Origin of the sequence: Microbacterium sp. M3 (assembly GCF_033548675.1) — a bacterium.
Classification (GTDB): domain Bacteria; phylum Actinomycetota; class Actinomycetes; order Actinomycetales; family Microbacteriaceae; genus Microbacterium; species Microbacterium arthrosphaerae.
This window is the reverse complement of sequence record NZ_JAWTZT010000001.1, coordinates 1,128,117-1,171,250: the sequence shown is the minus strand read 5'-3', so window position 1 is coordinate 1,171,250 and position 43,134 is coordinate 1,128,117. Positions and strand designations below refer to the sequence as shown.

At 73.0% G+C, this 43,134-nt stretch carries 44 protein-coding genes, 1 riboswitch and 1 other annotated feature (1 of these 46 cut by a window edge); of the genes, 25 read left to right on the top strand and 19 right to left on the bottom strand.

The annotated features are described in order from the left end of the window. Positions 1 to 58: 58 nt before the first annotated feature. A protein-coding gene (locus tag R8Z57_RS05250) for an IS3 family transposase (protein ID WP_318352687.1) occupies positions 59 to 1,323 on the bottom strand; the annotation gives its coding sequence in 2 pieces (ribosomal slippage) (positions 59 to 1,029 and positions 1,029 to 1,323; 1,266 coding nt in all). Beyond that, positions 911 to 1,039: a sequence feature (AL1L pseudoknot), on the bottom strand. Its footprint overlaps the gene before it by 129 nt. Positions 1,324 to 2,025: 702 nt before the next feature. On the opposite strand from R8Z57_RS05250, the gene R8Z57_RS05245 reads away from it, so the two are divergent. The 7 genes from R8Z57_RS05245 to R8Z57_RS05215 all read left to right on the top strand — a co-directional run bounded on the left by R8Z57_RS05245 (position 2,026) and on the right by R8Z57_RS05215 (position 7,590). Further along, positions 2,026 to 3,642, top strand: a complete 1,617-nt coding sequence (locus R8Z57_RS05245; RefSeq protein ID WP_318352686.1) for a protoporphyrinogen/coproporphyrinogen oxidase — start codon at positions 2,026 to 2,028, stop codon at positions 3,640 to 3,642. Between the two features lie 99 nt (positions 3,643 to 3,741). After that, the gene (locus tag R8Z57_RS05240) at positions 3,742 to 4,131 is read left to right on the top strand and encodes a hypothetical protein (protein ID WP_318352685.1); all 390 of its coding nucleotides are present in this window, start codon (positions 3,742 to 3,744) and stop codon (positions 4,129 to 4,131) included. 3 nt (positions 4,132 to 4,134) lie between these two features. Continuing rightward, positions 4,135 to 4,536: a phage holin family protein gene (locus R8Z57_RS05235; protein WP_318352684.1), complete on the top strand. Its 402-nt coding sequence runs from the start codon at positions 4,135 to 4,137 to the stop codon at positions 4,534 to 4,536. After that, on the top strand, positions 4,526 to 4,825 hold the full coding sequence (locus tag R8Z57_RS05230; RefSeq protein WP_318352683.1) for a hypothetical protein: 300 nt from the start codon (positions 4,526 to 4,528) through the stop codon (positions 4,823 to 4,825). Before R8Z57_RS05235 ends, R8Z57_RS05230 begins: the two co-directional genes overlap by 11 nt. A gap of 183 nt (positions 4,826 to 5,008) precedes the next feature. Continuing rightward, positions 5,009 to 5,854: a uroporphyrinogen-III synthase gene (locus tag R8Z57_RS05225; protein WP_318352682.1), complete on the top strand. Its 846-nt coding sequence runs from the start codon at positions 5,009 to 5,011 to the stop codon at positions 5,852 to 5,854. Positions 5,855 to 5,859: 5 nt separating this feature from the next. After that, complete coding sequence (gene cofD, locus R8Z57_RS05220) at positions 5,860 to 6,843, top strand: 2-phospho-L-lactate transferase (RefSeq protein ID WP_318352681.1); 984 nt, start codon at positions 5,860 to 5,862, stop codon at positions 6,841 to 6,843. 3 nt (positions 6,844 to 6,846) lie between these two features. Then, positions 6,847 to 7,590, top strand: a complete 744-nt coding sequence (locus tag R8Z57_RS05215) for a sulfite exporter TauE/SafE family protein (RefSeq protein ID WP_318352680.1) — start codon at positions 6,847 to 6,849, stop codon at positions 7,588 to 7,590. Between the two features lie 37 nt (positions 7,591 to 7,627). Here the strand turns inward: R8Z57_RS05215 and R8Z57_RS05210 are convergent, their stop codons facing one another. The 6 genes from R8Z57_RS05210 to cofG all read right to left on the bottom strand — a co-directional run bounded on the left by R8Z57_RS05210 (position 7,628) and on the right by cofG (position 14,366). Beyond that, positions 7,628 to 7,894, bottom strand: coding sequence for a hypothetical protein (locus R8Z57_RS05210; protein ID WP_318352679.1), 267 nt, complete (start codon positions 7,892 to 7,894; stop codon positions 7,628 to 7,630). Between the two features lie 30 nt (positions 7,895 to 7,924). After that, entirely contained in the window at positions 7,925 to 8,356 is a 432-nt protein-coding gene (locus tag R8Z57_RS05205) for a cupin domain-containing protein (RefSeq protein ID WP_318352678.1), read from the bottom strand. A 97-nt stretch (positions 8,357 to 8,453) separates the two neighbouring features. Beyond that, positions 8,454 to 9,176 carry a 2-phospho-L-lactate guanylyltransferase gene (gene cofC / locus R8Z57_RS05200; protein ID WP_318352677.1) on the bottom strand — a complete coding sequence of 241 codons (723 nt, stop codon included), beginning with the start codon at positions 9,174 to 9,176 and terminating at the stop codon, positions 8,454 to 8,456. Beyond that, entirely contained in the window at positions 9,173 to 10,186 is a 1,014-nt protein-coding gene (gene fgd, locus R8Z57_RS05195) for a glucose-6-phosphate dehydrogenase (coenzyme-F420) (protein WP_318352676.1), read from the bottom strand. The genes cofC and fgd overlap by 4 nt, the downstream gene beginning before the upstream one ends. Positions 10,187 to 10,198: 12 nt before the next feature. Next, a complete protein-coding gene (locus R8Z57_RS05190) occupies positions 10,199 to 11,719 on the bottom strand; it encodes an NAD(P)/FAD-dependent oxidoreductase (RefSeq protein WP_318352675.1) in 1,521 nt (506 codons plus the stop codon). Positions 11,720 to 11,855: 136 nt separating this feature from the next. Continuing rightward, positions 11,856 to 14,366, bottom strand: a complete 2,511-nt coding sequence (gene cofG / locus R8Z57_RS05185; RefSeq protein WP_318352674.1) for a 7,8-didemethyl-8-hydroxy-5-deazariboflavin synthase CofG — start codon at positions 14,364 to 14,366, stop codon at positions 11,856 to 11,858. A 103-nt stretch (positions 14,367 to 14,469) separates the two neighbouring features. On the opposite strand from cofG, the gene R8Z57_RS05180 reads away from it, so the two are divergent. Further along, positions 14,470 to 14,934 carry a hypothetical protein gene (locus tag R8Z57_RS05180; protein ID WP_318352673.1) on the top strand — a complete coding sequence of 155 codons (465 nt, stop codon included), beginning with the start codon at positions 14,470 to 14,472 and terminating at the stop codon, positions 14,932 to 14,934. Positions 14,935 to 15,023: 89 nt separating this feature from the next. Here the strand turns inward: R8Z57_RS05180 and R8Z57_RS05175 are convergent, their stop codons facing one another. Together R8Z57_RS05175 and R8Z57_RS05170 are read right to left on the bottom strand one after the other, a co-directional pair. Then, positions 15,024 to 15,842 carry an ABC transporter permease gene (locus R8Z57_RS05175; protein ID WP_318352672.1) on the bottom strand — a complete coding sequence of 273 codons (819 nt, stop codon included), beginning with the start codon at positions 15,840 to 15,842 and terminating at the stop codon, positions 15,024 to 15,026. Beyond that, a complete protein-coding gene (locus R8Z57_RS05170) occupies positions 15,839 to 17,944 on the bottom strand; it encodes an ATP-binding cassette domain-containing protein (RefSeq protein ID WP_318352671.1) in 2,106 nt (701 codons plus the stop codon). The genes R8Z57_RS05175 and R8Z57_RS05170 overlap by 4 nt, the downstream gene beginning before the upstream one ends. Before the next feature lie 149 nt (positions 17,945 to 18,093). Here R8Z57_RS05170 and R8Z57_RS05165 point away from each other — a divergent pair, with 149 nt between their 5' ends. The 4 genes from R8Z57_RS05165 to R8Z57_RS05150 all read left to right on the top strand — a co-directional run bounded on the left by R8Z57_RS05165 (position 18,094) and on the right by R8Z57_RS05150 (position 21,788). Then, entirely contained in the window at positions 18,094 to 19,167 is a 1,074-nt protein-coding gene (locus R8Z57_RS05165; RefSeq protein WP_318352670.1) for an enoyl-CoA hydratase/isomerase family protein, read from the top strand. A 25-nt stretch (positions 19,168 to 19,192) separates the two neighbouring features. Further along, positions 19,193 to 20,038, top strand: a complete 846-nt coding sequence (locus R8Z57_RS05160) for an LssY C-terminal domain-containing protein (protein ID WP_318352669.1) — start codon at positions 19,193 to 19,195, stop codon at positions 20,036 to 20,038. A 230-nt stretch (positions 20,039 to 20,268) separates the two neighbouring features. Next, positions 20,269 to 20,706, top strand: a complete 438-nt coding sequence (locus R8Z57_RS05155; RefSeq protein ID WP_318352668.1) for a hypothetical protein — start codon at positions 20,269 to 20,271, stop codon at positions 20,704 to 20,706. Positions 20,707 to 20,846: 140 nt separating this feature from the next. Further along, complete coding sequence (locus R8Z57_RS05150; protein WP_318352667.1) at positions 20,847 to 21,788, top strand: DnaJ domain-containing protein; 942 nt, start codon at positions 20,847 to 20,849, stop codon at positions 21,786 to 21,788. A gap of 224 nt (positions 21,789 to 22,012) precedes the next feature. Here R8Z57_RS05150 and R8Z57_RS05145 read toward each other — a convergent pair whose 3' ends face one another. After that, positions 22,013 to 22,690, bottom strand: a complete 678-nt coding sequence (locus R8Z57_RS05145; RefSeq protein ID WP_318352666.1) for a FadR/GntR family transcriptional regulator — start codon at positions 22,688 to 22,690, stop codon at positions 22,013 to 22,015. A 74-nt stretch (positions 22,691 to 22,764) separates the two neighbouring features. On the opposite strand from R8Z57_RS05145, the gene R8Z57_RS05140 reads away from it, so the two are divergent. After that, the gene (locus R8Z57_RS05140; RefSeq protein ID WP_318352665.1) at positions 22,765 to 23,613 is read left to right on the top strand and encodes an amidohydrolase family protein; all 849 of its coding nucleotides are present in this window, start codon (positions 22,765 to 22,767) and stop codon (positions 23,611 to 23,613) included. A 472-nt stretch (positions 23,614 to 24,085) separates the two neighbouring features. Here the strand turns inward: R8Z57_RS05140 and R8Z57_RS05135 are convergent, their stop codons facing one another. Together R8Z57_RS05135 and R8Z57_RS05130 are read right to left on the bottom strand one after the other, a co-directional pair. Next, positions 24,086 to 24,844 carry an SDR family oxidoreductase gene (locus tag R8Z57_RS05135; protein ID WP_318352664.1) on the bottom strand — a complete coding sequence of 253 codons (759 nt, stop codon included), beginning with the start codon at positions 24,842 to 24,844 and terminating at the stop codon, positions 24,086 to 24,088. Next, positions 24,841 to 25,701 (bottom strand): fumarylacetoacetate hydrolase family protein, encoded by an 861-nt coding sequence (locus tag R8Z57_RS05130; RefSeq protein WP_318352663.1) that lies wholly within the window; start codon positions 25,699 to 25,701, stop codon positions 24,841 to 24,843. The genes R8Z57_RS05135 and R8Z57_RS05130 overlap by 4 nt, the downstream gene beginning before the upstream one ends. Positions 25,702 to 25,837: 136 nt before the next feature. On the opposite strand from R8Z57_RS05130, the gene R8Z57_RS05125 reads away from it, so the two are divergent. From R8Z57_RS05125 to R8Z57_RS05115, 3 genes are read left to right on the top strand one after another with little or no spacing between them, the layout of a single operon-like run. Further along, the gene (locus R8Z57_RS05125; RefSeq protein ID WP_318352662.1) at positions 25,838 to 27,133 is read left to right on the top strand and encodes an L-fuconate dehydratase; all 1,296 of its coding nucleotides are present in this window, start codon (positions 25,838 to 25,840) and stop codon (positions 27,131 to 27,133) included. A gap of 4 nt (positions 27,134 to 27,137) precedes the next feature. Then, a complete protein-coding gene (locus R8Z57_RS05120) occupies positions 27,138 to 28,118 on the top strand; it encodes an aldo/keto reductase (RefSeq protein ID WP_318352732.1) in 981 nt (326 codons plus the stop codon). Positions 28,119 to 28,131: 13 nt separating this feature from the next. After that, positions 28,132 to 28,548 (top strand): RbsD/FucU family protein, encoded by a 417-nt coding sequence (locus R8Z57_RS05115; RefSeq protein ID WP_318352661.1) that lies wholly within the window; start codon positions 28,132 to 28,134, stop codon positions 28,546 to 28,548. Positions 28,549 to 28,558: 10 nt separating this feature from the next. On the opposite strand, the gene R8Z57_RS05110 is transcribed toward R8Z57_RS05115, so the two are convergent. After that, complete coding sequence (locus R8Z57_RS05110) at positions 28,559 to 30,253, bottom strand: D-alanyl-D-alanine carboxypeptidase (protein ID WP_318352660.1); 1,695 nt, start codon at positions 30,251 to 30,253, stop codon at positions 28,559 to 28,561. A 38-nt stretch (positions 30,254 to 30,291) separates the two neighbouring features. Continuing rightward, positions 30,292 to 30,403: riboswitch (TPP riboswitch) on the top strand. On the opposite strand from R8Z57_RS05110, the gene R8Z57_RS05105 reads away from it, so the two are divergent. The 3 genes from R8Z57_RS05105 (at position 30,394) to R8Z57_RS05095 (ending at position 33,366) form a co-directional block, all read left to right on the top strand. Beyond that, a complete protein-coding gene (locus tag R8Z57_RS05105; protein ID WP_318352659.1) occupies positions 30,394 to 31,038 on the top strand; it encodes an ECF transporter S component in 645 nt (214 codons plus the stop codon). (Overlaps the previous riboswitch by 10 nt.) 1 nt (position 31,039) lies before the next feature. Further along, positions 31,040 to 32,563 carry an ABC transporter ATP-binding protein gene (locus tag R8Z57_RS05100; protein ID WP_318352658.1) on the top strand — a complete coding sequence of 508 codons (1,524 nt, stop codon included), beginning with the start codon at positions 31,040 to 31,042 and terminating at the stop codon, positions 32,561 to 32,563. Next, the gene (locus R8Z57_RS05095; RefSeq protein WP_318352657.1) at positions 32,560 to 33,366 is read left to right on the top strand and encodes an energy-coupling factor transporter transmembrane component T; all 807 of its coding nucleotides are present in this window, start codon (positions 32,560 to 32,562) and stop codon (positions 33,364 to 33,366) included. The genes R8Z57_RS05100 and R8Z57_RS05095 overlap by 4 nt, the downstream gene beginning before the upstream one ends. A gap of 308 nt (positions 33,367 to 33,674) precedes the next feature. Here R8Z57_RS05095 and R8Z57_RS05090 read toward each other — a convergent pair whose 3' ends face one another. The 3 genes from R8Z57_RS05090 to R8Z57_RS05080 form a co-directional block, all read right to left on the bottom strand. Beyond that, positions 33,675 to 34,181 carry an SRPBCC domain-containing protein gene (locus tag R8Z57_RS05090; RefSeq protein ID WP_318352656.1) on the bottom strand — a complete coding sequence of 169 codons (507 nt, stop codon included), beginning with the start codon at positions 34,179 to 34,181 and terminating at the stop codon, positions 33,675 to 33,677. Next, positions 34,178 to 34,903 (bottom strand): aminoglycoside 3'-phosphotransferase, encoded by a 726-nt coding sequence (locus R8Z57_RS05085; protein WP_318352655.1) that lies wholly within the window; start codon positions 34,901 to 34,903, stop codon positions 34,178 to 34,180. Before R8Z57_RS05085 ends, R8Z57_RS05090 begins: the two co-directional genes overlap by 4 nt. A gap of 148 nt (positions 34,904 to 35,051) precedes the next feature. Continuing rightward, the gene (locus R8Z57_RS05080; RefSeq protein WP_318352654.1) at positions 35,052 to 35,402 is read right to left on the bottom strand and encodes a DUF488 domain-containing protein; all 351 of its coding nucleotides are present in this window, start codon (positions 35,400 to 35,402) and stop codon (positions 35,052 to 35,054) included. 57 nt (positions 35,403 to 35,459) lie between these two features. Between R8Z57_RS05080 and R8Z57_RS05075 the strand changes: the two genes are divergently transcribed. The 5 genes from R8Z57_RS05075 to R8Z57_RS05055 all read left to right on the top strand — a co-directional run bounded on the left by R8Z57_RS05075 (position 35,460) and on the right by R8Z57_RS05055 (position 39,962). Continuing rightward, positions 35,460 to 35,975, top strand: coding sequence for a hypothetical protein (locus tag R8Z57_RS05075; RefSeq protein ID WP_318352653.1), 516 nt, complete (start codon positions 35,460 to 35,462; stop codon positions 35,973 to 35,975). Between the two features lie 109 nt (positions 35,976 to 36,084). Beyond that, positions 36,085 to 36,846 (top strand): SDR family NAD(P)-dependent oxidoreductase, encoded by a 762-nt coding sequence (locus R8Z57_RS05070; RefSeq protein WP_318352652.1) that lies wholly within the window; start codon positions 36,085 to 36,087, stop codon positions 36,844 to 36,846. 9 nt (positions 36,847 to 36,855) lie between these two features. Next, entirely contained in the window at positions 36,856 to 37,629 is a 774-nt protein-coding gene (locus R8Z57_RS05065) for an enoyl-CoA hydratase/isomerase family protein (protein ID WP_318352651.1), read from the top strand. A gap of 232 nt (positions 37,630 to 37,861) precedes the next feature. Next, positions 37,862 to 38,713, top strand: coding sequence for an NAD(P)-dependent oxidoreductase (locus R8Z57_RS05060; RefSeq protein ID WP_318352650.1), 852 nt, complete (start codon positions 37,862 to 37,864; stop codon positions 38,711 to 38,713). 862 nt (positions 38,714 to 39,575) lie between these two features. After that, positions 39,576 to 39,962 carry a VOC family protein gene (locus R8Z57_RS05055; RefSeq protein ID WP_318352649.1) on the top strand — a complete coding sequence of 129 codons (387 nt, stop codon included), beginning with the start codon at positions 39,576 to 39,578 and terminating at the stop codon, positions 39,960 to 39,962. A gap of 55 nt (positions 39,963 to 40,017) precedes the next feature. On the opposite strand, the gene R8Z57_RS05050 is transcribed toward R8Z57_RS05055, so the two are convergent. Genes R8Z57_RS05050 through R8Z57_RS05040 form a run of 3 tightly spaced genes read right to left on the bottom strand, consistent with a single transcriptional unit; the run spans position 40,018 to position 41,996 of the window. After that, the gene (locus R8Z57_RS05050) at positions 40,018 to 40,875 is read right to left on the bottom strand and encodes an HAD family hydrolase (protein ID WP_318352648.1); all 858 of its coding nucleotides are present in this window, start codon (positions 40,873 to 40,875) and stop codon (positions 40,018 to 40,020) included. Further along, positions 40,875 to 41,513 carry a LysE family translocator gene (locus R8Z57_RS05045; RefSeq protein ID WP_318352647.1) on the bottom strand — a complete coding sequence of 213 codons (639 nt, stop codon included), beginning with the start codon at positions 41,511 to 41,513 and terminating at the stop codon, positions 40,875 to 40,877. The genes R8Z57_RS05050 and R8Z57_RS05045 overlap by 1 nt, the downstream gene beginning before the upstream one ends. Before the next feature lie 9 nt (positions 41,514 to 41,522). Beyond that, positions 41,523 to 41,996, bottom strand: coding sequence for a GNAT family N-acetyltransferase (locus tag R8Z57_RS05040; protein WP_318352731.1), 474 nt, complete (start codon positions 41,994 to 41,996; stop codon positions 41,523 to 41,525). Between the two features lie 333 nt (positions 41,997 to 42,329). On the opposite strand from R8Z57_RS05040, the gene rlmN reads away from it, so the two are divergent. Beyond that, on the top strand, positions 42,330 to 43,134 hold the 5' portion of the coding sequence (gene rlmN, locus R8Z57_RS05035; RefSeq protein WP_318352646.1) for a 23S rRNA (adenine(2503)-C(2))-methyltransferase RlmN. It continues 437 nt past the right edge of the window; only the first 805 of its 1,242 coding nucleotides appear in the window; its start codon is at positions 42,330 to 42,332; its stop codon lies beyond the right edge, outside the window.

Genomic DNA, 43,134 nt, shown 5'->3' with positions numbered 1-43,134 from the left:
GGACGTCGGGCGAGTTCGCGGGAGATCGTCGAGCGGGCGACACTGAATCGCCCCGGGTTCAGTGGAGGGCGAGTTCTCCCAGCGCCGGCTGGCTCTGGGGGTTGATCTCACGGTAGTACTCGTTCTCCTTCTCGATCGGTGTGAGGTATCCGATCGATGAGTGCAGCCGGTTCTCGTTGAACCAGTGCACCCAGGAGAGCGTCGCGAGTTCGAGCTCGTCGGCGGTGCGGAACGGGCCGTCGATCTTCACGCATTCGGTCTTGTAAAGGCCTACGACCGTCTCCGCCAGCGCATTGTCGTAGCTGTCGCCGACGGTTCCGATCGATGCGATCGCGCCGACATCCGCGAGCCGCTCGGAGTAGCGCAACGCGGTGTATTGCGACCCAGCATCCGAATGCTGAATGACGCCGGTGACGTCTTGGCCGGCGCGGTCGCGGACCCACAGTGCCATCTCCAGCGCGTCCAGCGGCAGGTCGGTGGGCATCCGGTCCATCGTCCGCCAGCCCACGATCCGGCGCGAGTAGACGTCGGTGACGAACGCGGTGAACGCCATCCCCGACCACGTTGGCACATAGGTGAAGTCGACCACCCACAGCTCGTTCGGCCGGTCCGCGCGGAAGCAGCGCTGCACGTGATCCGGTGGCCGGAACGACGCCCCGTCAGCTCTCGTGGTGATGAACTGCTTGCCGCGGCGGACACCGCGCAACCCTTGTTGCCGCATGAGACGCTCGACCGTGCAGCGGGCCACCGTGATGCCCTGACGGTGCAGCAGATGCCAGATCTTCCGGGCGCCGCTGATCCCGCGACCGAGCTTGCGGTCCCAGAACACCCGCTCGATCTGCACGACCAGCTCCGCGTCGCTGAGTGCTCGCGCAGACGGCGGTCGCTTCTTGAACGCGTAGTAGCCGGACGGGGCGATCTTCACGCCATGCTCGGTGAGCACGCGGCAGATCGGCTCGACCCCGAACCGGTCACGATAATCGTCGACGAATTGAACTACCACGGCAGTCGCGGGTCGAGCTCCCGCGCAAAGAACGAGGATGCCGCCAACAAGATTTCGTTCGCACGCTTCAGTTCACGGTTCTCCGCCTCAAGCTGCTTGATCCGAGCCGCGTCGCTCGTCGTGGTGCCGGGGCGCTCGCCCGCGTCGATCGCGGCCTGCTTGCACCAGCCTCGCAGCGTGTCGGCGTTGACCCCGACACGCTGCCCGATCCGAACGACCGCCTGATTCAGAGACAGCTCCGGATCTTCCTTCCTGGCCTCGGCAACAAGCCGCATCGCACGCTCACGAAGCTCCGGCGGATACTTCCTCGGTGCTGGCATAAGTCTCATCCTCTCGGGGAATCAGACCCTCCACGAGAGCCGGGGCGATTCAACACCGAGCTGTCGGGCGAGTTCGGCCTGCGTCACACCGGCCGCGACACCTGCCTCGATGCGGACCCTGTCCATCGGCGACAACCGTCGCCCGTGCCCCACGGCAGGACTGGCAGGCAACACCGACACCCGATCACGCACACCGCCCACAGCACCAAGAACCAACTCCATGCCGACGAGCCTCGCCCAGATCCCGAGCTCCGCTGCGCCCACCCCTAATGCACGAGCCGCCGACGCCGCACTCTCACCAGCCAGCAGCATCCGCAAACCCTGAGCACGAACCTCCAACGACGCATGCGATCCCACAACCGACCAACCCTCCCAGACCACCAGCCCGCGAATGTTGCACTGACCGCTAGAAACCGCCACGTCGTCGGCGCCCAGGACATGCTGTCTCGCCGAGATGGTGCTATCTCGGCGGGAGTGAAGGGACGAACGTGCCGGGCACGCACGGCGCGCAGGCGCGTCGCCCTGGGCTCGGGTCGCGCTGGGCCCGGACCGCCCACCACCGTCGAGATAGTGCGTTCTCGGCGAGAGGCCATGTTGTCGGCGCCCAGGACGTGGTGGTGTCTCGCCGAGATGGTGCTATCTCGGCGGGAGGGGGAGGACGGCGGGCGGGAGCGGGCGGGGCGGCAGGGCGCGGATGGGAGGATGGATGCCGTGACCGGCGCACCCGAACCGCTCGACGAGCTCGTGACCCACGCGCACGAGACCAGCGTGGTGGTGATCGGCGGCGGCATCGCCGGGCTCGTGGCCGCGCTCGAGTGCGCGAAGGTCGGGATGCCGGTGACCCTGCTCGAGGCCTCGGACCGGCTCGGCGGCACGATCGCGTCCGCCGAGATCGACGGACTCCTGGTCGACGCCGGCGCGACGTGCTGGTCCACCCGCGGAGGCGCCGTGAAGAGCCTCGTCGACGAGCTCGGCCTCGGCGAGCGCGTCGTGACGCCGCGCACCGACCAGACCTGGATCTCGGGGACAGCACGCGGCTCGGCCGCGCCGGTGCCCGCCGACGCCGTGCTCGGCATCCCCGCGAACCCGTGGGATGACGCGGTGCGCCGCATCATCGGCTGGCGCGGCGTCTGGCGCGCGTACGTCGACCGTCTGCGCCCGCCGCTCACCATCGGCAAGCAGCGCAACCTCGCCGCGCTCGTGCGCAGCCGCATGGGGGCGGCCGTGCTCGAGCGTCTCGTCACGCCGCTCTCGGTCGGCGGCTTCGGCGTCGCCCCCGGCGAGATCGATGTCGTCTCCGCCGCACCCGGGCTCACCACGGCGCTCACGCGCACGGGCTCGCTCGGCGGTGCGGTCGCCGACCTGCTCGTCGACCGCGACGGGTCTTCGCCGATCGCCGGGCTGGACGGCGGCATGACGCCGCTGGTCGCCGCGATCGCCGAGCGGCTCGGGCTGCTCGGCGCCGACGTCGTCACCGGCGCACGCGTCGCGGGCCTGACGCGCGTCGACGGCCGGTGGCGGATCGACCTCGCACCCGCCTCGGACGAAGACGGCCCGGCCGCCGGCGACCCCGCGAGGCCAGCAGCGGCCGCGGATGCCGCCCGCCTCTCGGGCGCGACACCCCGTGGACCGCTGCGCGCCGACCTGGTGATCGTCGCGACCGGCGAACGCGCGGCGCGGGGTCTGCTCGGACTGGAGGATGCCGCGCCTGGCGCCGACGGCGTGCTCCGCGAGGTGGTGACCCTCGTCGTGGACGCTCCCGCGCTCGACCCCCAGCCGCGCGGAGCGCAGGTGTATCCGGTGCCGGGCACCCGGTCGGCGTCGGGCCTCGTGCATCAGACCGCGCGCTGGGAATGGCTCGCGCGTGCCGCCGGCCCGGGCCGGCACGTCCTCAGCGTGGCCTTCGACGGACCGACCGCCGTCGACGCCGCCTCCGATGCCCCCGCCGGCCACGCAGCCGCCGGCCACGCCTCCGGCGGCGGCCACGCAGCCGCCGGCCACCCGACGCGCGGCCTCGACGACCGCGCGGCGATCCAGCGGGCGGTGGCCGAGGCATCCGCTCTCCTCGGCAGTCCTCTCGACGAGAGCGCCGTGCGCGGCGCCCGTCGCGAGGCGTTCGTGCTCGCGCGTCCGGCCTCGACGCTCGGGCACGCCGAGGCGACCGCCGCCGTCCGCGCCCGCATCGGCCGCCGGGAGGGGCTCGCCGCGGTGGGCGCGTGGCTCGCGGGCAGCGGGATCTCGCGCGTCGCCGCCGACGCCCGCGCGGAGGCCGATCGCCTGCGCCGCAGCGCGCTGTGGGGCCGAGCCTCGGCCGGATGAGTACGTCGCGTCCACCCGTGTCAAGGGTGGATGCCGGAATCGGAATACGGGTCTACCCTGGGAGGGTCGTCAGGTGCACACCGAGCGTGAGGAGACCTCATGAGGGGCAAGGCTGGACTCGTCGTCGGACTCGCGATCGGGTACGTGCTCGGCACGCGCGCCGGCCGGGAGCGCTACGAGCAGATCAAGGGCCAGTGGCTCAAGGTCTGGAACATGGACCCGGTGCAGGAGCAGGTCGGCAAGGTCAAGGACTTCGCCAAGTCGCAGGCGATGGCGCTGCCGTCGACGCTGTGGGACTCCGCGGTGAAGGTGGCGCAGGCCGCCGGCTCGAAGGGCACCCCCGGGCAGAGGCTCGACGCCGCGATCAAGGTCGGTCAGGACTCCGCCGATGACGTGGGCACGGCGGCGCAGACCTCCGCGCGGGCCGTCAAGGACGCCGTCGACGACGCGATCGACGACGCGTCCGAGAACGGTCGCGGCGGGGCCTGACGCATGACCACGCCTCGTGGCTTCCGTGATCGCGCAGACGACAGTCTGCTCACCCTGATCGGCGACATCCCGGAGCTGATCCGCAACCTCGTCATCGCGGAGATCGACGCCGCCAAGGCGTGGCTGGCCCGCACCGCGAAGGACGGCGGCTGGGGCGCACTCTGGGTGTTCGCCGCCCTCTTCGTGCTGTTCTGGTCCGTCCCGGTGCTCGGCACCTTCGTCATCGCGGGGCTGTCGTCGTGGTGGCCGGTCTGGCTCTCGGCGCTCGTCGTGTTCTTCGCGATGCTCGTCGTCACCGCGGTGCTGGCGCTGCTCGGCATCCTCCGCTTCAAGAAGATCGGCGAACGGCAGAACCCCGTGCAAGCGATCGCCCAGGACATCCAGGAGGTTCGCGATGAGCTCTGACGCCGTGGCGCCGCTGCCCTCTTCCCCCGTCGCGCTTCCCCGCACCGCGGTGCCGATCGGCGTGGGCGATCCCGTCGAGCAGGCGCGGGCCGAGCTGAAGGCGGCCCTGGCCGCCATCGAGCAGAAGGCCAATGTGCCGCGCCGGGTCGGGCGTGCGGTCGACGACGGCATCACGAAGGCGCGGGACTTCCAGTGCCGCAATCCCGCCGCCGCCGCGGTCGCCGTCATCGTCGGGGCCGTCGCGGTGGGTGCCGCGGTCTGGGGTTTCGTCCGGCTCTACACGCGCTGAGCGCCGCGGGTCCGCCCCGGCGGACCACCGGCTCGCACCCGCCTGGATCGGGGGTATGCTCGTGAGGCAAGGCAGTGCAATGGTGCGTATGCTGCCGATCGCGCGAGCCCGATTCGATTCGCGCATCGGCTGCTCGAACGTCATGGGCGGCCGACTGAGCACCACCGAGAGTCGACCCCCCTTATGAACACTGCCGCAGCACAGCATCAGTCCGCCAAGCCCCTGACCGGCTGGCGCGTCCTGGTGCCCCGAGGCGGCCCCTGGGGCGACGGCGTCGCGGCGACCCTCCGTCGCCAGGGTGCGACGCCCGTGATCGCCCCGCTCATCAACTTCGCGCCGACGAACGACCAGGCCACGCTCGAGCAGTCGCTCGCCGACCTGGCGGCCGGCGCCTTCGACTGGCTGACCGTGACGAGCGCCACCACTGTCGATGTGCTGTACGCCTACCGTGCCGTGGTCCCCGCGAGCACGAAGATCGCCGCCGTCGGCGAGACGACTGCGGCAGCCCTGCTGGCCGTCGGCTACCGGGTCGACCTCGTCCCCGAGCGCGACAACTCCGCGGCGGGCATGGCCGAGCAGCTCATCGGGCTCGAACCGCAGCCGCGCGACATCCTCACCCTGCGCAGCGAGATCGCCAAGCCCGTGCTGACGCGCATGCTCACCGATGCGGGGCACCACGTCCGCAGCGTCGTCGCCTACCGCACCGTGGGCGTGCCCGTCACCGACCGGATCGCCGAAGACGTGCGATCGGGGCGCATCAACGCCATCCTCGTCACGAGCGGCTCGGTCGCCGAGCAGGTGCATCAGCAGTTCACCGATATCCCGCGCACGACGCTGATCGCCGCGATCGGCCCCCGCACCGCCAAGGACGCCCGCCGTGCCGGGCTCGATGTCGACGTGGTCGCCGACGCCCAGACGGTCGATGCGCTCATCGACGCCGTCGCCAAGTTCTCCCTCCCGCACGCGGCCGACGAGTTCGCGCCGAAGACCGGCGTGCTGCCGCAGCTGCGCTCCGAGCGCCAGGGCTGACCGGCGTGTCGGCTGCGCCTCGCGTCGTCGTGCTCGCGGGCGGGGTCGGCGGCTCGCGCTTCGTGCTCGGCGTGCGCGCCGCGCTGCGCGCCCGCGGGCTGGCCGACACCGCCGCATCGCTCACCGTCGTCGTCAACACCGGTGACGACCTGTGGCTCTCGGGCGTGCGCCTGCAGCCCGACGTCGACTCGATCACCTACGCGCTGGCCGGGGTCAACGACGCCGAGCGCGGCTGGGGCCGCCGGGACGACAGCGAGCGGGTCAACCGCGAGCTGCAGGAATGGGGCGCGGGCTGGCCGTGGTTCACGCTCGGCGACCTCGATCTCGGCACCCACCTCGCCCGCACCGGCTGGCTCCGCGAGGGGCTCACGCCGACGCAGGTGCTCGAGCGGATGTCGCACCGCTGGGACCTCGGCGCCCGCCTGCTGCCGATGACCGACGCCGAAGCCGACACCGTCGTGGTGCTCGGCGACGGCACGCGGCTGCACTTCCAGGAGTGGTGGACGCGTCACCGCGCGACGCTCGCGCCCGCGCGCTTCGAGAACCCGGGCATCGACGCCGCTGCGCCGGCGCCCGGTGTCACCGGGGCGATCGCGGCGGCCGACGTCGTCCTGCTCGCCCCGTCGAACCCGGTGGTGTCGATCGGCCCGATCCTCGCCGTGCCCGGCATGCGCGAGGCCGTCCGCGCGACCGCGGCTCCCGTCGTCGGCGTCTCGCCGATCATCGGCGGCAAGGTCGTGCGCGGCATGGCCGACGTGTGCCTCACGGCCATCGGCGTCGAGACCTCCGCCGCCGCGGTGGCAGGACTGTACGGCGCGCGCAGCGCCGGGGGACTGCTCGACGCCTGGCTCCTCGCCGAGGAGGACGCCGCGCTCGCCGACGACGTCGCGGGACGCGGCATCCGTCCGCTCGTCCGTCCGCTCTGGATGACGGATGCCGCGGGCCAGGCGGCGCTGGGCGACGCGGCGCTCGTCGCGGCCGGGATCTGAGCCGTGCCCGAGCTGACCTGGTGGGCGTGGGCGCTGCTCGCCTTCGCCGCCATCGTGGTGGGACTGTCGAAGACCGCGGTGCCGGGCGCGGGCACGATCGCCGTCGCGATCTTCGCCGCGGTGCTGCCGGCGAAGCAGTCGACCGGCGTGCTCCTGCTGCTGCTGATCGTCGCCGACATCTTCGCCGTCACGATGTACCGGCGTCACGCCGACTGGCGCACGCTGCTGCGCCTCGCGCCCGCCGTGGTGGTGGGCGTGCTGGTGGGCGTCGTCTTCCTGTGGTTCGCCGACGACCTGTGGGTGAAGCGGTCGATCGGCGTGATCCTGCTCGCCGTCATCGCCATCACACTGCTGCGGCGCCGGTTCGCGTCGGGCGTCGACGGCGGCGGATCGCACCGCGTCGCGGCGGCGACCTACGGCACGCTCGGCGGCTTCACCACCATGGTGGCCAACGCGGCCGGCCCCGTGATGTCGATGTACTTCCTCGCGGCGCGGTTCGAGGTGAAGGCGTTCCTCGGGACCGCTGCCTGGTTCTTCGCGATCGTGAACCTCTTCAAGGTGCCGTTCTCGATCGGCATCGGCATCATCACGGTCCCCGGACTGTGGATCGACCTCGTGCTCGTCCCTCTCGTCGTCGCGTCGGCGTTCCTCGGGCGGTGGCTCGCCGACCGGCTCTCGCAGTCGGTGTTCGAGAAGCTCGTGATCGTCTTCACGATCGTCGGCGCGGTGTACCTGCTGGTCGCCTGATCCGCGTCACGGCTCGGGCAGCCCACGACGAGTCCGGTCAGCGGTCGCGGCGCGGCCGCCGGGCGAGCCACCAGGCGAGCGCTCCGAGGCCGAGGGTGGCGGCGCCCCAGAGCCACAGGCTCGTGTCGATGCCGAGGATCGAGCGCGACGCGCTGCCGCAGTAGCTCTCGCCCGAGGCCGGTGCCACGGCGCAGTAGCCGCTCGTGAGCACCGGCGCGAACAGCACGGCCGAGATCACCACGGCGACGGCCACCCACGCCGCGATGCGCACCCCGGACGGCGACGTGCGGCGATGCTCGGTCATGCGGTCAGAGTAGCGCCGACCGCGCCCGCCTCACGCCCAGGGCGCGGGGCGGTCGCTGTCGCGCGTGCCGTCGTCGGGAAGGTGGGGCAGCTCGTGCCCGCCGGCGCGGATGCAGAGCCAGCGCAGCTGCTCGGGGCTGTCGGGCGTCGCCCGCCAGGTGCGCCACACGCCCTGGCCGACGCGCACCACGGTGCCCGGGCCGACGTCGACGATGTCGTCGTCGAGTCCCATCTGGCCGCGGCCGGCGAGGAAGACGTAGAGCTCCTCCACCCGCGAGTGGGTGTGCCAGTAGCCGGCCTGCTCACCCGGCTCGTACGAGTTCGCCGTCATGCCGATGTACTGCATCGTCATGTCGTGGTCGACCACACGCCGCCCGTCGCGCGAGCTCTCCGGACGGAACCCGCCGTAGTAGTCCCGCCACTCGTCGAGTCCGCCCATCTCCAGCACCTGGTAGTCGCTCATGGCGCCACGTTATCGAGTCAGAACGCGTCCGCGACCCGGGTGGCAGGTTTGCGCGCACGATCGGCAGGGTGGAGAACGGGGATGCTGCGGCCCCACGTCATGTGAACAGCGCCGCGGTGCGCGGTCCGAGACCCAGGGCGCGCGCGGCCTCGAGCTGGTCGGCGGTGTCGACGTCGCGGCGGAGGGTCGAGGCATCCGTCACCGCCAGCGCGTGGCACCCGAGGGCGACGTGCCGGGCGAACGACCCGTCGCCGAAGGCGGACGTCCACGCCGTGCCGGGCGCCGCCGTCACGAGCGTCGAGCCGGTGCCCTCGGCGTCCGCCACGACGGCGCGGTCGACGGATGCCGCGGCCCGCAGCGCGTCGGCGAGATCGGCGGGGCGCAGGGCCGGGAGGTCGCCGAGCAGGGCGGCTCGCGGCATCCGTCCCGCCGGGTCGATCGCGGTCATGCCCGTCGCGACCGCCGCGTCGAGTCCGCGCGGCTCGCCCTCGGGGACGAACCGCAGGGCGGGGATCATCGCCGCCTCGCGCGCGAGCGCCGGGTCGTCCGACACGACGACCACCTGCAGCACGAGCTCGCAGCGCGCCGCGGCCTCGATCGTGTCGAGGGCGATCGCGCGGGCGAGCTCGGCGCGTTCGGCACCGGGCACGTCGAGCCGCGACTTCCCCTGCGTCGACCGCTTCACGGGGATGACGACGACCCAGCGGGGTCTGCGCAACTCCACGGATGCGGCGGCGTCGGCCCCCACTGCAGGCGATTCGGGGTGCCCCGCGCTCGAATCCGTGGAGTTCTGCCGCCGGCGCCCGAACAGCGGGCTCACGCGCCGTAGGTCGCGCGCAGGCGCGGCAGGATCTCTTCGCCGTACATCCGCAGGAAGGCGCCCTGGTCGTGCCCCGGGTCGTGGAACACGAGGTGGCGGAAGCCGAGGTCGATGTACCAGCCGATGCGCTCGACGTGCTCGTCGGGGTCGTCCGACACGATGAACCGCGACGCGGCCCGCTCGATCGGCAGCTCCTCGCCGAGCCGCTGCATCTCGATGGGGTCGTCGACGCCCATCTTCTCCTCGGGGGTGAGGGCGAGGGGCGCCCAGAACCGGGTCTTCTCCCGCGCTTCGTCGAGGGTCGAGGCGAGCGAGACCTTGATCTCCATCAGCGTGTCGATCGCGTCCGGCGCGCGGCCGGCCTTCTCGAGACCCTCGTGCAGCGCGGGCAGGAGCGTGTCGGTGTAGAGCTCGCGCTTCTTGCCCGAGGTCGTGATGAAGCCGTCGGCGATCCGGCCGGCCAGGCGGGTCGCGGCGGGGCCGGCGGCGCCGATGTAGATCGGCACCGGCTCGGGAAGCTTGTCGTAGATCGTGATGTTCTTCGCGTGGTAGTAGGTGCCGTCGAACGTGACGCGGTCTTCTGACCACAGCCGCCGGATGAGGCCGATCGCCTCCTTGAGCCGCTGGAACCGCTCCGGCGGATCAGGCCACGTGATGCCGAGGTTCGCCTCGTTCAGCGCCTCGCCGGTGCCGACGCCGAGGATGACGCGCCCCGGGTACATCACGCCGAGCGTCGCGAAGTCCTGCGCGACGACGGTCGGGTTGTAGCGGAAGGTCGGCGTGAGCACCGAGGTCCCGATGAGCACGCGCGAGGTCTTCGCGCCGAGCGCCCCGAGCCAGGGAACGGATGCCGGGGCATGCCCGCCGTCGTGCAGCCACGGCTGCAGGTGGTCGGAGATGAAGACCGAGTCGAAGCCGGCCTCCTCGGCCTGGACGGCGAAGTCGAGCAGCTCGGTGGGGCCGAACTGCTCGGCCGAGGCCTTGTAGCCGAAGCGAAGGGGAATGCTCATGCGGTCTTCCTCTCAGTGGGCAAGGGGAGCGGGTGCGGGCAGGAACTCCGAGCCGTCCGCGCGGGCGAGCCGGTCGCGGAAGGCGTCGACGGTTCCCGGCCAGAGCAGCGTGAGCCGGCCCGAGCGGTCGTCGACGTACCAGTTGCGGCATCCGCCGGTGATCCAGCGGGTGGATGCCGCGGCCCGCGCGATCTCGTCGGTGTAGGCGCGCTCGGCGTCGGGGTCGACGCGCAGCACGCGTCCCGCGCGGGTGTCGAGCACGCGGGCGACGTACGCCGCCTGCTCCTCGATCATCAGGACGGACGAGGAGTGGCCGAGCGACGCGTTGGGCCCGTTGAGCACGAACAGGTTCGGGAATCCCGCCACGACGGTCGAGGCGAACGCCGTCATGCCGCCGGACCAGTGCTCGGCCAGCGTCCGACCGCGCTCGCCGGCGACGAGCTCGGCATAGGGCTGGCGGGTCGACGCGAACCCGGTGGCGAGCACCAGGGCGTCGACCTCGTGGCGCGAGCCGTCCGCCGCCACGAGGGTGGAGCCCTCGACCGCGGTGAGGGCCTCGGGGACGAGGGTGACGGCGTCGGAGGCGACGGCGGGGTAGAACTCGTCCGACAGCAGCACCCGCTTGCACCCGAACGCGTAGTCCGGGGTCAGCGCGGCGCGCAGGGCGGGGTCGCGCACCTGGCGCTCCAGGTGTGCGCGCGCCACTGCCTCGGCCTCGGCCGCGGCGGCGGAATCGCCCGCGCGCGAGGCGAACCGCGCCTCGCCCTCGGCGTACAGGTCGGCGCGCAGCGACTCCAGCGCCTGCGGTGTCGTGGCGAAGCGGGCGCGCTCGGCGTCGGAGTAGTCGTCGCCGCCGCGCGGCACGATCCACGCGGGCGTGCGCTGAAGGAGCGTCACGTGCGCCGCCGTGCGGGCGAGCGCCGGCACGATCTGGATCGCGCTCGCCCCCGTGCCCACCACGCCGACGCGCGCGCCGGCGAGGTCTGCCGAGTGGTCCCAGCGGGCCGAGTGGAACAGCGGCCCCGGAAAGGTCTCGAGCCCGGCGATGCGGGGGATCGACGGCTCGGTGAGGCGTCCGCACGCCAGCACGAGCGCGTCGGCGAGGATGACTTCCCCGGCCGGTGCGGCGTCGGTGTCGGAGCCCTCCGGGGTCTCCGGCCACGAGACCGCCGTGCCGAGGTGGATGCGCCAGACCTCGTGCTCGGCATCCCACTCCGCCCGCTGCATCGCGGTCCGCAGCCGGACGCGATCGCGGATGCCCTCGGCGTCGACGACGTGATCGAGGTACGCGTGGATCTCGGCGCCCCGCGCGTACGTGCCCGACCACGAGGGGTTCGGGTGGGCGGCGAATCCGTACAGGTGCGAGGGCACGTCGCACGCCACGCCCGGGTACGTGTTGTCGCGCCAGGTGCCGCCGACGGATGCCGCGCGCTCCAGCACGACGAAGTCGTCGCGGCCCGCGCGGCGCAGCGCCGACGCCATGCCGATCCCCGCGATCCCGGCGCCGACGATCGCGACCTCGACGCGCGTCACCCCGCCACCCCCGCCCCGGTCGCTGTCGGCCCGGTCGTTGAGCGAGCGCAGCGAGTCGAAACGCCCTCCGGGCCGGTCACTGTCCCGGTCGTTGAGTGAGCGGAGCGAGTCGAAACGCCCGCGACCCCGGGGCCCGTCACCGGGTCACCTGCCCGTACGTCGTCGTGCGCCGCCGGAACGGGCGGAACAGCCGCGCCGCCAGGGCTGCGGCATCCGTCACCGGCAGTTCGAGACCGTGCTCGATGCCCGCCGCGGGCTTCACGCGCCCGTCGAGGAGCGTGCCGCCGAGGTCGTCGCCGCCCGACTGCAGCAGGACGACGGATGCCTCGCGCCCGACGCGCGTCCACGGGATCTGCACGTGCGGGATGCTGCCCGACAGCAGCAGCCGCGACACCGCCACCATCGCGCGGTGCTCGTCCAGCGGCTCGCGCCCGGCGACGAGGGGGACGCCGCCCGCCGGACCCGGGAGGGGGATCGGCACGAACTCGGTGAATCCGCCGGTCTCGGACTGGATCGCGCGGAGCCGCCGCAGGTGCGCGATGCGCTCGGCGGCCGTCTCGACGTGCCCGTAGAAGAGGACGCTGGTCGACCGGAGTCCGGCGCGGTGGGCCGCGGTGATGCCCTCGACCCAGCGGTCGATCTCGAGGTCGGCCGGGGCGACGAGCGCGCGCACGCGCTCGTTCAGCACCTTCACGCCGGTGCCGGGCACGGTGTCGACGCCGGCGTCCCGCAGCGCTGTGAGGGCGCCGTCGAGTCCGAGTCCGGTGCGGTCGGCGAGGTCGCGCACGTCCTGGGGCCGGTACGCGTGGAGATGGATGCCGGGGGCCGCGGCCCTGACGCCGCGGGCGATGTCGAGGTAGCCCGAGGGGTCTTCGCTCGTCGGCAGCAGCCCCTGCACGCAGAGCTCGGTGGCGCCGAGCTCCCACGCGTCGGCGGCGATCGCGCCGACGTCGTCGAGCGTGAACGTCGCGGGGTCTGCGGTGTCCGGTGCCGTGCGGAGACCGGACGACGTGAGGTTGCGGTTCACGACGAGCGTGACCGCCTCGCCGACCGTGTACCGCCGCACGTCGTCGGCCGTCGCCGCGAGCACGTCGAGGTCGTCGCCGGTCGCCTCGAGCAGCGCGACCCACTGGGTGTCGTCCAGTGCGAGCGGATCGGCGGCAGCGGCCTCGGCGAGCCGCCGGACGCCCGTGAGCCGTGCGTGGGGCGCGGCGCGTTTCGTGTCGCTTCGCTCGCTCAACGACCGAGGGCCAGGGTCGGCGTGATCGCTCGACGATCGGGGGTCGACCTCCTCCCGGTCGTTGAGCGAGGGAGCGGAGCGACCGAGACGAAACGCGTCCTGCTCCGGAGAGACCTCTCCCGCGACGTGCGGCCTGGCGGCCAGGCCTGTCTCGGGATCGGCGAGCGCGGCCACCGGGCCCCGCAGGGCCGGGTCGATCCACGTGCCGGCGTCGAGAACGAACTCGGGCTGGGCGGTGAGGCGCTCGCGCAGCTCGAAGCCGAGGTCGGCGGTCATGCGCGCGAGGTCGTCGAGGTGCGGCCACGGCCGCTCGGGGTTCACGTGGTCGGCGGTGAGCGGCGACACGCCGCCCCAGTCGTTGGCCCCGGCGCGCACCAGCAGGCCGAACTCGGCGGGATCCGACAGGTTCGGCGGCACCTGGATCCGCATGCGCGGACCCATCACGAGCCGTGCCACCGCGACGGCGGCGACGTACTCGAGCAGCTCGGCGTCGGGGGCGCCCTGCATCGCGGTGCGGGGCTTCGCGCGGAAGTTCTGCACGATGACCTCCTGCACGTGCCCCTGCGGCCCCGCCGCGCCGTCGACCTGGTGGCGCTCGTGGGCGTCGCGGATGGCCACGAGCGACTCGGCGCGGTCGTGCAGCGTCTCGCCGATGCCGACCAGGATGCCGGTGGTGAAGGGCACGCGCTCGCGCCCGGCCGCATCGATGACCTCCAGCCGCACGGCGGGGTCCTTGTCGGGCGAGCCGAAGTGCACCTGCCCGGGCTCTTCGAACAGCCGGCGCGAGGTGGTCTCGAGCATCATGCCCATCGACGGCGCGACGGGCCGCAGGGTCCGCAGCTCGTCGGCGCTCATGACGCCCGGGTTCGCGTGCGCGAGCAGTCCGGTCTCGGCCGTCACGAGCCGCGCGATGTGCGCGACGTAGTCGATGGTCGAGGCGAAGCCGTGCTCGTCGAGCCACGCGCGCGCCTCGGGCCACCGCTCCTCGGGGCGATCCCCGAGGGTGAGCAGCACCTCTTTGCACCCCATCGCCTGACCCTGGCGCACGACGGCGAGCACCTGCTCCGGCGACATGTACGCCGGCTTGTGCTTCTTCAGCAGCTGGCCCGGGGTGTCGACGAAGACGCAGTAGTGGCAGCGGTCGCGGCAGAGGGTGGTGAGCGGGACGAACACCTTGCGGGAGTACGTGATCACACCCGGGCGACCGGATGCCGCGAGCCCGGCATCCCGCACGGCACCGGCGAGAGCGAGCAGGCGCTCGAACCGCTCGCCGGTCGCGGCGAGCAGCGCCGCGGCGTCGGCGACGTCGAGCCGCTCCCCGGTCGCGGCGCGCGCGAGCGCCGCGTCGACGGCGGCGGGCGAAGCGACTGCGGGAGGCGTGGTGACGGAGGGGGACACGACGGTCACCGATCCAGTCTTGCACCGCCCGCGGTCCGCCGGGCCGAGGATCGTTGCCCTCCCGTAAGCAAATGAGCGTGGTTCGCGCGCGAGCCGCTGGCAGACTAGTCGCATGGTGACCCTGCTGCTCGACTCGACGCAGCTCGAGGTCGTGCTGTCGGTGTCGGAGCGGGCGCTGTCATTCCGCAAGGGGAATGTGGTCATCGAGCGCTCCACGATCACCAAGGTGCAGCTCACCGATGACGCATGGACCTGGCTGCGCGGCGTGCCGAGTCCCGGCACCCACGTCCGCGGTGTCATCGCGATGGGCACCTGGCGTTCTGCCGGCGGCGACGATTTCGCCGTGATCCGCCGGCGCCGGCCGAGCGTGGTCATCGACCTCGAGGGCCACCCGGAGTATCAGCGCCTCATCCTGACCACCCGTCACGGTCTGGCGCTCGTGCAGGCGCTGCGCGTGGAGGTCGCCGAGGAGCCGGCCGACGTCGCCGAGATCGCGGCCGAGACCGGCACCACCCCGGTCGTACCTGAGAAGGCGCCGCGCAAGAAGAAGGCGCCCACGCCGGCGCCCGCCGTCTGACCCCGCGCCCGACGCGGCTCCCGCTGCCTGACCCGGAGCACCAGCTCGTCGCGCGCCGCGAGCCGGCCCATCGCGAGCGCGAGCCGGCCTCAGCTGACGTCGCGGCGCCAGCTCACCACGTGCCCGAGGACGACGAAGAACACGGCGTATCCGAGCAGCACGAGGCCGCCCACCCACCACTCCTGCGGCTCGCCGGCGCCCTGCGGCATGGCGGCCGACAGCACGCTGGCGCCGACGAGCGTGTCGCTCGCCGCGCCCGGCAGGTACTGCGTGACGTCCGACAGGCCGTCCACGAAGGCCGCGGCGGTGCGTCCGGTCGGCTCCACGAACTGCGTGAAGACGAGCACGCCGACGACGGCGCCGACCTGGTTGCGCACGAGCGCGCCGACCCCGACGCCGATGAGGGTCCACAGGGCATAGGCCAGCAGCATCCGTCCCACCATCGCCCAGGTCTCGGGCGACGTGAACGCGGTGTCGAGGCCGAAGCCGGCGAGGAACGCCGCCGACGTGCCGACGGCCGCCACGACGCCGACGATGCCGAGGATCACGCCGATGAGGACTCCGACCGCCAGCTTGGCGACCAGCACCCGCCCGCGGCGCGGCGTCGCGAGGAAGGTCGGGGTGAGCGTCTTGTGGCGGAACTCGGCCGTCACCATCAGCGTGCCGACGAGGAGCGGGAAGACGTAGGCGACGCTCGTGCCGGTGCTGTACAGCACCGCGGCAAGACCGTCCTCGGGGAGTGCCGGAGCGCTGCCGGGCAGCGCGCCGGTCGCGGCCGCCGCGAAGATGAAGCCCAGCACCGCCGCGGTGAACGCGACGTACGCGAAGAGCACGAGAGCGAGGATCCACCAGATGCTCGTCGAGAACAGCTTCGTGGTCTCGGCGCGGGTCGCCGCCGTGAGGCTCATCGCTCGCCCCCTTCGTGGTCGCCGGGTGCCGACGCGTGGCCGTGGTCGGGGGAGGTGACGGATGCCGCTGCCTCGGGCGGGTCGGATGCCTCAGCCGCCTGTGAAGCGGATGCCTCCGACCCGGGTGACGCCGGTGCCTCAGCCTCCTGTGAAGCGGATGCCTCCGCCCCGGGTGATGCCGGTGCCTCAGGCGCGGTCGGGCTCGTGTCGTGTTCCGGGTCGGCGTCGGGTCGGGGTTCGGGTTCGGGTCCGGATTCAGGGTCGGGTGCAGGGTCGGGCTCGGCATCGCCACTGCTGTCGAAGGCCGCGAAGAACGCGTCGGCTTCGAGATCGGCATCCGTCTTGGAGTAGTGCTCCCACGGACGGTCGTCGTCCTCCGGGGGCTCGAGGGTCGACAGCTCCTCGTCGACGGCGGCGATCGCCTCGACGTCGGGATCGGCGTCCTCGGGCGCCCACGGGTCGGGCTGCGGCTCGGCATCGGGCGCGGCGTCGCCGCCGGCTGAGGTGTCGGCGTCTGCGTCGGGCGCTGCTTCGGCCTCGGCGTCGGCTTGAGGCGCTGCGTCGGCCGACGCATCGGAGGGCTTCGGGGCGGCGGCGGGAACGATGTCGATCACCCCCGTGCCGGCCACGACGTAGGCCGCGGCTGGCGCGGCGGTGAGCGGACGCTCGGACGTGTCCCGGGCTTCGTCGCCGGGAGTCCGCTCGAGCACGAACTCGGGCTCCACGGTCTCGTCCGCGCCGACCTCGTCGCTGGCGGCGCCGCGTACCCCCGTCGCCCCCGCCTCGTCCGCGTGGTCGGCGCGCCCGGCTGCCCACGCCTCGGCCGCGGCGCCGAGGGATGCCGCCGCTCCGGGCGCGCCCGCGGCGCCCGCGTCGAGCGCGGCCGCGGTCAGCGCCGCCTCTGCGCCCTCGTCCGTCCGCTCCCGCTCCGGGTCGGGGTCCGGCTCCGGCTCCGACCCCGACTCCGGCTCGGGCTCGTGGTCGGGATCGGCCTCCGGCCCCGGCTCGACTTCGGCGGTCGGCACTTCCGTGCGTGCGCCGTCCCCGGCGACAGCCCCCGCACCGCCATTCACCCTCGCTCCCGCGTCGGCCGCGGCATCCGTCCCCGCGTCGGCTGCGGCATCCGTCCCCGCGGCGGCTGCGGCATCCGTCCCCGCGGCGGCCGCGGCATCCGCTCCCGCGACGACACCGGCGGCACTGGCGTGCACGCGCGTGCCGTTGACGAGCTCGAGGAAGACCTCCTCGAGAGCCGGCCCGCGACGGTGCAGCGAGGACAGCGCCACGCCCGCACCCGCGGCGATCGCGCCGAGCGCGACAGGGTCGGTGCCGCGCACCGTCAGGCCCGAGCGCAGCACCTCGAACCGCACGTCCGCCGCCTGCAGGGCGGCCATGAGCGCGGCGCGATCGGGGGCGTCGACCACCGACGCGTACTCCGAGGTGTCGGCGAGCTCGTCGATCGAGCCCTGGAACACCAGGCGGCCGCGCGAGATGATCAGCAGCGCGTCGACCGTCTGCTGCACCTCGGCCAGCAGGTGCGACGACACCAGCACCGTCCGACCTTCGGCGGCCAGCTCGCGGAGGAATCCGCGCATCCAGCGGATGCCCTCGGGGTCGAGTCCGTTCGCGGGCTCGTCGAGCACCAGCACGCCGGGGTCGCCCAGAAGGGCGTAGGCGACGCCCAGGCGCTGACGCATGCCGAGCGAGTAGCCGCCGACCTTGCGGCCCGCGGCATCCGTCAGCCCCACCAGCTCCAGCACCTCGTCGACGCGCGATCGCGGGATCCGCGCGGCCTGGGCGTAGATCGTGAGGTGAGCGGCGCCGGTGCGACCGGGATGGAAGCTGGATGCCTCGAGCACCGCGCCGACGGTCTGCAGCGGGTTCGCGAGGTCGGTATAGCGGCGGCCGCCGATCGTCGCATGCCCCTCGGTGGCGCGCACGAGGCCGAGGAGGATCCGGAGTGTGGTGGTCTTGCCCGCGCCGTTGGGTCCGAGGAATCCGGTCACCCGGCCCGGCTCGACCCGGGCGCTCAGCCCGGAGACCGCGGGGACCGCGCCGAAGCGCTTGGTGACACCTGAGAACTCCAGCAACTGGCCTTCGGGCATGCCGAACCCTCTCGTGGTCGTGGGCGAGCACCTCGCGGGGCTATGGACGGGGCCGCCTCATTGCGGACTCAAAGCAGAACTGGGTCCCATCCTGGCGGAAATCGGGTTCCGGCGTGGGAGAAGTTGGCACGGCCGGTAACGTTGCGCCCGTGACCGACCTCGCCGAACCCGCTGCCGAGCCGACCGTCCTCGTGAGCACGAGCGGGGGCCTCGGGCGGCTGACGCTCAACCGGCCGCGCGCCATCAACGCGCTGAACCTCAGCATGGTGCAGCGCATGCACGAGACGCTCGACGCGTGGGAGCACGACAGCGAGGTCGACATCGTCCTGCTCGACGGTGCCGGCGACCGGGGGCTCTGCGCCGGTGGCGACGTGCGCGGCCTCGCGGAGCAGGTCACGAGCGGCCGGGCCGACGATGCGGCCGTGTTCTTCCGGGAGGAGTACGCGCTCAACGCGCGCATCGCCGAGTACCCGAAGCCGTTCGTGGCCTTCGCCGACGGCATCACGATGGGCGGCGGGATCGGTGTCGCCGGCCACGCCGCCATCCGCATCGTGACCGAGCGCTCGAAGCTCGCGATGCCCGAGACCCGCATCGGGTTCACCCCCGACGTCGGCGGCACGTGGCTGCTCGCCCATGCGCCCGGCCGCCTCGGCGAGTACCTGGGGCTGACGGGGGCGGTGATGGATGCCGCGGACGCGATCTACGCCGGCTTCGCCGACCACTTCGTGCCCCACGAGAACCTCGACGCCCTGCACGACGCGTTCGAGACGCGTGCCGATCCGTCCAGCCCCACCGAGCTGGTGCTGCTGTTCGACGAGACTCCGGAGCGTTCCACGCTCGAGGACGCCCGCCCCTGGATCGACGACGCGTTCGCCGCCGACACCGTGCCCGAGATCGTGGAGCGCCTGCGCGCACGGCCCGAGGCCGAGGCATCCGTGACCGCCGACCTGCTCGGCGAGCTCTCGCCCACCGGCCTGGCCGTCACCCTCGCGGCGGTGCGCCGCGCGCGCGAGCTGCCGGGCCTGCGCGACGCCCTCGACCAGGAGTACGGGCTCGTGATGTGGTTCGCCACCACCCAGCCCGACCTCGCGGAGGGGATCCGCGCGCAGGTGATCGACAAGGACCGGTCCCCGCGCTGGCAGCCCGCGACCCTGGCCGATCTGCCGCCCGATGTGGCGGCATCCGCTCTCGCCCATCGTCCCGACGTCCCGCTCTGGGGCTGAGGCACCTCACCGGCGAAGGGCGATCGTGGCGACGGGGCGGCGCAGCTACTCGATCGGGATCGCGGTCGACTGGTTCTTCTTCGTCTTCGCCGGCGCCGCGGCCATCTGGCTCGCCTACCTCAGCCTCACCGAGACGTTCAAGGTCGGATGGTGGGGGATCCCGTTCTTCCTCGGGTTCTGGGTGCTGCTGGCCTACCTCGTGCTGCCGCGGCTGCACCGCATCCTCACCACGATCTACGTGCCGGAGTACTTCATCGGCCGCACGCGCACGAGCGACGGGCTGCTCGGCGATCCGGTGAACCTCGCGTTCCTCGGCGAGGGTGAGCAGATCCGTGCCGCGCTCGAGGCTGCCGGGTGGACGCGCGCGGATGCCGTCACCCTCGGCTCGTCGTGGCGGATCATCACGTCCACCCTCACGCGGCGCAGCTACGACGAGGCGCCGGTGAGCCCGCTGTTCCTGTTCGGACGCCAGCAGGACTTCGCGTACCAGCAGGAGGTCGACGGCAATCCGGCGCAGCGGCACCACGTGCGGTTCTGGCGTTGCCCCGACGGCTGGCTGCTGCCCGGCGGGCGGCGGGTCGACTGGCTCGCGGCCGGCACGTTCGACACGAGCGTGGGCCTGTCGCTGTTCACGCTGCAGGTCACCCACCGCATCGACGCCGACACCGACGTCGAGCGCGACCACATCGTCAAGACGCTGACGGATGCCGAACCCCGCGTCGTCGTGGACGTCATCGCCGATTTCGCCACCGGCTATCACGCGCGCAACGGCGGGGGCGACAGCATCCGTACCGACGGCGACCTGCCGATCGTGGACGTGCGCGCCGTCGCGGTGCGCGCGACGAACGGGGACGCGGAGGTGGTCGCGTGAACGGCCCGGGGCCGGGTTCGGGTTCGGGGGCGGGCGTGGAGCCGGGGTCCGCGGCGGCGGGGGCGGGTGCCGGGGCTCCGGAGGCGGGGTCCGGGGCTCGGGGGCCGGCGGGGCCGACGGGGCCGACGGGGCCGTCGGGGCCGGGGCCGTCGGGGCCGGCGGCGCCGCAGAAGCGCCCGGCGTTCGAGCCGCCGTCGCGGCTCCTGCGGCCCACCGGATACGACCCGCACATGCCCCGCCCGGCGACGACCGTGGTCGGTGCGGTGCTGGTCCTGCTGCGGGTGATCGCGGGGGTGCTGGTGCTCGCCGCCATCGCGCTGGGGTGGGACGCGCTGCTCGCCGACCCCGACTCGGTGCTCGAGGGGTTCGAGCCGACGCCCGAGGGCTCTCGGGCGGCGCTCGGCGTGGTGCTCATCGCGGGCGGAGTGGTGCTTCTGGTCGACCTGCTGCTCGCGGTGTTCGTGTTTCTCGGGCGCAACTGGGCGCGGGTGATCGTCATGCTCATCGCGGTCGGGTCGATCAGCACGTCGTTCGTCGCGTGGTGGGCGCAGGGCCAGGAGATCAACATCAACACCACCTACGTCTCGCTGAGCCTCGACATCCTGCTGCTCCTCGCCCTGTCAAGCCGCACCGCCGCCGCCTATGCGCGACGCGATCAGCGCCGCTGACCCGTTCCTCCTTCTGCTCGCCTGTCGCGAGTTGTCGGGTGCGACGGCAGTTCGTGACAGGCGAGCATCAGGGGTGGTGTCGTAACCTGAGGTCCGCCGCACACCGCGGCACGCAGCATCCGTCATCCGGGAGAGGGTCCGTGTTCGACAGTCCGCTCTCGGCGTCGGCCTACGAGGTGCTCGCCGTCGACCCCGGCATCGACGAAGACGGGTTGCGCAAGGCGTATCGCCTCCGTCTGCGGCAGACGCATCCCGACACCGGCGGCGACGCGGCCGTCTTCATCCAGGTGCAGCGCGCCTGGGAGCTGGTCGGCACGCCCGACGCCCGCGCCGCCTACGACCGGGGTCACGGTTTCGGCGACGCCGCCGCGCCCGACTTTTCGGCCGGCGCCGGCCCGGGATGGCGCCCGCCCGCCGCCCGCACCGACACGCGCCCCCGCGCGCGTTCGTTCGGACACCCGGGCGGCTGGCGCCGGGAGCGCTACCTCACGCTCATCCGCGAATGGGCCGGCCGCGGCGTCACCCTCGACGACCCGTACGATCCCGCGCTCGTGCGCTCGGCGCCCCTGGCGCTGCGGAGGCTGCTGGCCGACGCGCTCGCCGAAGAGGCGACGGCCCGCATCGTCGCCGACCTGGGGATGGGCTACACGGTCTGGCACGACGTCGCCGCGAGCGGGCGGGGCGCCGATCCCGATGCCAAGATCGACCACATCGTGCTGGGGCCGAGCGGCCTGTACGGCATCCTGTCGGAGGATTTCGGCGGCCCGGCGCGCATCCGCCGCGGCGAGTTCGTCGGCGACGGAGTGCCGGGTGCGCCGATCGCGGAGCTGCTCGCGGGCATGCGGGTGATCGCGCGTGCCGCGGGCGTGCGGTTCAGCGGCGCGATCGTGGTGCTGCCCGACGAGGACGTCGCCGAGCCGATCGACGAGCTCGGCCGAGTGCGGGGCCTGCGGGTCGCGGTCGTCTCGCGCAGCGCGCTGGCCACCGTGCTGCGTCGCGGCATCACCGGAGCCCGCGACATCGGCGGCAACGAGGTCTTCGACGTCCGCACCCGCTTGCAGCAGACCGTCCGCTTCGCCTAGCCTCGGCGCCCGCCTGCGGCCCTGGGTGCGCACCCGCACCCCACCCCACCCGCCGAGATACTGCGATCTCGGCGAGCCGGCACGTCGTCGGCGCCGACAACGGGGTTGTTCGCCGAGAACGCGCGATGTCGACGGATGCCGCGACCCCGGGCAGCGACGGGCAAGGGCGGGATGCCGCGACCCGCGGCCGAACCGGGCAGCCCGCGCCCGGGACTCCAGCCGGCTCAGGCGTCGCGGGCCTGGCGCAGCCAGCGCTCGATTCCGGCGATGTGCACCTGGGCCGTCGCGGTGGCCAGCTCGACGTCGCCGTCGGCGATCGCGTCGAGGATCGCGCGGTGCTCGTCGAGGGTGCGCTCCACGGCGCCGGCCTGCGTGAGGCCGCGCCACACCCGCGCCCGCACGGTCTGGCTGGTGAGGCTCTCCAGCAGGCTCGCGAGATAGTCGTTCCCGGCGAGCCGCGCGATCGCGCCGTGGAACCGCACGTCGTGCTCGACCAGGGCCTCGATGTCGGTGTCGGGAGCGACGGCGCCGATCTCGGCATCCAACTCCGCCACGGCGTCGTCGCCCGCCCGCTGCGCCGCGAGGCCCGTCGCGTGGGATTCGAGCAGGCGGCGCACCGCGAAGATCTCCAGCAGCGAGTCGTCGTCGTGCAGGTCGACGACGAATGAGATCGCCTCGAGAAGGAGCTTCGGCTCGAGGCTCGTGACATACGTGCCGTCGCCGCGGCGCACATCGAGCACGCGGATCACCTCGAGCGCCTTCACCGCTTCGCGCATCGAGCTGCGCGACAGGCCGAGACGCTCGGCGAGGTCCTTCTCGGGCGGCAGGCGCGAGCCGGGTGCCAGCTCGCCGCTGACGATCATGTCTTTGATCTTCGAGATCGCTTCGTCGGTGACGGCCACGCGCCCATCATAGACATCCGATGTCAGGGAGATCGGATGCCGCGTCCCACGCGCGCTCGCGGCACAATGGTGGCATGCGAGTCGTGGACGGACACCTCCATCTCTGGGACCCCGATGTCCTGACCTATGAATGGCTGGAGGGGCGGCTGCTCCGATCTTTCGGGCCCGACGACCTCGACCTCGCGCTGCAGGACGCTCCGGAGGCGGACTGCGGCTTCGTCTTCGTGCAGGCCGACTGCGCGCCCGACCAGTCGATCGCCGAGGCGGACTGGGTCGCCTCCCTCGCGTCGCGGGTTCCCGTGCGGGGCATCGTGGCGCATGCGCCGATGGAGGACCCCGCGGCGACCGAGGCGCATCTCGCGGCGTTCGCCGAGCGGCCGCTCGTGGTCGGCGTGCGGCGGCTGCTGCAGTCCGAGCCGGAGGGGTTCTGTCTGCGTCCGGGTTTCCTCCGGTCGGCACAGGCCCTGGCGGCGGCCGGACTCAGCTTCGACGCGTGCGTGCGCTGGGAGCAGCTGCCCGACGTGGTCGCGCTCGCCGACGCCCTGCCCGATCTCGGGATCGTGCTCGATCACCTCGGCAAGCCCGAGGTCGGCACGCCGGAGGTCGCCGACCCCGCTGACGGCACGCCGTGGGCCGAGTCGCTGCGCGACCTCGCCCGGCGACCGAACGTCGTGTGCAAGGTCTCGGGCCTGCCTGCTGAGTCGCCGGGGGAGTGGACCGACGCGCAGCTGCGGCCGTTCCTCGACGTGGCCCTGGACGCCTTCGGGCCAGAGCGGCTGCTCTTCGGGAGCGACTGGCCCGTCTCGGTGCCCTTCGGACGGTGGCTGGCCACGGTGTCGGACTGGCTCGCGGATCGCGTCGGCGAGCACCACCAGCGCGCCGTGCTCGCCGAGAACGCCGAGGCCGTCTACCGCCTGCGCTGAGCCGCCGGGCGTCGGCTGAGTTCGCGCGCTGGTCCCCGGCCTCACGCAGGCGAACCGGGCTTGCGCAGGACCGGTTGCGGCGTGGCTCTCCTGTGGAAGCGCTGTTGGCCTGTCGAGCGGATGCCGGCGGCCCGGCGCGCCAGCGAGTGCACGGGTTGCGGCATCCGTCCCCCTCACCGGGGTTCCGCAGGTGATCGGCGTTTATGCAGGTGCTGGGGCGGCGCGGCGGTCCTGTGGAAGCCCGGTTGTCCTGTGGAGGGGGTGGGGTGGATGCCGGTGGCCGGGCGGGTGCGCGGGTTGCGGCATCCGCCCCCCTGGCGGGCTTGCGCAGGTGATCAGGGCCTGTGCAGGTGCCAGGGCGGTGCGGCGGTCCTGTGGGAGCCCGGTTGGCCTGTCGAGGGGGTGGATGCCGGCGGCCGGGGCGTTTCGTCTCGTCGCTGCGCTCCTCGCCCACCGACCGGGGCCGGCCGGGTCAGGTGCCGACGGGGCGGAGGCGCAGTGCGGCCATGCCGCCGTCCACCTCGATGAAGGTGCCGGTGGTCGAGCCGGACTGCGGGCTCACGAGGTACAGCACGGCGCCCGCGACCTCCGCCGCCGACACGAGCCGGCCGTGCGGCTGGCGCGCCTCGAGCGCAGCGCGCTCGGCGGCGGGGTCGTCGGCGCTCGCCAGCAGCCGGCCGATCCATGGCGTGTCGGCCGTGCCGGGATTGACGGCGTTGACGCGGATACCCTCGCGCAGGTGGTCGGCGGCCATGGCGCGGGTGAGCGAGAGCACGGCGCCCTTGGAGGCGCTGTAGAGCGCGCGCTGCGGCAGCCCCGCGGTCGCCGCGATCGACGACGTGTTGCAGACGGCCGCGGCGGGCGAGTTCCGCAACCACGGCAGGGCGGCCGCGGTCACGCGGGCGATCCCGGTGACGTTGATCGACAGCACGCGCGCCCACTCGTCGTCGTCGTTCGCTGCGATGTCGCCCTGGGCGCCGATGCCGGCGTTGTTGACGACGATGTCGATGCGTCCGAAGCGCTCCGCGACCGCGGCGATCGCCGCGTCGACGGCGGACCGGTCCGACACGTCGGCGCCGAAGGCCGCGAAGCGCGGGTCGGCGCCCGAGACCTCGCGGTCGAGCACCGCGACCTGGGCGCCCTCGTCGGCGAGCGCCGTCGCGATCGCCGCCCCGATGCCCGACGCACCGCCCGTCACGACCGCGACGAGTCCGGCCAGCTGCCCGCTCATCGCCCGGCCTCCCACGCGACGAACTCCTGGCGCTGGCGGCCCAGTCCCTCGATCTCGATCTCCACCACGTCGCCCGGGGCGAGGTAGGGGAACCGGCCCGACAGGGCCACGCCCTGCGGGGTGCCGGTGAGCACGAGGTCGCCGGGCTCGAGCGTGAGGAACTGCGACAGGTGCCACACGATGTGGTCGACGGGGAAGATCATGTCGGCCGTCGAGGAGTCCTGGCGGGGCTCGCCGTTCACCCGGCTCTGCAGGCGCAGCGCCTGCGGGTCGACCTCGTCGGGCGTCACGAGCCAGGGCCCCGTCGGGTTGAAGCCGGGGGCGCACTTGCCCTTCGACCACTGCCCGCCCGACACCTCGAGCTGGAAGGTGCGCTCGGAGAGATCGTTCGCGGTCACGAACCCGGCGATGTGCGCCGCGGCGTCGGCCGGCGAGTCGAGGTACGACGCGCGGCGCCCGATGACGATGCCGAGCTCGACCTCCCAGTCCGTCTTCTCGCTGCCGCGCGGGATCGTCACCGTGTCGTCGGGCCCGACCACGGTGTTCGGCGTCTTCATGAACATGACCGGCACGCTCGGCGGCGTGGCCCCCGATTCGGCGGCGTGCGCGGCGTAGTTCATGCCGATGCAGACCACGGCGCTCGGCCGGGCGATCGGCGCGCCGATGCGCAGGGCATCGGCGCCCTCCAGCTCGGACAGCTGCCCGGCGGCGATGGCCGCCCGGGTGCGCCCGACGGGGTCGTCGGCGAGGAAGGCGCCGTCGACATCGGATGTGACGGGGCGCAGATCGAGGTGGCGGTCGCCGTCGAGGACGACGGGGATCTCGCTTCCGGACTCGCCGAGGCGCGCGAACTTCATTGCTCTCCTAGATCGTCGTGCGGGACGCCCCGCGGGGCCGACGCGCTCCGTCGGCTTGATTGACAGTATAGACATCGGATGTTTACACTGCGAGCGGTTCGAACCCCCGAGCCGGCAACCCGCAGGAGAACGCCCAGTGAGCCGCATCGTCGCCTTCGAGACGACAGACATCCGATTCCCCACCTCGCTGAGCCTCGACGGCTCCGACGCGATGAACCCCGATCCCGACTATTCGGCCGCGTACCTGCGGATCGTGACGGATGCCGCGGACGGCGTCGACGGTCACGGCTTCGTGTTCACGATCGGCCGGGGCAACGACGTGCAGGTCGCCGCGCTCGACGCGCTCGCCGGGCATCTCGTGGGCCGCGAGCTGGAACCTCTCCTCGACGATATGGGGCGCACGAACCGGGCGCTGATCGGCGACTCGCAGCTGCGCTGGCTCGGACCCGAGAAGGGCGTCATGCACATGGCGATCGGCGCGGTCGTCAACGCGCTGTGGGACATCAAGGCCAAGCGCGCCGGCCTGCCGCTGTGGCAGCTGCTCTCGCGCATGACCCCGGACGAGATCGTCGCCCTCGTCGACTTCCGCTACCTCACCAACGCGATCACACCCGACGAGGCGCTGCAGATCCTCCGCGACGCCGAGCCCGGCCGGGCCGCGCGCGAGCAGGAGCTGCTGACCACCGGCTACCCGGCGTACACGACGAGCCCCGGCTGGCTCGGCTACTCCGACGAGAAGCTCGCCCGGCTGTGCCGCGAGGCGATCGCCGACGGCTTCGGCCAGATCAAGCTGAAGGTCGGCGCCGACCTCGAGGACGACATCCGTCGCCTCCGCGTCGCCCGCGAGGTGTGCGGGCCCGACTTCCCGATCGCGATCGACGCCAACCAGCGCTGGGAGGTGTCGGAGGCGATCGAGTGGGTGAACGCGCTCGCGCCGTTCGGGCTGGCGTGGATCGAGGAGCCCACGAGCCCCGACGACGTGCTCGGCCACGCCGAGATCGCCCGGGGCGTCGCCCCGGTGCGGGTCGCCACCGGCGAGCACGCGCAGAACCGCGTGATCTTCAAGCAGCTGCTCCAGGCCGACGCGCTGTCGGTCATGCAGATCGACGCGGCGCGCGTGGGCGGCGTCAACGAGAACATCGCCAACCTGCTGCTGGCCGCCAAGTCCGGGGTGCCGGTGTGCCCTCACGCGGGCGGGGTGGGCCTGTGCGAAGCCGTGCAGCACCTGTCGATGTTCGACTTCGTGGCCGTCAGCGGCACGCGCGAAGGCCGCATGATCGAGTACGTGGACCACCTGCACGAGCACTTCGTCGTGCCGACCGACGTGCGCGGCGGCGTGTACGCCGCGCCGCTCGCACCGGGCGCCGGCATGGAGATGAAGGCCGAGAGCCGCGCGGCCTACGAGTGGGAGGGCACCCGTGTCGGCGTCTGAGCGGATGCCGCATCCCGCGCCGGCGGTCCGCCCCGAGCTGCCCGCCCTCACGCGGCTCGGCTACGGCGCCGCGAATCTCGGCAACCTCTTCCGCGAGATCTCGGACGAGCAGGCCTGGGCGATCCTCGACGCCGCCTGGGAGAGCGGCATCCGCTACTACGACACCGCCCCGCACTACGGGCTGGGGCTGTCGGAACGCCGCCTGGGCGCGTTCCTGCGCACGAAGCCGCGCGACGAGTACGTCGTCTCGACCAAGGCAGGGCGGCTGCTGCGTCCCAACCCGGACGACGACGGCGGGCTCGACCTCGCGGCCGACTTCCATGTGCGCACGTCGCTGCGGCGCGAGTGGGACTTCTCGGCGGAGGGCATCCGCGCGAGCCTCCACGAGTCGCTCGAGCGGCTCGGACTCGACCGCGTCGACGTCCTCTACCTGCACGACCCCGAGCGCCACGATCTCGCCCTCGCGCTGCGCGAGGGCTTCCCCGCGCTCGAGCAGCTCCGCGCCGAGGGGGCGGTCGACGCTATCGGGATCGGCGCGATGACCGCCGAGGCGCTCGCCGCCGCGGTGAAGGGCGCCGACCTCGACCTCATCATGATCGCCGGGCGCTACACCCTGCTCGAGCAGCCGGCCGCCGACGAGGTGCTGCCGGCGTGCCACGCGCGCGGCACCGGCGTGGTCGCGGCATCCGTCTTCAATTCCGGGCTGCTGGCGAAGGACGAGCCGTCGCGAGACGACCGGTACGAGTACGGACGGATGCCGGAACCGCTGTGGGAGCGGCTGCAGCGACTCGTCGCGGTGTGCCGTGCGCACGACGTGCCGCTCCCCGCGGCCGCGGTGCAGTTCGCCCTGCGCGACCCCGCCGTGCGCTCGGTGGTCGTGGGCGGCAGCCGGCCGGAGCAGCTGCGCCGCAACGCGGAGCTCATGGCGCTCGATCTTCCCGCCGGGCTGTGGGACGACCTGGCCGCCGACGGACTCATCCGCTGACGAAGGGAACACCGTGCTGGAGGGAATCCATCCGCTGCTGACCGGCGAGCTGCTGCTGCACCTCGACCGCATGGGCCACTCGGACGCCGTGGTGATCGCCGACGCGCACTTCCCGGCGTGGGCGATCGGCGCGCGCGTCGTCGACCTGCCGGGCACCACGACGCCCGAGGTCGTCGCCGCCGTGCGGACGGTGCTGCCGCTGGACGACGCGCCCGCGCTCGACCTCATGGCGTCCGCCGACGGCGAGGTGCTCGACGTGCAGCGCGAGCTCCAGGCGGCGGCCCGCACCGATGCGCCGCGCTTCATCGACCGCTTCGAGTACTACGAGGTGGCGAAGGCGGCGTATCTCGTGGTGCGCACCGGTGAGACGCGCAAATACGGCAACGCGCTCCTGCGCAAGGGCGTCGTCGGCCACCCGTCAGCGGAGTGACCGCGGGGCCTCAGTCGTTGAGGCCGAACAGGTCGAGCGGGTGGGTCAGACGCCACCACGGTGACGGGTCGGGGATGTCGTCGGCCAGCCGCAGTTCGACGACCGCATCGTCGAGCGGTCCGTCGACGCTGAGCGAGCCCACGATGTCGCCGGCCGTGCGGCTGTCGCCGAGGTCGTACGAGGTGGTGATCGCGCCGATGCCGCCGTTCCAGAGGATGACCGACGCATCGGCCGCCGTCACGATGTCGACCTCGTCACCCCAGCGCGTCGTGACGGTGCCCGCCACGGTGTCGCCGGTGACGGAGGGCTTCAGCTGCAGCTCCTGCTCGAGCTGGGCGTAGATCGCCCGGGAGGCGGCCAGCCGCGCGTCGTCGTCGGGCTGCCCCAGCACCGACGCGTACAAGCGGACCGGGGTGTCGCCGATCGTGACGTCCTTCGCCGACAGCAGGTTCCACTCGTCGAGGGTGCCGGTCTTCAGGCCGACCACACCCGGGTCGGCGAGCAGCTCGTTGGTGTTCTCGACGAGCCCGGCGCCGGGCAGGTTCACCGACGGCTTGGCGACGATCTCGGCGATCACGGGGTTCGCCAGCGCCTTCTGCGCGAGCGTGACGAGCGCCTCGGGGGTGGCGGTGTTGCGCGGGTCCATCCCGGTCGGCTCGACGATCTCGATACCGGTGACGCCGTGCGACGCGAGCCAGGATTGGGCGGCCGCGGCGAAGACCGCATCCGAGGGCCAGATCGTCTGCGCCAGCCGGTCGGCGTAGTTGTTGGCCGAGCCGATGAGCATGCCCTCGAGCATCTGGTACTGGCTGAGCACGCCGTTCACCGGCACGTCCAGCGCCGATTCGCCGTTGCTGCGGTACTGCCAGTAGCGCGAGCGGTCGGCAGAGGTGAAGCGGTACTCGGGGCCCGGCTGACCGACCTCGAGCGGCATCTTGTCGAGCACGACCAGCGCGGTCACGACCTTGGTGATGCTGGCGATCGAGTCGGCGTCCGCCGTCGAGGCGAGCGTGCCGGCGATGCCGCCGACGCCCTCGGCGGCACTGCCCTCGGCCGGCCACACCGGCGCCGCCGCGGGTGCCGCGATCGGCTGCACCTCGAGGGCGGTCACGGTCGGCGCCACGGCGTGCAGGGGCCACAGCAGCGTCGTGCCCGCGTAGGCGGCGAAGAGCCCGGCGAGCACGAGCGTGGGCACGACGACGCCGGCTCGCAGCGGCGAGCGGCGCGGCGCGTCGGAGAGCAGATCGGCGTCGACTGCGACGTACGGGCTGGCGGCGGCCGTCAGGTCACCCGGTGCGGCGCCGTGGCGGACGGCGCTCTCGTCGACCCACGCGAGCGCCGTGCGGGCGCCCGCTGCGGCCGCGGCCTCGCGGGCCAGGCCGGCGGACGACGTGAGCGCCGCGTCGGCCGAGGCGGTGCCGGCGGCGATCGAGAGCGTGGGGTCGGGGGCGGGATCGAACCGCGGCACGGTCGGCGCGGAGCCGCCCGGGGTGTCGCCGAGCGGCACGGTGCTCACGTCGACCGCGGACACGTCGCCGGGGGCGGTGCTCGTGCCGGGGTGTGCGGCGGCGGGCGCTGCCGCCCCGGTCATCCCGGCCGCGGGGATCGTGAGGACGCCGTTCTCGGCCGCATCCGGCGTCGGGATGGCGCCGGTCTGCGCCCTGCGCGCGCGCCGCGCAGGGGGATCGGCGTCTTCCGGTGTCACCCGCTCAAGATACCTCGCCGCCCCGGCGGTATACTCATCGCCACAACCACGGGAGTCCGGTGAGCCGGGCTGAGAGGAAGCGACCCACGCTTCGACCGTCGAACCTGATCCGGATCATGCCGGCGCAGGGAGGAGTTCACATGCACGCGTCCACGTCCGCGACCACCCCCGCTGCGGCCCCTACGCGAAGCCCGCGCAGCCTGCTCTGGCGCGTCGTCGACATCGTCGTGGCCGCCGTGCTCGGCGTCGCGATCGGCCTCGTCTTCTGGGCCTGGAACACCGTCGGGTACGCCTGGTTCACCGCGATGGACGGCCTGACGCCCGGACTCGGCGGCCTCGCCGTCGGCATCTGGCTGATCGGCGGCGTGATCGGCGGTCTGGTCATCCGCAAGCCCGGCGCCGCTCTTCTCGTCGAGGTGATCGCGGCGATCGTCTCCATGCTCATCGGCAACGTCTGGGGGGTCTCCACGCTGCTCTCGGGCCTCGTGCAGGGCCTCGGCGCCGAGCTGATCTTCGCACTGTTCCTGTACCGCCGCTTCACGCTGCCGGTCGCGATGCTCGCCGGCGTCGGAGCCGCGCTCGGGGCGTGGGTGTTCGAGCTGTTCTACGGCAGCTCGCCCAACATCCTGAAGACGCTCGAGTTCAACATGATCTACCTCGTCTCGCTCGTGGCCTCGGGTGCGCTCCTCGCCGGCGTCGTCGGCTGGCTCGCCGTCCGCGCGCTCGCAGCGACCGGCGCCCTCAACCGCTTCGCGGCCGGACGCGAAGCGCGACGCGAGGTGTGACATGACATCCGCGGCGCTGTCCCGCGCCGGCGCGGCGCCCCGCGGTGCCGCGGGCAAGGCCGCCCGCCCCGCCCGCATCACCGCGACGGGGTGGGGCTGGCGGTACGCGGGCCGGCGGGCACCGGCGGTGCGCGACGTGTCGTTCACGATCGAGCCCGGCGAGCGCGTGCTGCTGCTCGGCGCGTCCGGCGCGGGCAAGTCCACGCTCTTGGCCGGCATGGCGGGGCTCCTCGGCGGCGCCGACGAGGGTGACGAGACCGGGTCGCTGCTCGTCGACGGCGAACGTCCCGAGGCGCATCGCGGGCGCGTCGGGCTCGTGCTGCAGGACCCCGACGCCGGCGTCGTGCTGTCGAAGGTGGGTGACGACGTCGCGTTCGGGTGCGAGAACCTCGGCGTGCCCGCGGCCGACATCCCGGCGCGCGTGGCGGAGGCCCTCGAGGCGGTCGGACTCGACGTGCCGCTGTCGCGCGCGACCAAGGCGCTCTCGGGCGGCCAGAAGCAGCGGCTCGCGCTGGCCGGCGTCCTCGCGATGCGGCCGGGCGTGCTGCTCCTCGACGAGCCGACCGCGAACCTCGACCCGGCCGGCGTCGCCGAGGTGCGCGCGAGCGTGGAGCGCGCGCTCGACGACAGCGGCGCGACGCTCGTCGTGATCGAGCACCGCACCGCCGTCTGGGCCGACCTCATGGATCGCGTCCTCGTCGTCGGTGCGGACGGCGGGCTGCTCGCCGACGGGCCGCCGGCCCAGGTGTTCGCGCGCCACGGCGCGGCGCTCGCCGCCGCCGGCGTGTGGGTGCCCGGCCACCCCGTCGACCTGCCCGTGCTTCCTCCGGCCTCGGCGCAGGCGGACGCGGCGGTGGCGGCATCCGCTCTGTCCATCTCGCGCGACGGGCGCACCGTCGTGCGGGCAGGGCTCGACGTCCGCGTGCCGCGCGGCGCGGCCACCGCGGTGACGGGGCCGAACGGCGCCGGCAAGTCGACCCTCGCGCTCACCCTCGCGGGACTGCTTCCCGAGGCGGCCGGCGAGGTGCGGGCGGCGCCGGAGCTCGCGGCGAAGTCGGGCCGTCGCCCGTCGCGCTGGACATCCCGCGAACTGCTCACCCGCATCGGCACCGTCTTCCAGGAGCCCGAGCACCAGTTCCTCGCGTCGACGGTGCGCGACGAGCTCGCGATCGGCCCCCGTTCGCGCGGCGTCGACGCGACGGCCGTCGGCATGATCGTGGACGAGCTGCTCGAGCGCCTCCACCTCGCGCCGCTGGCCGCCGCGAACCCCTTCACGCTGTCGGGCGGGCAGAAGCGCCGGCTGTCGGTGGCGACGGTGCTGGCCGACGCGCCGCCGGTCATCGTGCTCGACGAGCCGACCTTCGGTCAGGACCGCCGCGGCTGGGTCGAGCTCGTGCAGCTGCTGCAGTCGGAGATCGCCGCGGGAACGACGGTCGTCGCCGTGACACACGACGAGGACGTGCTGCGCCACCTCGGCGGGCACCGCATCGACCTCGGCGCCGTGCCCGGGGGAGCGGCCTCGTGACCGCCCTCGACGCCGGGGCCACGACGGCCGCGACGCCGGACACGCGACCGGCGTGGCTCGACGGCGTGAACCCGGTCACGAAGATCGTGCTCGCGCTGCTGCTGTCGGTGCCGCTCCTCGCCTCGATCGACGTGACCAGCGCACTCGTGGCGATCGCGCTGCAGCTGTCCTGCATCCCGCTCACGGGCCTCGGCGGGATGACAGTGCTGAAGCGGATGCTGCCCCTCCTGGTCTTCGCGCCGGTCGCGGGTGTCAGCATGCTGCTGTACGCCGAGCCCGGCGGCACCGTCTACTGGTCGTTCTGGTACGCCACCATCAGCGACGACTCGATCGTGCTCGCCGTGGCGGTGTGCCTGCGCGTCATCGCCCTCGGTCTGCCGACGATCCTCCTCTTCGGACGCACCGACCCGACCGAGCTGGCCGACGCGCTCGCGCAGGTCGCGAAGCTGCCCTCGCGGTTCGTCCTCGGGGTGCTGGCGGGCACCCGCACGCTCGGGCTCTTCCTCGACGACTGGCGCAGTATGGGCCTCGCGCGCCGCGCGCGCGGCGTGGGCGACACCGGCGCCGTGCGGCGGTTCTTCTCCATGGCGTTCGTGCTGCTGGTGTTCGCGGTGCGCCGCGGCACCAAGCTCGCGATGGCGATGGAGGCGCGCGGCTTCGGCTCGGGGATCCGCCGCACCTGGGCCCGCCCTTCGCGCCTGCACGGGCGCGATGCGCTGGCGTTGCTGGGCGGCGCGGCGATCATGGCCGCCGCGCTGGGTGCGGCGGTCGCCGCCGGCACGTTCCGCTTCGTCTGGTCCTGACGCCCGCGCCGGGTGGGACGCGTTCTGTCTCGCTGCGCTCGCTCAACGACCGGGGCAGCGGCGTGCGTTTGGTCTCGCTGCGCTCGCTCAACGACCGGGGCAGCGGCGTGCGTTTCGTCTCGCTGCGCTCGCTCAACGACCCGGGCCGGGCGACGCGTTTCGTCTCGCTGCGCTCGCTCAACGACCGGGGCAGGGGTGCGTTTCGTTCCGCTGCGCTCGCGGGACCAGCCGGGGCGGGGCCTCCGGTCGTTGAGCGAGGGAGCGCCAGCGACCGAGACGAAACGCCTCGCACCGGCGCAGTCCCTGCGTCAGTCGGCGGCGACGAGGCGCTCGTAGCCGGGCTGCAGGGCGGGGAAGTAGTCGCTCCACACCACGGTGTCGACCGGCACCCCGGCCTGCGCGGCGACGAGCCGGTCGAGGTAGTACTCCCACCCCGGACCGATCGTGCCGACGTCCTCACCGGGGTTCAGCCGCTGCCCGAACGTGAGCACCGTGTCGCCGGGGGACTCCTCCGCCAGCTCGAACCAGAGGTGCCAGGCGCCGCCCGCCTGCGAGGTGTCGCCGGCGAAGCGCCGGGGCGGGTCGCACTCGAGGATCGTGTACTCCTCGGCCGCGGCATCCTCCCCCTCCGCCGTCATGAAGAAAGTGACGTGCCCCGTCGAGGGATCGCCCTCCCAGCGCCCGATCCAGCGCTCGAGGCGCTCCGATGCGGTCAGCTCGCGCCACACCTCTTCGGCCGGGGCGCGGAAGCGCCGCAGGATCACGAGGTTCGGGTGACCGTCGATCTTGCAGACCGTGCCGGTGATGTCGGTCATGTCGCGTTCCAGAGGTCTCGGTAGTACGACAGGCGCTCGCGGTCGGGCTCGACCCCGTACGCCTCGATGAGGGCGTCCTCCCATCCCTCGCCATAGTTCCACGCCGTCGACATCGACGCCACGGCGATGTCGGCCCAGCGGTCGGCGACCCCGAGCGTGCCGAGGTCGACGTGCCCGCTCCAGCGACCGTCGTCGCCGACCAGGGTGTTGGGGCAGCAGGCGTCGCCGTGGCACACGACGAGGCGGTCGATCGGGGGCGGGTCGCGCAGGGCATCGGGAACCCGGATGCCGCGTCCCGCCGCGTTGGCGATCCGCCCGGGCACGCCCCAGTCGAACGGGCACGCGTCGACCGGCAGCGTGTCGTGCAGGGCGCGCAGGCCCTCGCCGACAGCGCGGACGGCGGTGGCGGCATCCGTGATCCATCTCCGGTCGACGGCCGACGAGCCGGGGAGTGCCGCCGTCGCCATCCACTCATGGGTCTCGTCGCCGCCGACCTCGAGCACCACGGGGACGCGCGCGAAGGGCGCGGCCCAGGCGAGACGCGCGGCCTCGCCGGCGAACGTCGACTCGGCGTTGCGCGGGCCGTGCTTGATGTAGCGGCCGTCGTCTGCCGCGAAGGTCACGCCGCCGTAGTCGTTGCGCCACACCGGGGTGAGGGTCGCCCCGCGCGCGAGCGCGCGCACCGGTTCGGGGACCGCGACGTCTGAGACGGGGATCGACACGGGTCCATCCTGCCCGGGGGTCGGACCCACGAGCGCCGAGCTCGGCCGAGACCTTCTGCTCGCCTGTCGCGAATTGCCGGCCGCTGCGGCAGATCGTGACAGGTGAGCAGGGCGAGGCCGGCGCGGAGGGCAGCGTGCGTCGCGGGCCTCAGGCCTGGAGCGCCTCCCGGAGGAGGAGCGCATGGTTGTGGGTCTCGTCGTGCACGGCGTGCAGGAGCGTGACGACGGGGTGGGGCGCCAGCTCGGCTCGCAGCGAAGCCACGGCGCTCCGCGCCGGGCCGTCGAGCTCGGCGCGGTAGGCAGCCTCGAACGCGGGCCACGCCATGCCGCCGTGATGGAACGCCTTCCGCAGGTCGGTGGACGGCGCGACCTCCTTCGCCCACAGGCCGAGGGCGACGCGCTCCTTCGACAGGCCGCGCGGCCACAGGCGGTCCACCAGCACCCGGAACCCGTCGTCCGGCGCCGGGTCGTCGTACACGCGCTTCACCCGGATCTGCATGAGCCCATCCAAGCCGCGCGTCCGCTCGCACACCACCCCGCGTGATGGGATGGAGGCATGCCCACCGTGCGCGCCACCCGCAGGCGAGGTCCGATGACGGCGCTCGAGGGCGACGCCCCCGCCCTCGCGATCGGAGACACCGCCGTCCGGCACGTCCGCCTGACCCCCGACGGACTCACGCGGTGGCTGGGTGATCGCCACGGCGAGATCGTCCGCTGGGACGGCGTCCGGGCCGTCACCCTGGAACCGTCGACGACCCGGTGGCTCCACCCGGCGATGGTCGACTGGGCCGGGCCGATGCTCGAGGGCCTTCTCGGCGGCGGGCTCACCGATCACCCCGAGGCGGCACCGACCTTCCCGGTGCGCATCGCGGGCAACGACGGCGCCGTCGTGGAATGGAACGTCACGCAGCACTACCTGTCGGGCTACCGCCCGCGCGAGGTGCGTGCGACCGCGAGCCTGCTCGAGTACCTCGTGGCGCGGGCCGAGGCGCGCGTGCTGCTCAACCGCCCGGCGGAGCTCCTCGACCGGATCTCTGCGCTCGTGCGGACCCGGCCTCTCATGGCGGAGTGACCCGCCGGCGGCGCGCGGCTAGCCTGGTCGTGCTCCGCGGCGACGTGCTGGTACTCAGTCCCGCGTATGCTGATACGCGGTTTCGCATCCGGACTTCGAAGGAGAATCCATGGAGATCACCGACGCTGCCGCGCTCGTCACCGGCGGTGCGAGCGGACTGGGCCTGGCCACGGCCCGGCGCCTGGCCGCCGCGGGCGCGGCGGTCACGATCGTGGATCTGCCCACCTCCGCCGGCGCCGACGTCGCCGCAGAGCTCGGCGGATCGTTCGCGCCGGCCGACGTCACCGACCCGGAGCAGGTGGCGGCCGCTGCCGCGGTGGCCGCGGCATCCGGTCCGCTGCGTGTCGTGGTGAACTGCGCCGGGATCGCCCCGCCCGCCAAGGTGCTCGACCGCGAGGGCAACCCGTCGCCGCTGGAGGGCTTCGAGCGGATCATCCGCGTCAACCTCATCGGCACCTACAACGTCATCTCGCAGGCCTCAGCCCTCATCGCGAAGACCGAGCCCACCGCCGACGGCGACCGCGGCGTCATCGTCAACACCGCGAGCGTCGCCGCGTTCGACGGGCAGATCGGCCAGCCGGCGTACGCCGCCTCGAAGGGCGGCGTGCACGCGATGACCCTCCCCATCGCGCGCGAGCTCGCGCGCTACGGGATCCGCGTCGTCACGATCGCCCCGGGCATCATGGAGACGCCGATGCTCATGGGCCTGCCGCAGGCGGCCCAGGACTCGCTCGGCGAGCAGGTTCCCTACCCGCAGCGCCTCGGCAAGCCCGACGAGTACGCGCGCCTGGTGATGTCGATCGTCGACAACGGCTACCTCAACGGAGAGACCATCCGCCTCGACGGTGCGATCCGGATGGCACCGAAGTAAGGAGAACGCATGAGCGAATCGATCCTCGTCACCCGCGACGGCGCCCTCGCGCGCGTGACCTTCAACCGCCCCGCGTTCCTCAACGCGATGGGCTTCGAGATGGGGCGCCGCTGGCGCAACGTCGCGCACGAGCTCACCTCCGACGACACGGTCGGGGCGATCGTCCTGGATGCCGCAGGCCCGGCCTTCTGCGCGGGCGGCGACGTGTTCGAGATGGCGACGTCGGGGGCGTCGGGTGCCGACGTCACCGGGGCGGCGCACACGATCCACGACGGCATCCGCACGTTCGCGGAGTCCGACAAGCCCATCGTCGCGGCCGTCCAGGGAGCGGTCGCCGGCGGCGGGCTCGGCCTCATGCTCACCGCCGACTACATCGTGGCCGCCGACCAGGCGAAGTTCGTGAGCAAGTACGCCAACATCGGTCTGACCCCCGACCTCGGCGTCTCGACGCTGCTGCCCGCCGCGGTCGGCCAGCGCCGGGCGCTGCAGCTGCTGCTGCAGGACCTCACGATCGACGCCGCGACGGCCCTCGACTGGGGCCTCGTGACCGAGGTGGTGCCCGCCGCCGATGTGGCCTCCCGCGCCGAGGCGGTCGCCCGGTTCTGGCTCGACAACGCCACCGGTGCGTTCGGGCAGGCGAAGCGGCTGGTCCGCTCGGGCGCGGGCCGCTCGTTCGCCGACAACCTCGACGACGAAGCAGCCTCGATCGGCGCCCGCTTCGACACCGACGAGGCGAAGGCCCGCGTCGCCGCCTTCGCTCAGCGCGGCCGCCGGGTTGAGTAGGCGCGCCAGCGCCGTACCGAAACCATCCGCCAAGTCCCGTTCCTGACCCCCCATCGCGCCCCGCCCGCCCCCATACCCCGACCCTTCCCGACCCGCCCGCCCCACCCGCCCCGGCCCGCCCCGGCCGGGCAGAAGCAATGCATGTCCCACTTTCTGCTGTTCCGGGCCCCGTGAACAGCAGAAATCGGGACACGAACCCGGGAAATCGGGACATCAACAACGGAGGAAGACAGTGACCGAATCGACGGATGCCGCGCCTCTCGCCGGCAAGACGATCCTGATGTCGGGCGGCAGCCGTGGCATCGGACTGGCCATCGCACTGCGCGCTGCGCGCGACGGCGCCAACATCGCGCTGCTCGCGAAGACCGACACCCCGCACCCCAAGCTCGAGGGGACCGTGCACTCGGCGGCGGAGCAGATCCGCGAGGCCGGTGGCAACGCCCTGCCGATCGTCGGCGACGTGCGCAACGACGACGACGTGACCGAGGCTGTGCTCAAGACGCAGGGCGAGTTCGGCGGCATCGACATCGTGGTCAACAACGCCTCGGTCATCGACCTGTCGCGCTCGCTCGACCTCGACGCGAAGAAGTACGACCTGATGCAGGACGTCAACGTGCGCGGCACCTTCATGCTCTCGCGCGCCGCCGTGCCGATGCTGAAGGATGCCGCGAACCCGCACATCCTGTCGCTCTCGCCGCCGCTCAACCTGTCGCCGAAGTGGCTCGGAGCGCACACCGGCTACACGCTCGCGAAGTACGGCATGACGATGGCGACGCTCGGCCTCGCCGCGGAGTTCGCCGACGCCGGCATCGCCGCCAACACGCTGTGGCCGCGCACCACGATCGCCACTGCCGCGGTGCAGTTCGCCCTCGGCGGCGACCGCATGATGAAGGTGAGCCGCACGCCCGAGATCTACGCCGACGCGGCGTACGAGATCCTCACGAAGCCGTCGCGCGAGTACACCGGCCAGACGCTGATCGTGGAGGACGTGCTCGAGGCCGCCGGCGTGACCGACTTCTCCGGCTACGCCGCGGTGCCGGGCACCCCTGACGAGGCGCTCTTCCCCGACATCTTCCTGGACTGAGGCCCAGCGCGGCCCGGGCGTCGGGCCCCTGTTTCGGCGAGACCGGGGGTTTCGGCCGAACCCGAGGCCCTCGCCCCCGGTTTCGGCGAGGATCCCCTGTCTCGGCGGGATGCTGGGCGGCGGGCCCCGGGCTTCACCGAGACCTAGGGTTTCGGCCGAACCCGAGGCCGTCGCCCTCGGTTTCGGCGCGGATCCCCTGTCTCGGCGGGATGCTGGGCGGCGGCCCAGGAGGGCGGCAATCCCCGACGGCGGATCAGGGGTTTCGGCGAGACCTAGGGTTTCGGCTGAACCCGAGGCCGTCGCCCGCGGTGTCGGCGCGGATCCCCTGTCTCGGCGGGATGCTGGGCGGCGGCCCCGGCGGCGGCGGATCCTGAGTTCGGCGCGGATCCCCTGTCTCGGCGGGATGCTGGGCGGCGGCCCCGGCGGGCGGCGATCCCCGGCGGCGGATCGGGGGTTTCGGCGAGACCTAGGGTTTCGGCTGAACTCGAGGCCGTCGCCCTCGGTTTCGGCGCGGATCCCCTGTCTCGGTGGGATGCTGGGCGGCGCCCCCCCCGACGGCGGACCCCCGGCGGGCGGCGACCCCCGGCGGCGGATCGGGGGTTTCGGCGAGACCTGGGGTTTCGGCGGAACTCGAGGCCGTCGCCCTTGGTTTCGGCGCGGATCCCCTGTCTCGGCGGGATGCTGGGCGGCGCCCCCCCCGACGGCGGACCCCCGACGGCGGACCCCCGGCGGGCGGCGAACCCCGGCGGCGGATCGGGGGTTTCGGCGAGACCTAGGGCTTCGGCTGAACCCGGGGCCGTCGCCCTCGGGTTCGGCGCGGATCCCCTGTCTCGCCGCCCGGCACGGACGTAGGGTGGGGCGCATGGCGGTGCGGAGCCTGTTCCCGATCCTCCTGACCCGCGAGCTGCCGGAGCTCGTGCGGTTCTACGAGCGAGCGCTCGGCGGCGCCGTCGTCTACCGGTTCCCCGACGAGCACGGGGCCGACGCGTACGTCTCGCTCGAGATCGACGGCGTCGCGCTCGGCATCGGCCGCGATGACGACGCGACGCCTCCGGGTGCGGGGGAGCGCATCGCGCTGTGGTTCTACGTCGACGACGTCGACCGCGCGTACGCGGCGTGGGTGGCGGCCGGCGGGCATCCGATCCAGCCGCCCGCCGACATGCCCTGGGGCGAGCGCGTCGCGCAGGTGCGCGACCCCGCCGGCAACCTCGTGAACCTCGGCGCCGAGGTCTCCGGCGCCGAGCGCTGACGACACGCGCCCGGCTGCTGCGCCGGGACGCGGCATCCGTCGCCCCGCGGTCGGTTCAGATGAGGCCGAGCCGGCGGAACGCGTGCGCGATGCCGTCGTCGAGGACGTCGGTCGTGACGAAGTCGGCGAGCGCCTTCAGCTCGGGGCGCGCGTTGCCCATCGCCACCGAGACGCCGCAGACCTCGAACATCTCGATGTCGTTCCAGCTGTCGCCGACCGCGATGGCGTCGGCGGCGTCGATGCCCAGGTGCGCAAGCAGCAGCTCGATGGCCGAGCCCTTGGTCGTGTCGCGCTCGTTGATCTCGCCGTTCGAGCCGCCGGGCAGCGGCATGCTGCCCGGCACGATGAGGAACTCGTCGCCGAGGTCGGCGCGGAGCTCCTCGAGCCCGCCCTCGTGGTCGCTCACGAACACCGCCTTGTCGACGCGCGTGAGGTCGGCGTCGTCGGCGCGGGGGAACGTGCGCTGCGCGAGCCCGACCAGCGAGTCCTCGGGGCGCACCTCCTCGCCCGCCGCCTCGCGCGCCTCGAGCGCCGCGGCGTAGTCGCGCATGAGCTCGGCCATGTCGTCGCTCGCGTAGACGCCGTCACGGGTCTGGAGGAAGTAGCGGATGCCGCGACCCCGCAGGGCGGCCAGCATCCGGTCCGTCGCCTCCGGCGAGAGCGGGCGATCGACGACCACCTCGCCGTCCGACGTCACGAGTGCTCCGGAATTCGTCACGGCACCGTCGAAACCGATCTCGGCGACGGCCGGATGGATGTCGGAGGCCGAGCGGCCGGTGCTGAGATACACGAGGTGTCCTGCGGCCCGCACCGCGCGGATCGCGTCGCCGGTGGACGGTGCGACGTGCGCGCCGTGCTCGAGGATCGTGCCGTCGACATCGAGGAAGATGATGCGTCGCCGCGGAGGTGTCATCAGTGCTTGTTCCCGGTGAAGAGGAGGATGCCGCCGAGTCCGATCATGAGCCCGCCGCCGGTCGCCGAGAGCGTGGCGATGCGCCTCGGCGAGCGGCCGAACCAGGTGCGGGCGCTCGCGGCGATGAGCGCCCAGATCGCGTCGGAGATGAGGGCGATCACGAAGAACACGAGTCCCAGCACGACCATCTGCAGCGGCACCATGCCCGCGTTCAGGTCGACGAACTGGGGGAGCACCGCGACGAAGAACGCGATCGTCTTGGGGTTGGTGATGCCGACGACGAACCCCTCGCCGAGCTGGCGCCACGCCGACCGGGGAGCCGCGCCGCCGTTCGCCTCGGCTGCGGCGCGGTGGCGATGGCGGATCGCCTGCACGCCGAGGTACATGAGGTAGACGGCGCCGGCGACCTTGACGATCGTGAAGAGCACGATCGACTGCGCGACGATGCCGCCGACCCCCAGGGCGACGAGCCCGATGACCGGCAGCAGGCCGAGGGCGTTGCCGAGCACGCTCAGCAGCCCGCCGATGCGGCCCAGAGCCAGCGCCCGCCCGATCGTGAAGAGCACGCTCGGGCCCGGGATCACGATCAGCACGACGGCGGCGAGCGTGAAGGCGAGAAGGTTCTCGACGGGGACCACCCCGCGAGCCTACTCCGGGGCCCCGACGGCGAGCCGCTTGCGCAGGAACACCTGCGCGGTGCCGTCGTCGCCGGGCACGCGCTGCGTCTCGCGATAGCCGAGGCGTTCGTACAGGCGGAGGTTCGCCTCGCTGAGCGATCCCGTGAACAGCTCGGCCTCGGTCGCGCCGGCGTCGGCGCCGCGCCGCTCCACCGCCTCGAGGAGCGCACTGCCGATGCCTTCGCCTGCGCGGTCGGGCGCGATCGCGATGCGGCCGACGAGCAGCAGGTCGCCGTCCACCCGCGCGCGCAGCGCGCCGATCATGCGGGCGTCGTCGAGCGCGACGACACCGAGGTTCTGCTGGAGCTCCGACTCGACCTCCTCGAGCGTCTGCGTGAGCGGGGGCATCTCGGGGCTGCCGTAGATCAGCGCCTCCTGCACGAACGCGGCCCGCTGCAGCGTCATCACCTCGCCCGCGTCCCGGGGCTCGATCGGCCGGATCATCACGTCGGTCTCGTCGCTCACGCGGCCACGCTAGTCCGCACACCCGGTCGCCCCCACGGGCTTGACTCCCGGGCCGGGGCCTCACCCTCGGCTCGGGGTTGGCGCGCGCCGAGACGAGGGAATGTGCCGGGACGAGGGGGGTTGCGTCGTTCGGGCCCCTCGTTTCGGCATCCGCCCTCGTTTCGGCACGCCGGACCGCGGACCACGGACCACGGCGCACGGCCCGCGGACCACGGGCGACGGCCCACGACCTAAGCCGGCGGGCGACGGACCACGACCCACGGCGGCGGGGGCATCGGCATCCGTCCAGCGTCCCCGCGTACCCTGGAACGCATGACCGAGTCGCCCGTGCGCGCCACGAAACCCCGCCAGGTGCGTCCGGCGACCGAGGGATGGACGCAGAAGAAGGATGCCGAGGGCCGGCCCCTCCTCCAGTTCGCCAGTCCGAAGCGCGGCAAACCGCCCGTGCACCTGGCCGATCTCACCCCCGAGCAGCGGGTGGAGAAGGTCAAGGAGCTCGGGCTTCCCGGCTTCCGTGCGAAGCAGCTGGAGAAGCACTACTTCCAGCACTTCACCCACAACGCGGCCGACATGACCGACCTGCCCGCCGACGGGCGGGAGGAGTTCGTGCACGGCATGCTCCCGCCCCTCCTCACCGAGGTGCGCCGGCTCGAGACCGACCGCGGCGACACCATCAAGTTCCTCTGGAAGCTGCACGACGGCGCCCTCGTCGAGTCGGTGCTCATGCGCTACCCCGGTCGCATCACGCTGTGCGTCTCGTCGCAGGCCGGCTGCGGCATGAACTGCCCGTTCTGCGCGACCGGCCAGGCGGGCCTCACCCGCAACATGTCTGCTGCCGAGATCGTCGAGCAGGTCGTGCGGGCCAACCGCCTCATCGCCGAGGGCGGCCTGGGCGGTAAGAAGAAGGGCGACCACTCGGCCGAGCGCGTGTCGAACATCGTGTTCATGGGCATGGGCGAGCCGCTCGCGAACTATGCGCGCGTCATGCAGGCCGTCCGCGTCATGACCGACAAGCAGCACGGCCTCGGCATGAGCGCGCGCGGCATCACGGTCTCGACGGTGGGCCTCGTGCCCGCGATCACGAAGCTCGCGAACGAAGACGTGCCCGTCACGTTCG

Bases quoted from the DNA above. Each gene is read 5' to 3' on its own strand.
- R8Z57_RS05245 (WP_318352686.1), top strand. From the start codon at position 2,026: ATGGATGCCGTGACCGGCGCACCCGAACCGCTCGACGAGCTCGTGACC.
- R8Z57_RS05240 (WP_318352685.1), top strand. From the start codon at position 3,742: ATGAGGGGCAAGGCTGGACTCGTCGTCGGACTCGCGATCGGGTACGTG.
- R8Z57_RS05235 (WP_318352684.1), top strand. From the start codon at position 4,135: ATGACCACGCCTCGTGGCTTCCGTGATCGCGCAGACGACAGTCTGCTC.
- R8Z57_RS05230 (WP_318352683.1), top strand. From the start codon at position 4,526: ATGAGCTCTGACGCCGTGGCGCCGCTGCCCTCTTCCCCCGTCGCGCTT.
- R8Z57_RS05225 (WP_318352682.1), top strand. From the start codon at position 5,009: ATGAACACTGCCGCAGCACAGCATCAGTCCGCCAAGCCCCTGACCGGC.
- R8Z57_RS05210 (WP_318352679.1), bottom strand. From the start codon at position 7,894: ATGACCGAGCATCGCCGCACGTCGCCGTCCGGGGTGCGCATCGCGGCG.
- R8Z57_RS05205 (WP_318352678.1), bottom strand. From the start codon at position 8,356: ATGAGCGACTACCAGGTGCTGGAGATGGGCGGACTCGACGAGTGGCGG.
- fgd (WP_318352676.1), bottom strand. From the start codon at position 10,186: ATGAGCATTCCCCTTCGCTTCGGCTACAAGGCCTCGGCCGAGCAGTTC.
- R8Z57_RS05180 (WP_318352673.1), top strand. From the start codon at position 14,470: ATGGTGACCCTGCTGCTCGACTCGACGCAGCTCGAGGTCGTGCTGTCG.
- R8Z57_RS05175 (WP_318352672.1), bottom strand. From the start codon at position 15,842: ATGAGCCTCACGGCGGCGACCCGCGCCGAGACCACGAAGCTGTTCTCG.
- R8Z57_RS05170 (WP_318352671.1), bottom strand. From the start codon at position 17,944: ATGCCCGAAGGCCAGTTGCTGGAGTTCTCAGGTGTCACCAAGCGCTTC.
- R8Z57_RS05155 (WP_318352668.1), top strand. From the start codon at position 20,269: ATGCCCCGCCCGGCGACGACCGTGGTCGGTGCGGTGCTGGTCCTGCTG.
- R8Z57_RS05140 (WP_318352665.1), top strand. From the start codon at position 22,765: ATGCGAGTCGTGGACGGACACCTCCATCTCTGGGACCCCGATGTCCTG.
- R8Z57_RS05135 (WP_318352664.1), bottom strand. From the start codon at position 24,844: ATGAGCGGGCAGCTGGCCGGACTCGTCGCGGTCGTGACGGGCGGTGCG.
- R8Z57_RS05130 (WP_318352663.1), bottom strand. From the start codon at position 25,701: ATGAAGTTCGCGCGCCTCGGCGAGTCCGGAAGCGAGATCCCCGTCGTC.
- R8Z57_RS05120 (WP_318352732.1), top strand. From the start codon at position 27,138: ATGCCGCATCCCGCGCCGGCGGTCCGCCCCGAGCTGCCCGCCCTCACG.
- R8Z57_RS05105 (WP_318352659.1), top strand. From the start codon at position 30,394: ATGCACGCGTCCACGTCCGCGACCACCCCCGCTGCGGCCCCTACGCGA.
- R8Z57_RS05100 (WP_318352658.1), top strand. From the start codon at position 31,040: ATGACATCCGCGGCGCTGTCCCGCGCCGGCGCGGCGCCCCGCGGTGCC.
- R8Z57_RS05090 (WP_318352656.1), bottom strand. From the start codon at position 34,181: ATGACCGACATCACCGGCACGGTCTGCAAGATCGACGGTCACCCGAAC.
- R8Z57_RS05080 (WP_318352654.1), bottom strand. From the start codon at position 35,402: ATGCAGATCCGGGTGAAGCGCGTGTACGACGACCCGGCGCCGGACGAC.
- R8Z57_RS05075 (WP_318352653.1), top strand. From the start codon at position 35,460: ATGCCCACCGTGCGCGCCACCCGCAGGCGAGGTCCGATGACGGCGCTC.
- R8Z57_RS05070 (WP_318352652.1), top strand. From the start codon at position 36,085: ATGGAGATCACCGACGCTGCCGCGCTCGTCACCGGCGGTGCGAGCGGA.
- R8Z57_RS05065 (WP_318352651.1), top strand. From the start codon at position 36,856: ATGAGCGAATCGATCCTCGTCACCCGCGACGGCGCCCTCGCGCGCGTG.
- R8Z57_RS05055 (WP_318352649.1), top strand. From the start codon at position 39,576: ATGGCGGTGCGGAGCCTGTTCCCGATCCTCCTGACCCGCGAGCTGCCG.
- R8Z57_RS05050 (WP_318352648.1), bottom strand. From the start codon at position 40,875: ATGACACCTCCGCGGCGACGCATCATCTTCCTCGATGTCGACGGCACG.
- R8Z57_RS05040 (WP_318352731.1), bottom strand. From the start codon at position 41,996: ATGATCCGGCCGATCGAGCCCCGGGACGCGGGCGAGGTGATGACGCTG.